Consider the following 55,329-nt stretch of genomic DNA (forward strand, 5'->3'; position numbering starts at 1 on the left):
GTCATCTTGCGGTCGGTCAGTGCCGACCAGTCGACGTTCGAAGCGTCGTGAGCCTTATGCGCGGTAAGAAAGGTGATGCGCAGCGCCTCTCGGCGGTAGGTGAGCGGCACTTCGAATTCCGCAGCCGCGCCGAGCCCGGCCGTAATTCCAGGTATAACCGAACAGGCGACACCGGCCTCTCGTAGCGCCTCTACCTCTTCGCCGCCGCGGCCGAAAATGAAGGGATCGCCGCCCTTGAGGCGGACGGCCCGCTGACCGGATTTGGCGGCATCGATCAGCAGCCGGTTGATGGCGTCTTGCCCGATGCCGGGTTTGCCGATGCGGCGACCCACCGGCACACGCACCGCGTCGCGGCGCGCGCGATCGAGAATCTCTGGCGTGACCAATTCGTCGTAAAATACGATGTCGGCATCCTGCAGCGCCCGCAGCGCCTTGATGGTGAGCAGATCCGGATCGCCCGGCCCCGCGCCGACCAGCGTGACGCGCCCTTCGATCTCGCCCGGAACAGATGCACCCGCATAAATAGACGGATCGACAATCGCCTTCAGTGAGCCTTCGGCCTCATCGGAACGGCCGGCAAGAATCGCCTCGCCGATCGGGCCGTCGATCACGCGCTCCCAAAAGCGACGACGCAACGGGAGGTCGGGAATGTGGTCATGAATTGACCTGCGCCAGCGCCCAATCATAGCCGCCAGGTCGCCTATACGCGCCGGCAAGGCTGCTTCGATACGTTCGCGCACACGCCGCGCCACCACGGGTGATGCGCCGCCGGTGCCGATCGCCGCCACCACGTCGCCGCGATCCACGATCGCAGGAACGATGAAACTCGAATGCGCAGGATCGTCCATCACATTGACGGGCACACCGGCCGACCGCGCACGCGCAGCGACGTGCTCGCCGATCTCCCCGGCGCTCGCGCAGAACACCGCGACGATGCCGCTAAGATCAACCGTGCGCGGATCGACTTCCCCTCTCTCGATCCGCGAAGCGGCAGCCGCGTCAAGACCGGGAACCGCGAAGTCACCGTCGGTGGCGTGCCAGCGCACATGCGCTCCCGCCGCAAGCAACAGGCGCAACCTGGCCCGAACCAGGTCGCCCGCTCCGACCAAAAGGATCGGACCGGCACTGGGATCGAGAAAGATCGGGAGGAACTTCATCTGGTGTTCTCTACTCCCTGGATAGGGTTGACTGAAATTATTTTCTATTTATGTATCTGACAAGATCACAAAACAGAAAATTATTTCTTCTATGCGAAGACCTAAGTATAGAATTTCCTACTTCAAAACACCACCCGGGCGAGATGCATCTTCTCAGCGTCCGGAATCCGCAATTCTGGCGACCGCTGACTTTGACGATCAGCGGCACAGCCGTCGACTGTGAACGACGAAAAAAGAAGCTAAGGAGCAGGCCATGCAGCCTGGAATGGACCATCTTGATGCGCTTGAAGCGCAGAGTATCTACATTTTCCGGGAAGCGTTTGCCCGGCTGAAAAAGCTCGCGCTGCTGTGGTCGCTGGGCAAGGATTCCAACGTGATGATCTGGCTGGCGCGCAAGGCCTTCTTCGGCCGGGTGCCGTTCCCGGCGTTGCACGTGGACACCGAGAAGAAATTCCCCGAAATGTACGCATTTCGTGATCGCTACTCGAAGGAGTGGGACCTCGACCTCAAGGTTGATTACTGCCCGCCGGTCGAAGCGATCGATCCGACCTTGCCGCCTGCCGCTCGCTCCGCGGCGCGCAAGACCGAGGGGCTGAAACTCGCGCTCAACAAATATGGCTTCGACGGACTGATCGCCGGCATCCGCCGCGATGAGGAAGCGACCCGCGCCAAGGAACGGGTGTTTTCGCCACGCGGCACCGAAGGCGGATGGGATGTACGCGACCAACCGCCCGAATTCTGGGATCAGTTCAATGCCTCGCCGCCTCCCGGCGCGCATTTGCGGATCCATCCGATCCTGCACTGGACCGAGGCGGATATTTGGGCCTACACCAAACGCGAGAACATCCCGATCATTCCGCTCTATCTGGCGAAGGAGGGCAAACGCTATCGTTCGCTCGGCGACGCCGACATCACCTTTCCCGTCCCTTCGACCGCATCGAGCATCGACGAGATTCTGATCGAACTCGAGGGCACCAAGATTCCCGAACGCGCCGGGCGCGCGCTTGACCACGAGACCGAAGACGCTTTCGAACGGCTTCGTGTCGCCGGCTATCTCTGATCTGAATCGAATCGAGCGCTTTTCCAATGAACATGATCGCACCTAACCTCGCGTCGAACGCTGCCCTCTCGACGCCCAACGGCACGACCCGCCCCCAGGTCCGCATCGTCATTGTCGGCCACGTCGATCACGGCAAGTCAACGCTGGTCGGGCGGTTGCTGCACGAGACCGGCAGCCTGCCCGATGGCAAACTTGAGATGCTGAAAGCGGTCAGCACCCGACGCGGTATGCCGTTCGAATGGTCGTTCCTGCTGGACGCCCTGCAAACCGAGCGGGATCAGGGCATCACCATCGATACCACGCAGATCCGTTTCCGTACGCGCTCGCGCGACGTGGTGCTGATCGACGCTCCCGGCCATGCCGAATTTTTGCGTAACATGATCACCGGCGCGGCACAGGCCGACGGCGCAGTGCTCATCATCGACGCGCTGGAAGGCGTGCGCGACCAAACGCGGCGGCACGGCTATTTGCTGCATCTGCTCGGCGTCAAACAGGTCGCTGTCGTCGTCAATAAGATGGACCGAGTCGATTTCAGCACGGAACGCTTTGGCGCCATTCGAGACGAAATTTCGGCACACCTGACCGGCCTCGGCCTCGCGCCGACGGCCGTGATTCCAATATCGGCCCGCGACGGCGACGGCGTGTCCGAGCGGACTGCGAAGATCGGCTGGTACAGCGGTCCCACCGTGGTCGAGGCCATCGATGCACTGCACCCGGCGCGACCGCTCGATGAACTGGCGCTGCGCTTCCCCGTTCAGGCGATCTACAAATTCGATGATCGCCGCATCGTGGCCGGGCGTATCGAGTCGGGCGGCCTGACCGCGGGCGACGAGATCGTGATCATGCCGGCCGGAAAGATCGCAAAGATCCGCAGCGTTGAAGGCTGGCCCTCGAGTCCGAAAAGTGCGCAGGGGGCCGGCCGCTCGGTCGGCATCACGCTCGACCGCGAATTGTTCGTCGAGCGCGGGGATGTCATTGCCCATGTTGGGTCGGCCCCGCGCGATACCCGAAGGATACGGGCACGCATCTTCTGGCTGCACGAGCAACCGCTCGCAGCTGGCGCATCCATTCTGCTGCGGCTCGGCAACAAGGAAACGCGCGCCGTCGTCGTGGCCATCGAGAAAGCCGTCGATCCCGGCGAACTCTCGAGCGCCGAAACCAAGGCGATCGCGCGCAATCATGTCGGTGAAATCGACATTTCGCTATCGCAGCCTCTCGCCGCCGACCCGTATGTCGACAACCCCCGCACCGGCCGCCTCGTGATCGAGGTCAACGGCCGCATCGCCGGCGGCGGGCTGGTGCTCAGCGTCGACGCAGGACAGCGCGCGGCTCCGGTCGACATCGTACCGGTGGAATCCGCGCTGCGGCCCGACGAGCGCTCCGCCCGCTATCGTCACAACGGCGCCGTCGTCTGGCTGACGGGATTGCCGGGCTCCGGTAAATCCACGCTGGCCCGCGCGCTGGAGCGAAAGTTGTTCAGCGACGGCGGCTCGCCGATCCTGCTCGACGGCGACACGCTGCGCGCCGGACTGAACGGCGACCTCGGTTTCTCGCCGCAGGATCGCACTGAGAACATCCGCCGGCTCGCCGAAGTCGCCACGCATCTCGCGCGCAATGGTCACCTCGCGATCGTCGCTGCGGTCTCCCCATCGCGCGAGGATCGCGCCGCGGCGCGGCGCATCGCCGACAGCACCTTCCGCGAAGTCTATGTCGCAACGCCGGCTGACGTTTGCGAGCGCCGCGATCCCAAGGGGCACTATGCGAAGGCGCGCGCGGGTGTGCTGCATGGCTTCACCGGCATCGGAAACGACTATCAGCCCCCGGAGACGGTGGAACTGACGATCGATACCTCGTCCCGCACGGTAAGTGATGCCGCCGATGAGATCGAGCAGATGTTGATCAGAACCGGCGTTCTGTTCGACGAACTGACCGACGTCGCCGCCAACATCTGAGGCTGCGAATACTGGGCCATAGCCGCGGACCCTGCGCGGCTATGTATCGGCTTGTCTCGGTCTATAGCGTTTTCGAGCGATACCAGTTCGCGTGAAGAAAATGTGTCAGATCAAAATCGTAGAGTTCCGCTTCTGGCTCCATCAGAAGCGGAAAGGCCCTAAGACTATTCAACTCGTGTGAAGGGCTTCTCACGGCGCCGGCTTTGGCGCTAAATAACGGTCCAGCGCCCGTAATTGGGCGACGACCCGGCCTTGAAACAGCGCAGCCGTTTCTCGCGAGAAGTCCGTCGACATGACCAGAATTGACGCCCACGGACTGAAGATCGCGCCTGTCCTGTTCGATTTTGTCGCCGAGGAAGCGACGCCGCGGACCGGCGTTACGCCCGATGCGTTCTGGGCCGGACTTGCCGCCATCGTCCGCGATCTCGGACCGAGAAACCGCGAGTTGCTCGCGGTGCGCGATTCACTACAGGCGAAGATCGACGGATGGCATCGCGCCAGTAAAGGCACGCCGTTCGACATGGGCGCCTATACGGCGTTCCTGACGGAGATCGGCTATCTGCAACCAGAGCCGGAGACGCGGCGGGTCGAGACCGCCAATGTCGATGACGAGATCGGAAAAATCTGCGGCCCGCAACTGGTGGTGCCGCTGACCAATGCGCGCTACGCGCTAAACGCCGCAAATGCGCGCTGGGGCAGCCTCTACGATGCGCTGTATGGCACCGACGCCATTGCGCACGAGGCCGACGAGGCCAAAGGCTATGACAGGGCGCGCGGCAGCAAGGTGATTGCGAAGGCAAAGGCTTTCCTCGATTCGGCAGCACCGCTTTCGAATGGCGCTCATGCTGACGTCGCAGGCTACAGCGTGTTCAACGGACAGCTGTCGGTCAAACTCAAAAACGGCGACACGACCGGTCTGATGAGGGAGTCGCAGTTTGCGGGCTACCAGGGCGATGCGCGTACTCCATCCGCGATCCTGCTCGTTAATCACGGTCTGCACATCGATATCCAGGTCGACCGCGTCCACCCCATCGGCAAGGATGATCCCGCCGGCGTCGCCGACGTGATCATCGAGGCTGCCATCAGCACCATTCTCGACATGGAGGATAGCGTCGCCACTGTCGATGCCGACGACAAGGTTCTGGTGTATCGCAACACGCTCGGCCTGATGAACGGCACCCTCACCGACACTTTTGAAAAGGGTCGCAAGACCGTCACCCGCGCCCTCAACGCCGACCGCGTCTACACCGCGCCGGACGGCGGGCAACTCACGCTGCACGGGCGCAGCCTGCTTTTGATCCGCAACGTCGGTCACCACATGTTCACCGACGCGGTGCTCGACCAGAGCGGCGCAGAGATTCCGGAAGGCCTGCTTGACGCAGCGGTGTCAGGGCTGCTCGCAATTCATGATCTCAATGGAGTTTCGAAGACGCGGAACACCCGTAGCGGCTCGGTCTACCTGGTCAAGCCGAAGATGCACGGCCCCGACGAGGTAGCGCTGACCTGCGAATTGTTCGCCCGCGTCGAGACGATGCTCGGATTGCGGGAGAACACGCTCAAGATCGGCATTATGGACGAGGAACGCCGCACCACGGTCAACCTCAAAGCCTGCATCCAGGCCGCATCGAAACGCATCTGCTTCATCAATACAGGTTTTCTCGACCGCACCGGGGACGAGATTCACACCTCGATGGAAGCGGGCCCGGTGATCCGCAAAGGCGAGATGAAGGCGCAGCCATGGATCAAGGCCTATGAGGACTGGAATGTCGACATCGGCCTGATCGATGGCCTGCCCGGCCATGCTCAGATCGGCAAGGGCATGTGGGCAGCGCCCGACAGGATGGCGGACATGCTGGTGCAGAAAATCAGTCACCCGCAAGCGGGCGCCACCACCGCATGGGTACCGTCGCCGACCGCGGCGACGCTGCACGCCTTGCACTACCATCAGATTGACGTGCCAAGGCGCCAGCAGGAACTGGAGGCAAGCGGGCGGCGCGCCAGGCTATCCGATCTCCTCACTATCCCGGTATCTCATTCGAACTGGGCGCCCGAAGACGTGAAGCAGGAAATCGACAATAACTGTCAGGGCATTCTCGGCTATGTGGTGCGCTGGATCGATCAGGGCGTGGGCTGCTCGAAGGTACCGGACATCCACGACGTCGGCCTGATGGAAGATCGCGCCACGCTGCGGATTTCCAGTCAGCATTTGGCGAACTGGCTGCATCATGGCGTCGTCACCAGCGATCAGGTGATGGACTCGCTCAAGCGCATGGCCGTCATCGTTGACGAACAAAACGCAGGCGATCCTCTCTACAAGCCAATGGCTCCGAATTTCGACAGCGTGGCTTTCAAGGCGGCCTGCGATCTGGTGTTCAAGGGCCGCGAGCAGCCAAACGGATATACCGAATACATCCTGACCGAACGGCGGCGCGAGGCCAAGATGGAGCGCGTTGGATTGACTGTACGATCCTGCGAATGACCTGGCGGGTCTCCCGGGGCAGCTCACTGGTCGCGTCAGTTGCACGCCGATATTGGCAGGCCGATCCATACCTTTCGATCCGGTCGTCTGCTCCAACTAAACGAGTCGGCTGGAGTCGGAACGCCGTTAAGGTCAGACCTTCCTAACAAAACCTCGCCCGATCCGTTGCCCATGACCGCCAGCCTCGTCGCGGAACTTTAGCCGCAACAGCACGTTGGGGTTCATATTCCTCAGTTTTCAGGAGCGTTGGATGGCGAGCGATGGCGATGTGATAAAAAACCTGACCGACAAAGCGACCTACGACAGGCTCGAGAAAGACTTATCAGCCGTAAAGAACGAGATCACTGCATTGGCTGATCAAGTCTCGGACGCGCTCAATACGCTGACCGGCTCCGCCAAGAAGCAGGCCCGCCGTGGGTATAGGCAGGCGAGGGCGAATGTCGATTCCGTTCTCTCCGAAGTCTCCGATCGCGGCAATGCAGCCCTTGACGCTGCGCAAAGCGCCGTCACGACCATCGAGGACACCCTGGAAGAGGCCATCCAGCAGCGCCCCCTCGCGACAGTGGGCCTCGCAGTGGGTCTGGGATTTCTGATCGGCGTCACGTGGCGTCGATGACCGTCTAGACGTATCCATCAAATTCTGCCGATCGGCCCGCACCCGGCCGATCGCGCCAATGGTTTCAATAGATAATTTCGTTTCAGATGAGGCGTTGAATGTTTCAGCGGACAATCGATGACTTCAAGGAAAGCGCAGGCAGTGCTATGCGGCTGACGTGCCTGGCCCTGGTGGCTGCGTTTGCGGCCTTTGTCACGATCGTGTTCCTTTGCGCAGCCGCGTTTGTCTTTGTTTATCAAAACTACGGCTTGATCGAAGCGTGTCTGAGCGGGGCAGCGATTTTCTCGCTAATCACTTTGATCGCAGTCGTAACGTTAGTGATTCGACGAAAGGCCGCCAAGAAACGAGCGGCACAGCAAGCTAAAGCCGCGACGCAGAACTTTCTCGCCGACCCGATGGTCGTGGCGGCGGGACTTCAGCTGGCGCGCGCAGTCGGCGTGAAGAAGCTGATTCCGATCCTGGCCGTCGGCGGTCTGGCGCTCGGACTGTTCGCTCGGGGACGTAACCGCGATGACGGGACTGATAACGGGGAGTAGTGTTCGCCCAGGAAACTGAGTTTCTGACGGCAACCCTCATGTCACGCAGCGACCCGGTTGAAGCTGTTTTGCCACGTCCGTCAGCATACTCACCACCGGTTCGCATGCGATCGTTCGCTTGACTTGCATCGCGGGCGCATGATGCGAATCTTGCTTCGTGGTCGTGTGATCGTTCACTTCCCGACCAGGACTTCTCGGAATCCGGAATACGATTGACATACGCGGCAGGCTTTCCATCCTAATGGAAATGGTGCGGCCGATGGCGTGTGGAGATGGGACAATGCCGAGATCGGACTTGACGGCTCGATAGACCGCGGCATTCGCGTCGGGGCTGGCCGCCTGATGGCCTGACTCAAGATGCACCGCGCCCAATGACAGGGTCGCCGCCAGACCGGCGAGAAATCCTGCGGATGTCTGAAACATCGTTGTCGCCTCTTTCCTCAAGCTATCGCGCTCGCGGATCTGAACCGCCAGCAACAACGCCGGTCGGCAGACTTCGTTCACTGATGTTTTGAGAAAAAAGCAGGGGCGGAACGCTTGTCAGCACCCGCGTTGCCTTGACCGCCGATTCTTCGGATCGACCGGCGATACGATGTCGTGATAAATCAGCCGCGTCCTTCCGCGGTTGTTACCATGTCACGACGCAGCGGCACGAGGCTCGCGATTGCGCGAATTACGCTGGAAGAACAGCGCCTGACTGGCTACTGCCGAAACCATGGCGGGTTGAAACGGTTTGGAGATGAGGAACGCCGGTTCGGGCCGCTCGCCGGTCAGAAAGCGTTCGGGATAGGCTGTTATGAAGACAACGGGCACCTCGACCACGCGCAAAAGTTCGTTGACAGCGTCCAATCCCGAACTGCCGTCAGCGAGTTGAATATCGGCCAGAATGAGGCCCGGCTCCTTGGTCTTGGCGAGGGCGATCGCATCGGCGTGGGTACGTGCAACACCGATCACACGGTGTCCTAGATTTTTGACGAGACTTTCCAGATCCATCGCAATAAACGTCTCGTCCTCGATAATGAGGACGTCCGTTGCGATTTCCGCCGCCATTTCGCGGCCGGCGATACCACTCAGCTTGCGGACTTCAGCGACGTCGACCTCCAGAACAAACGCAGCCTCTTCCTCCGAAAAACCTTCCAGCGACAGCAGCAGGAAAGCCTGACGTGGAAGCGGGGTGATATTCGTCAACCGGCGCTCTGTCGGCGCGAGCGTCGGCACCTCGTCGGCGCCTCCGTTGATCGAGACTGAATTCCAGATTCGTGTGAACAGCCGGAACAGGCCGGCGCGCGGCCCGTGCTGTTCGTCAAGCAGCGTCGGATCCTGAAGCAGCGCCTCTAACATGGCGCCGACATAGGCGTCGCCAGACGCCTGGCTTCCTGTCAGGGCGCGTGCATAACGGCGCAAAAGCGGCAAATGTTCAGCAACGACCTGTGATCGAAACATTCCCGTCCATCCTTCTCGAGATAACTCATGCTCGGGACCACAAACCGTCCGGCGTAAGCACTGCAAACGCCGCATCCCGGTCCCCCTCGCGTATTTACTCCCGAGCATCACAAAAGTTCCCCGGACCCGGAACTTTCGCATCATCATTGAATTAGGCTTTCATACGAGGTCCGTGGAAGCGGCGCGAAATACAGGAATTTCCAGTATTTTCAATATCTTGAAACTCGGGCGCGAAGTCATGAAAGATTCAAAGCCATCACCCGCCAAAGACGGCCTCAACGCCGAGATTCAATCCCGAATCGGCCATCAGCTTCGCGCCATGTATGACGACGTCGTGAGGCAGGGTGTTCCCGACCGGTTTGCCGAATTAATTCGAAAGCTCGATGCATCTGAGCCCGGGAAACCACACATAACCCCAACGGGCGATCTCGATGCAAAAAATGACGGGAGGGACTAATGCCTCTCACAGATTCATTACGCGAGGAAATTCTGGCATCGGTGCCGAACTTACGCGCTTTTGCGATTTCGTTAAGCGGAAATGGCGATCGAGCCGACGACCTCGTGCAGGAAACGCTGCTCCGCGCACTTGCTAATATCGATTCATTTCAGCCAGGATCGAACCTTCCGGCATGGCTGTTCACGATCCTTCGCAACCTGTTCCGCTCCGACTATCGCAAGCGGCGGCGGGAGGTCGAGGATTCAGATGGCAACTATGCGAAAACGCTGAAATCGCAGCCAAGCCAGAATGCTCACCTGGAGTTCGAAGAATTTAGGGCGGCGCTAGATAAATTGCCGCAGGACCAGCGAGAGGCTTTGATCCTCGTGGGGGCTTCGGGATTTTCCTACGAGGATGCCGCGAAGATCTGCGGATGCGCAGTCGGCACCATCAAGAGTCGCGTCAACCGCGCGCGATCGAAGCTGAGCGCCCTGCTTTATGTCGAGGGCACGGAGGATTTTGGACCCGACGACACCGTCAGGGCCGTAATCGGCAACGGCCGATAATTCTCGCCGCGCATCCAAATGGCCGAGAGCGGTAGTGGCGGCGGTCGCCGCTCATTCGGAGCTTGTCGAACTTGCTGGGTTCGAAATCTGCATCGTACGATCTCGCTCGGTCAAATCCACGACGGTGTCCATGGGAGCGGCGAGTTCATAGACATAGCTCACCTCGGTAAAGTACCGCTTGGAGACGCCGCCCAGCGCCTCCGGCGCAACGCGATCCAGCAGAATGATGCCAAAATCGCTATCCTCGCGTCTTGTCGCCGCACTGGTGTTGAATTCTTCCCACCGAAAATGAAACAGCGCCTTGTCGGCCTCGCCCTCGATCCCCCAATGCACTACAATATTCGGATGCTTGCCGACCAGCGAGAGTCCCTCGTCGGAATGCGATGCCAGCTCGAAGAACAGCAATGAGAGACTCTGAGCCGCCCGCGCGCTGACCGTGATATCAGGACCATGGATCGCGATGCGGTCGACGTGAGGGATGGCGCGAGCCTCGAACAATCCCCTCAGTTTGACGCCCTGCCACTGGCTCTCGCTAAGCAGCGAAACCACATTGGACATGGCATGGATCCGGCCAATCAGCAATTCTCGGGCGACTTCGATGTCGGACCCGTGCCGCAGCGTACGCGTGACGATCGATTGAATCACTGCGAGAATGTTTTTGACACGGTGATTGAGTTCATCGATGACGGCGGTCAATCGCCGCTCGAAGCCGATCCGAACCTGAATCTCCCGGCTCAACCGCAAATTATTATAGGCGACATATCCGAACAGTCCGCAAATGATGCTTGTCAACGCAAGACCGATCGCGGCCACCACCGCGGCCAGTTTTTGCGCGCGGTGCATGGCATTCACTTTCGGGTAATAGCCAAGCGACCAGTCCCTGCCGCCGAAGGTCACCGTCCGGAGCACCATCGGAACGGGATTAGCCCCCCACCCGAGACGCGAGGTGACATTGCCGCTATCGTCGGCAATCAATTCCGAGCCCGGGTTGCGCGGATCTTTCAGGACGACGGAAAATAGCGACAGCTCATCATTCGTCAGCATCAAGGATGCCAGTTTATAGGAGAACGTAACAAAGCCGGCGGCTGTCTCGCTTTCCTCCTGGAAAACCGGTGTTGCGATGACCAGCCCGATCGGCCCGTTCCGCCCCATCAGATTGAGCGGATCCGATACGACGGAAGTCTTGGTTTGCATTGCTCGGGCGAACATCGGCCCCAAGATCGGATGCTGATCGAGCGAGCGGCCCAAGAAGCCGGTGGTTTGCGCGTCTTGGGGTTCGACATCCATTATTACGTCGATCGGTTTGTCGAGCGACCGCAGATCGCGCGGGGTGTCGTCAAAACTCCGGATTTGGGAATCTGGAAATCCAGCCGCCGCCAGGACATCATGAGCCTGCGGAAATTCGCTCGGCTCAAGACATGCGACCCACCAGGCAATGACAAAATCAGTCTTGAAGGCATAGATCGAAGCACGCAATGGGTGGAGCATGTTGGCCTGCACCGCGGATGGCGACCGGAACAGCCCCGAGGCGACACGCGCCAAAAGCTCTCGTTCGATGAGACGCTCCTGAACCAGACTGGCGTGGACATCGATCGCGCGCGACAGCGCAATGTTGTCGATCGCCAACTCCTGATCATGAGCCCGCCATGCCGCAAGACCGGAAAGAAAAATTCCGATGACGGCGACGAACCCAATGACGAAACCCAGCCGAACCACGCGCCTACCCGGAGATCAGGAAATAACCATTCGCAACATTGGCCGGTCTCACCATTAACAGCAGCGTCCCGCCCTGACGATGCATCACATCAATCGTGCCGCGCCAGCATGGTTCCGCCTCCAGTTGCAAAAGCCGGGAACGATCGTTAACGGAATCCGGCCAGCCGACCGTTCTACTCACTATGATGAAAGGTCCGTTCGCCCTCATTCGTCTGTGGCGATGCGCCTCTCCGGGAGGCGCGAGGCTCAGTGATCCAAATCGTTTTCTGGGGAAACAAGATCAAGGCAGCAGCCGAGTACCATCGTGCCCTGAAAATCTCATCATTTGCACGGTGCCGGGCTCGGCTCCCACAATTGCGACCGGCAGAAAATGCTCGGTACGGCCTTGGATGGCGCTTTCGATCAGCACTCGGCGCGTCGCGCCGACCTCCGCCGCGAGCCGCCGCCGCAGCGCCGCGCTCGCCGCCGCCCGCAACTGCCTGGCGCGATCCCTGATCACCTCGGCCGCGACCGGCGGCATCCGTGCCGCAGGCGTCCCCGGCCGCGACGAATATGGAAACACATGCAGGAAGGTGAGATCACATTCGGCAACGAGGTCCAGCGACCGCGCGAACATGTCGTCGGTCTCAGTCGGAAAGCCGGCGATGATGTCGGCACCGAAGGCGACTTCCGGCCTCAGCCGCCGCACCTGCGCGCAGAAATCGATGGCATCGCGGCGCGAATGCCGCCGCTTCATCCGCTTCAGGATCATGTCGTCTCCGGATTGCAGCGAGAGATGCAAATGCGGCATCAACCGCTCCTCGTTCGCGATGACATCCAGCAAATCGCGATCCGCCTCGATCGAATCGATCGACGAGATTCGGAGCCGCCTGATCTCCGGCACGTGTCGCAGGATCTGTTTTACCAGCCCGCCCAGCCGCGTTCCGCTCGGAAGATCGGCGCCATAACTTGTGAGATCGACACCGGTCAACACGATCTCGGCGTGACCGGCCTCGACGAACGCGCGGACCTGATCGACGACCGCGTCCATCGGCACCGAGCGGGAATTGCCGCGCCCGAAGGGAATGATGCAGAAGGTGCAGCGATGATCGCAGCCGTTCTGTACCTGCACAAAAGCGCGCGGCAGTCCGCCTTGAAAGCCATCGACGAGATGCGGCGCCATCTCGGTCACCGCCATGATATCGGCCACCGCGATTTTCTTCTCGGCCGTGATTTCCACATCAGGCGCGGCTAATGCGACCTGTGCGGCACGCCACGCCTCACTCCGCATTTTGTCATCGTTGCCAATCACGCGATCGACCTCGGCCATCTGCGCGAACATCGCCGGCTCTATCTGCGCGGCGCATCCGGTGACGACGATGCGCGCCGAAGGTCGCTCGCGCCTCAAGCGGCGGATCGATTGCCGTGTTTGCGCCACTGCCTCGTTGGTCACGGCGCAACTGTTGATGATGACGACCTCGTCAAGGCCAGCATCTTCCGCGTTGCGACGGATGACTTCGGATTCAAAGGCGTTGAGCCGGCAGCCGAAGGTAATGACGTCGACTGACATTAGGCCACCGACGCGAACAGCGCCGGATCGAAGGTACCTTCATATTCGAATACGGCCGGACCGGTCATCAGCACATGATCGTCGCGCTCGCGCCATTCGACGGTCAGGCTGCCGCCGGGAAGCGCGACATGGACGATGCGATTGGCCCGCTTGAGCCGCACCGCCGCCACCGCCGTTGCGCAGGCAGCCGAACCGCAAGCCTTCGTCAGGCCCGCGCCCCGCTCCCAGGTCCGCATCGTGATGTGATCGCGATCTACGATATGCGCCAGCGTGATGTTGGCGCGCTCGGGAAAGACCGGATGGTTTTCCAGCAGCGGCCCGAAACGGGCGAGATCGTAGACATCGATGTCGTCGACCCAGAAGATCGCGTGGGGATTACCCATGCTAACCACGGACGGCGAATGAAGCACCGGTGCGTCGATCGGCCCAATTTGTAACTCGATATAGCGGGTATCGCGGAATTCCTCGGCGAGCGGAATGTCCCTCCAGTCGAATTTTGGCGATCCCATGTCGACGGTGTAGAGACCAGGCGCGGAGTCTCGCCAGCAGTTCAAAAGACCGGCGCGCGTTTCGAAGGTCAGCGCGGCCTTACCTGTCGCCTCGAAGATCTGGCGCGCCACACAGCGCATGCCGTTGCCGCACGCATTGGCTTCCGAGCCATCATTATTGTAGATGCGAACGAAGGCCTCGGTGCCCGATGTCCGCGGGGGCTGCAGAACCATCAATTGATCATAGGGAACGCCCGCCGGTGATGCGACAGCACGCGCCTCCTCGGCCGAGACCGCGGCGGAGCTGTCGCGAAGATCGACAACGACGATCTCGTTGCCGATCCCATTCATCTTGCTGAAAGCATGATTTGCGAGCGCGCCCATTGGTTTTCCAGTTTCCGGCGTTCATTTTCCGGCATCCGCCTTCCGCGACTTTATATGGCGAATGCGCGCCGGTTGACCAGTGTCACTCACGACCGCCATCGCTAACGCAAATCCGTGTCGGCGCCCCACACCCGCCACGATGCGGCATGACATATCTGTTTTGTTCTGTCATGGGATGAACGTCAGCGTCGCGTGTTAAGCATCGTAATAAGTCAGCCCGTAACAGCGGCTAAGGACCGGGTCTCGCGGACATCGGTCAGCACGACCAGGGAGACCCTACCAATGAATCGCCCCCGCCCTTTTTGCCGATTCGCGATCGCAATGATCCCAGCGACCTTGATGTTCGGGCTCTCTGCCGTGATGGCCGAGACGCCGTCCGCGACACCTCCCGGCGCGACTGCGCCGGCCGCAGAGGCTCCACCAGCCACACCTACCCCACCCGGAACGACGACACCGGCCACGCCGGTCCCGCCCCCTGCCGAAGTGCAGACGCCGAAAAATCCGACCGCCGAAGCCCCGAAGCCGCCGGTGACCGCGCCCGTGCAGACGGCCGATCCTTTCGGCGAAGAACATACGCTGGCCCCGAAGACCGTCCTGACGTTGCGCAACAACGCCACCTGGGAAAACGCATTCGAGACGCTCATTGATTCGTTCAAGTCGCTGGCCGCCGTTCTCGACAAGCAGGGCATCAAGCCTGCCGGCAACATGATGATCGTCTATACCTCAACGGACGATAACGGCTTCTCGTTTCTGGCGGAAATCCCCCTCGATCAAGAGATCAGGGATCTGCCCAAGAACGTCAGCATGGGTAAATCACCGGAGGGCAAGGCGCTGAAGTTCGTACATCGCGGCTCCTACGACAACATGGACAACACCTATGAGGCGATTACGAATACCCTCGACGACAAGAAGCTTGAGGCCAAGGACACCTTCATCGAGGAGTACAAGACCGATCCATTGAAGACCGAGGAAGACAATCTGATCATTGATGTCTATGTCCCGCTGAAATGAGAACCGTCATGCAGAACCGGATCCAGCTCGCCATCGCCGCTGCTACTATCGCCGCTTTGATCTCGGTGCCCGCGCAAGCCGATGTGCCACCACCAGCAATCTCGGTAACCGGTGAGGCCACAATCTCCGCGCCGCCCGATCTTGCTCAGATCGAGGCAGGGGTCACGACCGACGCCAAGAATGCGCGCGACGCGTTCGAAGCCAACAATGCCGCCATGGGCAAGGTGCTCGCGGCGCTGAAAAGCGCGGGCATCGCCGAAAAAGACTATCAGACCTCGCAGTTGTCGCTGCAGCCACAATTTACCAATCAAAATCGCTCGGGATCCAACGTCCTCTCCGGCTACCGCGCCACCAACCGCGTCACCGTCAAGCTGCGTGACATCAGCAAAATGGCCGGGGTGATCGATGCGGTCACCGCGGCCGGCGCCAACGACATCGGCAGTATCAATTTCATGGTCTCCAACGCATCGAAGCTGCTCGACGACGCGCGGGCCGAGGCGATCGTCGACGCCCGGCGCAAGGCGGAGATCTATGCCAAGGCTGCGGGCGTCTCGCTCGGCGGGCCGATCAGCATTGCGGAGCACGGGAGCGCGGTGCCGGTGATGTACCGCCGTGCTGCGGCGCCGATGGCCGCGGAGGCCGCCATCGCGCCCGGCGAAGAAACGCTCCGCGTGACGGTCGGCGTCTCCTGGGAGATCAAGGGGGCGCCATAAGGCGTGGCCCGCCCGATCAGCTTGACTCGGGCAAGCCGGTGCCTATAAATCCGCCCGAATTCTCGAAAAGACTTCCTTTTCGACCCGCCGACCGGCCGCAGGGGCCGGAGGTCAACGCCCGACAGCGCTGTGCGCCCTCGGGCGTAGTTGTGTTTTGGAATGACTGTTGATTTTGGCGATCGCCAAAAATCAACACGCTATAGCTCTGGGGTGAGCGTTTTCTCCCGCGAATCCCGCGGATGAGTTGAGCGCGGTACCTAGGTCCCCTACCGCCGTGAAGACGCGGCGACCTCTCCCCGCAGAAGAGCAGGGCGAGGTAAAAAGGAAAAGCAGGCATGTTCGACAATCTGTCGGAACGGCTCGGCGGCATTCTCGATCGGCTGACGCGGCGCGGCGCGCTGACGGAAGCCGATGTCGATGCCGCCATGCGCGAGGTGCGCCGGGCCCTGCTGGAGGCCGACGTCTCGCTCGACGTGGTGCGCAGTTTTACCGACAAGGTCCGCGAACAGGCGGTCGGCGCCACCGTCGTTAAGTCGGTGACGCCGGGCCAGATGGTGGTGAAGATCGTTCATGACGAACTGATCGCCACGCTCGGTTCCGATGGCCAGACCATCGATCTCAATGCCGTGCCGCCGATCATCATCATGATGGTCGGCCTGCAAGGCTCGGGCAAGACCACCACAACCGCTAAACTGGCGCGGCGGCTGACCGAGCGGGATAAACGCAAAGTCCTGATGGCCTCGCTCGACATCTATCGTCCGGCGGCGATGGAGCAACTCGCGGTGCTCGGACGCGATCTCGACATCAAGACGCTACCAATCGTCGCAGGGCAAAAACCTGAGCAGATCGCTCGCCGCGCGCTGGAGGCCGGCAAGCTCGGCGGCTACGACGTGGTGCTGCTCGACACCGCCGGCCGCACCACGCTCGATGACGAGATGATGTCGGAGGCGGCGAACATCAAAACCGCCGCCCACCCCCACGAAGTGCTGCTAGTCGCGGATTCGCTGACCGGACAGGATGCGGTCAATCTCGCGCGGTCGTTCGATGAGCGCGTCGGCCTCACCGGCATCGTACTGACCCGCGTCGACGGCGACGGTCGCGGCGGCGCCGCGCTGTCGATGCGTCAAGTCACCGGCAAGCCGATCAAGCTGATCGGCACCGGCGAAAAGACCGACGCGCTGGAGGATTTCCATCCCTCGCGTATCGCCGGCCGCATCCTCGGCATGGGCGACGTGGTCTCGCTGGTCGAAAAGGCTTCCGCCAACATCGATGCCGAAAAGGCCGCGCGCACCACCGAAAGGATGCGCAAGGGCCAGTTCGACCTCAACGACATGCGCGAGCAGTTGCTGCAGATGTCCAAAATGGGCGGCATCTCCGGCCTGATGGGCATGATGCCCGGCGTCTCAAAGATGAAAAACCAGATGGCCGCGGCCGGCCTCGACGACAGGATCATCAAGCGTCAGGTCGCCGTGATCGACTCGATGACACGGCAGGAGCGCAAGCATCCCGAAATCCTCAAAGCCAGCCGCAAGCGGCGCATCGCCGCCGGTGCCGGCCAGAAGGTCGAGGAGATCAACAAGCTCCTCAAGATGCATCGCGGCATGGCCGACATGATGAAGATGATGGGGACCGGCAAGCGCGGCCCCCTCGCCGGCATCGCGCAGGCCATGGGCTTCGGCGGCGGCATGCCGAGTCCCGAGCAGATGAAAGCGCTTGCGGAGAAAATGCCGAAAGGCGCGGACGGCCTGCCGCAATTGCCGAAGGATCTGCCGGCCGGATTGCGCGGTGGCCTGCCAAATCTTCCCGGCCTCACCGGACTGACCGGCAAGCCGACGCTGCCCGGTCTCGGCTTCCCCCGGAAGAAGAAATGAGACGAACGGCTTCACACATTTCGCCAACGCTATAACGACACAACAAACTCACCAGACAGACTTCAAAAGGAGAACCTTATGCCCGTCGTGATCCGCCTCGCCCGTGCCGGCACCAAAAAGCGGCCGGTTTATCATGTCGTCGCCGCGGATTCGCGTTATCCGCGCGATGGCCGTTTCATCGAACGGCTCGGTCATTTCAATCCGTTGATGCCGAAGGACAATGCCGACCGGCTCAAGCTCGACCTCGACAAGGTCAAGGCCTGGCTCGCCAAGGGCGCGCAGCCGTCGGACCGCGTTGCCCGTTTCCTTGATGCTGCCGGCGTCAAGAAGCGCACGCCACGCAACAACCCCGTGAAGGCCGTGCCGCGCAAGGAGCGCAAGGCGCAGGCCGAAGCCGCCGCGAAGTCCTGAGGCTGAAGCGGCATGACGGCGCGCGTGTGCGTCGCCCGGATCGGCGCCGCGCATGGCCTGCGCGGCGAGGTGCGGCTGTGGACCTTCACGGAAGACCCGATGTCGGTGACGCAATACGGCCCGCTCTCGACGAAAGATGGCGCGCGGCAGCTTGAAGTAACGCACGCGCGCGCGGCCAAGGATCACCTCGTTGCAACGCTCACGGACGTGACCACGCGCGAGGAGGCCGAGCGGCTCAACGGCGTCGAACTCTACGTCGCACGCGACAAACTGCCCGATACGGACGAAGGCGAATTTTACCACGCCGATCTCATCGGTCTCGCCGCCTTTGATGCGGCGGGCGCGATGATCGGAACGGTCGCCGCCGTTCACAACTTCGGCGCAGGCGACATCATCGAGATCGCGCGTGCGCACGGTCCGACCCTGATGCTGCCGTTCACCGATGCCGTGGTGCCGACCGTGGACATCGCCGGCGGACGCGTGGTGATCGAGATGCCCGGCGAGATCGATGGCGATGAGCCGGATTCCGGCTCTCCAGGCATTTGATAACGGAGGCAAATTTGCAGCTTGAGCCTCACGACGATCTTAATCGCATAATCCTTTCTTTCGTCAGAAGCGATTGGCGGAAAGTTGCATTCGTCGTTGGAAGTGTTTTGCACTGGTACGAGGATCGCCAAATCAAAATGGACGATCAAGAGATCATGAAGAAAATCCTTGCTTTGATCGATACCAAGAAGATTGAAAGTCAAGGAGATATCTTGGATTGGAAACGCAGCGAAGTCCGCGTCGTACAGTCAGATAGCTAGGATAATTCCTCTGATGCGATCCGCGGACTAATGACTTGGCGCGCGACCGTCCTGACCCTGTTTCCCGAGATGTTTCCGGGGCCGCTCGGCATCAGCCTCGCCGGAAAAGCGCTGACGACCCGCTTATGGGCGCTCGACATTCACGACATCCGCAGTTCCGCCACCGACCGCCACCGCAGCGTCGATGATACCCCGGCCGGCGGCGGCCCGGGTATGGTGCTGCGTGCCGACGTGCTGGCCAAGGCCATCGACTCAGTGGAGACCTCGCCGGACCGACCGCGCCTTCTGATGAGTCCGCGCGGTCGGCCATTGACCCAGTCGTGGGTGATGGAACTCGCGGCCGGTCCCGGGCCGCTGATCGTCTGCGGACGCTTCGAAGGGGTGGACCAGCGGGTCATTGAAGCCCGCGGGCTCGAGGAGGTGTCGATCGGAGATTATGTGCTGTCGGGAGGGGAAATCGCGGCGATGGCGCTGATCGACGCTTGCGTCCGGCTTTTGCCGGGGGTGATGGGCAAGGCAGAATCGGGTGAGGATGAAAGTTTTTCGCACGGGCTTCTGGAATATCCCCAGTACACTCGCCCGCAGGACTTCGAGGGCCGGCCGATCCCGGACGTTCTGCTGTCCGGCGACCATGCCAAGGTGGCCGGTTGGCGGAGGTCGGCGTCGGAAGCTTTGACGGAGGCGCGCCGTCCGGACCTCTGGGCGGCAAGGAACAGGCAAAATCCGCCAAAAAGCAAGACAGACGGGTGACAACGCGCCCGCTTTGCCGTATAGGAGCCCAAATCCGCGCAGCGAGCATTTTCAGGCAAAGTGGAATCCGGTTTGCCTTTAGAAAATGCTCTAGCTCGTTGAGCTGTGCGTATTCTTTTCGCAAAACCGGGTATCCACTTTTGCGAAATGCGCGCCACTGGACAGACGAATTCCGCGCAGCCCCCTCAAACGGCCGGAGGGGCGCGCCGCCGATGGAGATTTCGATGAACATCATTCAGCAGCTCGAAAAAGAGCAGTTCGACAAGCTGTCGGCGACCAAGACCATTCCGGAGTTCGGCCCCGGCGACACCGTGATTGTCAACGTCAAGGTGGTGGAAGGCGAGCGGACCCGCGTGCAGGCCTATGAAGGCGTCTGCATCGGCCGCTCCGGCGGCGGACTCAATGAGAGCTTCACGGTCCGCAAGATTTCCTACGGCGAGGGCGTCGAGCGCGTGTTTCCGGTGATGTCGCCGATGATCGACTCCATCAAGGTGGTGCGCCGCGGCAAGGTGCGTCGCGCCAAGCTGTACTATCTGCGCAAACTGCGCGGCAAGTCGGCCCGCATTGTTGAGAAGAAGACGGACCGCGCGGCCGCGACGAGCTGAGCGCAGGCCGACTCGCTTCCAAGGTTTCCGAAAGCGCGGCGCCGGCCGCGCTTTTTTATTGCCGCGAGCACGACTATCTATCGGGAACGCTGTCGGCCGTTTGATTGTCGCGGCGGCTACCGCCATGGTAAAAGACACAATGAATACGGATCAGATCAGCAGCGACATCGGCCGGTTCACAGCCCGCATCGTGCTCGACGACCGCAGCCGTTTGCCCGGACGCTTCTTCGGACGGTTCGCGACTTCGGCGACCTGAGGCCGCTCACTCGCGTCGGTGATTGTCTCGCGCGCCTCCTCGCGCGACCTGCTCAAAGAATTCCAATAGGTTTACGTCCATGTCCAAACCGACAACCCTGTACGACAAGATCTGGAACGATCATCTGGTGCATGAGGCCGAGGACGGCACCTGTTTGATCTACATCGACCGTCACCTCGTCCATGAAGTGACGTCACCTCAGGCATTTGAAGGCCTGCGCGTAGCCGGACGCAAGGTTCATGCGCCGGAGAAGACGCTCGCGGTGGTTGATCACAACGTACCGACCACCGATCGCTCAAAACCCAATCCCGATCCAGAGAGCGCCGAGCAGATCGCCACGCTGGCACAGAACGCCAGGGATTTCGGCATCGAGTACTACAACGAGTTCGACAAGCGACAGGGCATCGTTCACGTGATCGGCCCCGAGCAGGGCTTCACCCTGCCCGGCACCACCATCGTCTGCGGGGACAGCCACACTTCGACCCACGGCGCGTTCGGTGCACTGGCACACGGCATCGGTACTTCCGAGGTCGAACATGTGCTGGCGACCCAGACGCTGATCCAGAAAAAAGCGAAGAACATGCGCGCAGTGGTCGACGGCAAGCTGCCGGACGGCGTCACCGCCAAGGACATCGTCCTCGCCATCATCGGCGAGATCGGCACCGCGGGCGGAACCGGCTACGTACTGGAGTATGCCGGCGAGGCGGTGCGCGCGCTGTCGATGGAAGGCCGCATGACGGTGTGCAACATGTCGATTGAGGGCGGTGCGCGCGCCGGCCTCATAGCGCCGGACGAGAAGGCATACGAATTCCTGAAAGGCCGGCCGAAAACGCCGAAGGGCGCCAATTGGGATGCGGCGATGCGATACTGGGAGACGCTGCGCAGCGACGACGGTGCGCATTTCGATCACGAGATACGGCTCGACGCCGCCAGGCTGCCGCCGATCGTGACCTGGGGCACCAGTCCTGAGGACGTGATCGCGGTAACCGGCAAGGTGCCGAACCCCGCCGACATCGCGGACGAGGCCAAGCGGCTTTCGAAGGAACGTGCGCTGCACTACATGGGCTTGAGCCCTGGCACGAGAATTACCGACATCAAGCTTGACCGCGTCTTCATCGGCTCCTGCACCAACGGTCGCATCGAAGACTTGCGCGCCGCTGCGAAGATCGCGGATGGCCGGACGGTCAACGGCAACGTCAATGCCATGGTCGTACCCGGTTCAGGATTGGTGAAGGAACAGGCGGAGGCAGAAGGCCTCGACAAGATCTTCATCAAGGCTGGTTTCGAATGGCGCGAGCCTGGCTGCTCGATGTGCCTTGCGATGAATCCCGACAAACTGAAGCCGGATGAACGCTGCGCTTCGACCTCGAATCGCAATTTCGAGGGTCGGCAAGGTTTCAAGGGCCGCACACATCTCGTGTCGCCCTCAATGGCGGCAGCGGCTGCAATCGCAGGACATTTCGTCGATATCCGCGAATGGCATTGAGCGTTCTTTCGCTCAGCGGTGTTAAGCCGGCTCCGGACGAGACGACGGAGGGATCGATAACTCGAAAGAAAGTTATTACCGCAGTTCGCGCGATGGTCTTGCACTCGACACCGCAATGAAGCACAACACAGCCGTGTGATCGAGGCGAGCGTGCCGCGTCGCTTTTTGTCGAACGAAACAGGTGTCCGGAAACCCCGTGCACATTCGTCTGGCAAGGCGGGCCTTCCGATCAGTTCCGCTCGATCACCGATCGAACAAGCTATCAACGAGGATGCGACGGCGAATCAAGCTTGCCTCAACTGGTGGGTTGCCTTCGCCGGAAAATTCCGTCAGTCGTAACGACGTCATGAAAACAGCCAAGACCAAAACCCCTGCCCGCAAGGCAGAAAAAATGTCGCGCCCATCCGGCAATACGAAGGCATCGGCAAAGACGCCCACAAGGACGCCTGCCAAGCTGGCGTCCGCAAAAGTCAAAGTCGCGAGGCCGGTGGAGGTCGTGAAGAGCAGCAGCAAGGCCGCGCCGCGTGCGGCTGAGAAGCCGATTGTGACCACGCCGCGCGATGCTCTGACCTTGCCGCTGAAACCGGCTCCCACAATTACCGCGCCGATTCCGGCGCCCACGGCTGTGCCGCCGACGCCTGCCGCTACGACGACCAAACAACCGGTATCCCGTCCGGTCCTGCGTGCCGACGTGCCGCCCGAAGCCGGCTTTACGCTGCAGGTGGATGGGCATTTCAAAAACCAGTTCGAGACGCTGGCCCAGGCGAAGCAGGCCGCGACCGACTTAAAGTCACGTTTTCCGATCCTGCGTATCGAAATCTACGATGCGGCGAAGAAAGCGCGGTTACCGATCTGATCGGCATTGACACCGACTCCGTCGACCTGGCGTCGGATATTTCAGCTTTTTTCCAGCCTACAGAGAAAATATGCGATCCGATTTGGATGAGTTGCGAGAGCAGCCCTCACCTCACCAGGACGGATCGAGGCCGTAGCCGAAGCCGAACGGAAAGAACGGAGCCGGTCCTCGCGGCGCGTAGTAATCTGGCCGTCCATAGTAAGGTCGATAAGGACCACGTACGTACACGCGCGCGCGATGATGCCTGTAGCGATTTTCATGGTGCGGACGATGGGTGCTCCGAGCCGAGCCGACCTCGGTCGGTGTCACCGGCTGCGTGGCGACAGCGCCCAAGCGAGGGGCCGCCTTCGCGCTTTTAACTAATGCGATGCCACACAACGCAACGATTGCTGCAGCGAGACTCACGCCCAGATATCTTTTCATGGCGATTTCTCCGTGGGTCGACGCGTACTGTCGTTATGACACTCTTTCTTAGGAGATCCACGCCGCTTCAAAAAGCAGGCCCGCATAGCGGGCCTGCTCGACCATTTACGAAGCTGGCTTTGCCATGAGCTCCGGTATCATCAGTACCGGTGACCGTTTAGAATGTTACGATCGTTATCATTGTGATGGTTATGGTGGTGATGGTTATGGTGGTTATGGTTATGGTGATGATGGTGGTTATAGTGATGATGATGGTTCCGCCAATGCTGCTGACGATGGCGTAGGTTCCGCCCATGGTGGCTCTGATGGTGGGGCTGCCCGTTGATGTGGTGCACCTTGGTTGTCAGCTTGCCAGCGTCGCTTTGTCCGACGGCGATGCCTGGGCTGACCGGAGTCGCCGCCTGCGCCTGCTGCGCGGGACCCGCGACAATCAGAAGCGCGCCGAGAGCGGCCAATCCTAAAATTTTCTTCAAAAACATTTAGACCTCCGTGGGTGGAACAAGTAACCGCGACGTCAGCAGATCATTCCATCGCCGCCGCGACGCGCGAGCGAGACGCGAGTGACAGGCTATGAGCGGGGAAGTGAACGCGACGTGAATATACCCGCGGCAAACATGCATTGTATGTGCGGTTAGCGTTACCGAATTCCCGCGATTCACGGCCATCCGGCAAAACCGCGCTTGGATCGAAGAGTCAGCCGTGGCGCCAGTAACAGCTCATTCTCGGAACGATCACTGTCCCGCTCGGTCGGAATTCCTGCACGTAATGCGCGGTGCAGTCGCGTACCGCGTCGGAACCCGGATTATAGCTCGGATAAACCCCGCGCTCATCCTCGCGATAGATCCGCACGCGCGGTCGCCGTTTGCGGGCGTGGGCCGACGTGTCAGACGATACGGCACGATCCGTGCTCCGCGCGGTGGTTTGAGCCTGAGCGCTGTACATAAACAGCAACGTCCCCGGCACCAGCAGCAACAGCAGCGTCGCAGCTCCCGTCACAAGCCCCCCCGCTGTCATCCTGACATCCATGGCTGCGCCCCGATCACTCCTGCTCCCCGCGAACGGTCTCCGATTGCCGCGACCGCGTCAACCGCAAGACGGCCCGGACCGCAAAAAACCCTGCTCTCACGGTGAAACGCGAGTTAAACAAAGTGCCATGTGGACCTCCGCCAAAGCCCCCTCGCTGGCTGACATGGAAACCAGGGCGCACGAGGTGTTTGCGCGCCTGCCCGGGCGCTTCCGGCGCCTGTGCGAAGGCCTCATCATCCGCGTCGAGGATTTCCCGACCGACGAGTTGCTGGACGAGATGAAAGCCGACAGTGAATATGATCTGTTGGGATTGTTCCAGGGCACGGGTCTGCCGTTCCAGAGCCAGGATGACGTTGCCAGGCTGCCTAATCTGATCTGGCTCTACCGCCGTCCGATCATCGATTACTGGGCCGAGCACGATGAAACGCTCGACCATATCATCACTCATGTGCTGATTCACGAAATCGGCCATCACTTCGGGCTGTCCGATGCCGACATGGAAGCGATCGAGGCGGAGGCGGCAGGCTAGGATCTGGTCCAACTCGGTTGAGCAAGACTCTGGCCTCATCCTTTTGATTGAGGATGATCTTAACCGAAAACCGGTTTCCACTTTTCGCTGGCGCGGCCCTTCAGGTCGGGATCATGCTTTAGCCCTGCATGATTGGACCTTGGATCGAGGCCGGGATCGGGCTAGAACGGGCTGCTCACGAGGACTCCGGTCATGGACAAGTTCACAACGCTGGAAGGCGTCGCGGCGCCGCTGAAGATCATCAATGTCGATACCGACATGATCATTCCGAAACAGTACCTGAAGACCATCAAGCGTACCGGCCTTGGCAAAGGACTTTTCTCGGAACAGCGCTACAAAGAGAACGGCTCTGAGAATCCGGATTTCGTTCTCAACAAGGCAGCCTATCGCAACGCCAAAATCCTCGTCGCCGGCGACAATTTCGGCTGCGGCTCGTCGCGCGAGCACGCGCCATGGGCGCTGCTCGACTTCGGCATCCGCTGCGTGATCTCCACCTCGTTCGGCGACATCTTCTACAACAACTGCTTCAAGAACGGCATCCTGCCGATCCGTGTGACGCAAGCCGTCCTCGACAAGCTGTTCGATGACGCCGAACGCGGCGCCAACGCGACGCTGACCATCGATCTGGTCAGGCAGGAAATCCGGGGACCGGACGGCGGCACTGCGACATTCGAAATCGACCCGTTCCGCAAGCATTGCCTGCTGAACGGTCTCGACGACATCGGCCTGACGATGGAAAAAAAGCCGGCGATCGACGCCTACGAGAAGAAGGCGAAACGCGAGCGCGCCTGGGCCTGACCGCTTCCGCCGGCAACACGGAGTCGATCACCCGGTTCCACGACACAGCCTCGCTTCGGATTGAATCAGAAGCGAGGAACGTCCGTTCGACAGTCGAAACAACGCTTCGCCGAAAAGCGCCTTAGAAGTCAGGCGGCTTTCTGCTTGGCGCTGATCAGCTTGCGGTTGATCAGGCACTCGGCGATCTGGATGGCGTTGAGCGCCGCGCCCTTGCGCAGGTTGTCTGACACGACCCACATCGACAGACCGTTCTCCACCGTCGCATCCTCGCGGATGCGGCTGATGTAAGTGGCATCTTCTCCCGCCGATTCATACGGCGTGACGTAGCCACCGGGTTCATGCTTGTCGATGACAAGACAACCCGGCGCATTGCGCAGGATGCGGCGCGCCTCGTCCGCGGTGATCGGATTCTCGAACTCGATGCTGACCGCTTCCGAGTGGCCGATGAACACCGGCACGCGAACGCAGGTCGCGGTCAGCCTAATTTTGGGATCAAGAATCTTCTTGGTCTCCGCCATCATCTTCCACTCTTCCTTGGTGTAGCCGTCCTCCATGAACACGTCGATCTCAGGGATGACGTTGAAGGCGATACGCTTCGGGAATTTCTTGGCGACGAGCTCGCTCGCGGTGTAGACCGCCTTGGTCTGCGCGAACAGCTCGTCCATCCCGTCCTTCCCGGCGCCTGAAACCGACTGATAGGTCGCGACCACGACACGCCTGATGACGGCCTTGTCGTGCAAAGGCTTCAGCGCCACTACAAGCTGCGCCGTCGAGCAGTTCGGATTGGCGATGATGTTTTTCTTGGCAAAGCTCGCGACCGCATCCGCGTTGACCTCGGGCACGATCAGCGGCACATCGGGGTCCATCCGCCACGTTGACGAGTTGTCAATCACGACCGCGCCGGCCGCCGCGATCTTGGGCGACCATTCCTTCGACACGGCGCCGCCAGCCGACATCAGGCAAATATCGGTGTCGCCGAAATCGTGATTTTCCAGCGCTTTGACTTTCAGGGTTTTGTCGCCGTAGGAGACTTCGGTGCCGACGCTGCGGCGCGAGGCCAGCGCCACCACCTCGTCCGCGGGGAATTTCCGCTCGTCCAGAATGTTGAGCATTTCACGCCCGACATTGCCGGTCGCTCCGACCAGCGCGACTTTGTAACCCATCGTTCACTCTCCGAAGAAAATCACTCCCTTGTCGCCTCGGCGCGAGACAAGGGAAGACGCTGCGCTTCTAAGCGAGAAACGTCATTAAGACAACGCCGGCCCTCGTTCCGACGTGACCGATTCAACCGCTCATCTGACAAAGTCCACCCGGCTAGCGCGGCTTCCCCGTCCGGGGCGCACGGTTCCGGGGCATCAGCCCACCAATACAGGACGCACCTTGTGGGCGATGGACGAGTGCACGGATACACGCCCGTGCCGAAGCTCGATAGTTCATTGAAAACAGGGATTTAAATCACATCGACCAATCGGGCGGCGATCCACTTCAAGGCAGCGGCGAGTTCTCAAGGCGGACTTCCGAAACTGTTGAACCAGGACCGCACCGGGTTCGAAGCAACATTTCGTCCTGATCGGCATTATTCTCGCAATGTGTGGCCCGATTGGGCTTGTGGCGCGAGGCCGCTGGACGGTAAAAAGGCGATCACACGGATTCATGAGGGCGTGATGACCTTGAAATACTCCACCGCGACCGGGGCTGCGAAAACCATCGCGCTGTTGCTTGCGGCGGCCGCCCTCGTTGGGTTCAGCGCCTTCGGCGCGAGTGCCCAGCCAAGGCACGACCGCGGCGACGCCTACGGCCCGAGCGGCCCCAACGTGTCGTACCAGTCCGGCCCTCGCACTCGTATCTACATTTCCAAACGCTCATGGCTGGATGCGGGCACCGAGGTGTTGCCGGGCGAGCGCAAATACACCGACTATGCCTTTCCGCCTGCCGTCGGCTATCCCTCGTTCGCCCGCGAGAACCTGAACCGGCCGATCGACCGGCAGCCACTCAGTTCGCCGGCCGATCTCGGCGGATATCCGACCAGATTCCCGCTCTACTGATCGTTCTACGCCGCGTGCGGGAGCCATCCCGGCGGCAACGACATGCAAAAATGCCCGGGATAGCCCGGGCGTTTCTTTGTTTAGACATAGCAGCAAGGCTCAGGCATGCAGCGCCTGAAGCTCCTTCACAACCGCTTCCCCCATCTGGGATGTGCTGACCACGGTCAAACCTTCGGACTTCAAATCGGCCGTGCGCAGGCCCTTGGCCAGCACCGCAGCAATCGCGGCGTCGAGCTTGTCAGCCAGTTCCCCCATGTCGAAGGAATAACGCAGCGCCATGCCGAACGAGGCCAGCATCGCAATCGGATTCGCGGCACCCTGACCGGCGATATCGGGCGCGGAACCGTGCACCGGCTCATAGAGTGCGCGGCGCTTTTTGGTTGTCGGGTCGATGTCGCCGAGCGACGCGGACGGCAACATGCCGAGCGAGCCGGTGAGCATCGCCGCGATGTCCGAGAGCATATCGCCGAACAGGTTGTCGGTGACGATCACGTCGAACTGCTTCGGCCAACGCACGAGTTGCATACCACCGGAATCCGCGAGCTGATGCTCCAGCGCGACGTCCTTGTATTCGCGCTGGTGAACCTGCGTCACGACCTCGTGCCATAGCACGCCGGATTTCATGACGTTGCGCTTTTCCATCGAGGTCAGCTTATTGCGGCGCTTGCGCGCGAGATCGAAGGCAACGCGCGCGATACGTTCGATTTCATAGGTGTCGTAGACTTGCGTATCAACGGCACGCTTCTGGCCGTTGCCGAGATCGGTAATGGTCTTCGGCTCGCCAAAATAGACGCCGCCGGTCAGTTCGCGCACGATCATGATGTCGAGACCTTCGACCACCTCGGGCTTCAGGCTCGACGACTCCGCGAGCGCCGGATAGCAGATCGCCGGACGAAGATTGGCATAGAGCGCGAGGTCCTTGCGCAGCCGCAACAGGCCGGCCTCCGGGCGCACCTCGTAGGGCACCGGATCCCACTTCGGACCGCCGACCGCGCCGAACAACACGGCGTCGGCGGCGAGCGCCTTCGCCATGGTGGCATCGGTGATGCTGACCTTGTCGGCATCGTAGGATGCGCCGCCCACCAATCCTTCCTCGGTCTCGAACCTGGCGATACCCTGCGCGTCAAGCCAACCGATCAGCCGTTTCACCTCCCCCATGACCTCGGGGCCGATGCCGTCGCCGGCCAGGAGAAGCAGCTTGTAGGTCGCCATCACAAATCCTCAGAACTTCGTCATGACCGGGAAAGCGAGCGTGTATTGCCGCCGAACCCAGGCTAACCACCTGCCTGCAAGGCAGGACGGCCTGGATGCCCGACGCAAGGCCGATGATGACATCGCATGTTGTGCCGATTGCTAGGACGGTGTTGCGCTGTTGGCAAGACGCCTTTGCACCGTATTGTTCTGCCGTGAGGAGCCGTCACAGTGCGCGCAACATCGCTATGGCCGGCAAGAATCGGAGCCGTCGCGGCGAAACGCCCACGGCCAACAGCGAGTCGCAATCTTTGGCAGTTCTACTCGATGACGCCGCAGGCGATGCGGCCCCCGGCCTCGCCGGTCGGATCGGTCTTGTAGTCGTCGGGTGCCGCGTGAACGACGATGGCCGTGCCGTCCGGCTTCAGAACCGAATTCGGCTTATCCTTGTCCAGTGTGATGGCGGTACTGACCACTTCGAGCTTTAATTCGCCGGAGGCAGGTATGACGATGTTCGGCAGGTCTCCGGCGTGATGGCCATCCGCCGCCATCATGCCGTGCTTCTTGCTATCCGGATTGAAGTGCCCCCCTGCCGACGTGAATGGCGCCTCGCATTTGCCGGCCGCGTGAATGTGGAATGCGTGATCGCCGGGCGGCAGGCCTTTCAGAGTGGCCTTGAGCAGAACACCGTCATTGACCTGCATCAGTTCAACCTTCCCGACGTCGGCGCCTTCGGCGTTTTTCAGCAGAGCCTTGGCCGAATTGGCAGAAACCGCGGTCACGCTCAAGGCAAGAAAAGCTGTCGTCGCGAACAGGGCACGAGCGATCATGGGGAATCTCCGCTGCGGAATCAGAACTTCGGGAAAACGTCGATGCTGTCGCCCTTATATAGCAGCAGCTACCGACGGCGGCCAGTCACATCAAAGACCGCTGAAGGAATTGTAACCCTGATCTTCCCAATAGCCGCCCTTGTAGTCGTTGGTGACTTCCATCGCGATCACATACTTCGGATTCTTAAATCCGAGCTTGGTTGGGACCCTGATCTTCATCGGATAGCCGTACTTGCGCGGCAGGATTTCTCCGTCGAACTTGAAGGCCATTTGGGTCTGCGGATGCAAGGCTGTCGCCATGTCCAGCGGGCTGTTATAGCCGTCGACGTCGGCGCACTGAAACCAGCAATATTTCGCGCTCGTATCAGCGCCGATCAATTTGAGGAAATCGCGCAGCGGCGTCCCGCTCCAGCTTCCGATCGCGCTCCAGCCCTCGACGCAGACGTGCCGCGTAATCTGGGTGGCTTCCGGCAGCTGATAAAGTTCATCGAGCGCCCATGATTTCTTGTTGTCGACAAGGCCACGCACTTCGAATTTGTAGTCCTCGCCGTCGATATCAGGCGCCTCTGCCTCGGGATAGTAGCCGTTGAACGGAAACGGCCGCGTGATGTCGGCCTTCGTATAGGTCGGCGCCAGTGTGTTCGGGTTGAAAATCGCGGCTTGCACCTTGTCGTTGAACTTCGAAATCTGAATCAGCAGGCGTTCCGCCGAGAAACTGTCGGATACTTCACATCCGGTCAGCAACGTCAGTGCACCGAGGCTCGCCCCGCCCGAGATGAAGCGGCGGCGAGCCGGATCTGGCAGCAATTTCGCGGCGTCCTGGACCAGAAGCTGCTTGTCGACGCCCGGGATCAGAAGCGAACGGAAACGGCGCATGGCTCAAATTCTCCTAGAGCATTTTCCGGCTAACGGGACTTCGGGTAGCCGCAAGAAATGCTCTTATTCAATAACTTGCGCGTATTCTGATCGCAAAACCGGGATCCACTTTTGCGGAACACACGCTAACGCCCGATGATCATGGTGCGCAGGCTCTTTGGCACCAGCAGCGCGAGCGCGACATGTACGACGAGAAAGGCCACAATCAGCGCCATGCAGATGAAATGCACATAGCGCGCGAGGTCATAACCGCCGAACACGGCCGTCAGCCATTGAAACTGGACCGGCTTCCAAATCGCAAGACCCGACAGCACCACCACGATCCCGACGACGATGACGAGCACGTACAAGAGCTTCTGCACCTGGTTATACCGCGATAGATCGTCGTGCCGCAGCTTGCCGGTCAGCGCAGCCCTGGCATCCGCGGCCACGCCCGAGGGCGTAATCGGCAGCAGCTTGCGACGAAAGCGTCCGGTGGCAAGACCCAGCACGAGGTAGATGAGGCCGTTGACCATCAACAGCCACATCGCCGCAAAGTGCCACAGCAGTCCGCCCGCGAGCCATCCGCCAAGTGTGACAAAAGGCGAGAAGGTGAAATCGAATAGCGGCGAGGCATTGTAGATCTGCCAGCCCGACAGGATCATCACGATCATCGCCGCGGCATTGATCCAGTGAAAAATACGTACCCACGCCGGCTGGATCGCCTTGGCAGGTTGAGATACGGCCAGGCGATCATCGGCTGAAATTCTCGTCATGGCTCCATCCAGATATTCACTTGCCCCGTCGGGTAAGGAAGCCTGTAGATATTCTACGATAGAACTCGACAGCATTCCCGCACATCATCTCCGGCGTGCGAGATATCCGCTTCACAAAAACGGGAGCCGGGCCGCCTGCCCGCTCATCGGCTGCCTTACAAGGGCAACCTTGTTATCCAAACCTGCCGCCGCCACCGTAATCGCGCCGCGGATGTATGATCGCTAACGGGAAACCGTCATGAACGCCAACCTATTCTCGCGCCTGTTCGACGAACTCGACGACGCGGACCGACTCGCGATCGAAACCCCGGAAGGACGGCGCATTAGCTATGGCGATCTGATCGCATTCTCGGGACGGCTGGCTAACGTCCTGGTGGCCCGTGGCGTCAGGCCGGGTGATCGCGTGGCGGTACAAGTCGAAAAGTCGGTGCCAAATCTCGCGCTCTATCTCGCGACCGTTCGTGCCGGCGCGATCTACCTGCCGCTCAACCCGAGCTACACGCTCAACGAACTCGACTTCTTCATCATCGACGCCGAGCCGGCGCTGGTGGTCTGCGACCCCTCGAATGCGGAGGGCATCCAGGTGATCGCATCGAAGGTGAACGCCACGGTCGAGACGCTGGACGCCAAGGGCAAGGGATCACTGACCGACGCCGCCACGGCAACAAAGCCGGACTTCATCACGGTTGTGCGCGGGGGCGACGACCTTGCAGCGATCCTCTATACGTCAGGCACAACCGGGCGATCCAAAGGGGCGATGCTGACGCACGATAATCTGACATCGAACGCTTTAAGCTTGGCAGATGCGTGGCGCTTCACCGAGAAGGACGTGCTGATCCACGCGCTGCCGATCTATCACACTCACGGATTGTTCGTTGCCAGTAACGTCACGCTGTTTGCACGCGCTTCGATGATTTTTCTTCCGAAGTTCGATCCGGATACTGTCATCAGGATGATGACCAAAGCCACCGTACTGATGGGCGTTCCAACTTTCTACACTCGCCTGCTGCAATATCCGGCAGTGACGAAAGATTCCACTCGGCACATGCGACTGTTTATTTCCGGCTCGGCTCCGCTACTCGCCGACACTCACCGCGAGTGGTCGGCCCGCACCCGTCATGCCGTGCTCGAACGTTACGGCATGACGGAGACCGGCATGAACACATCGAACCCCTATGACGGCGAACGCGTTCCCGGTGCTGTCGGCCCTGCGCTGCGAGGAGTTTCAGTCCGCGTCACCGATCGGGAGACCGGAAAGGAACTGCCGCGCGAGAGCGTCGGCATGATCGAGGTCAAGGGTCCGAACGTGTTCAAGGGCTACTGGCGGATGCCGGAGAAGACCAGGACCGAATTCCGCGACGATGGCTTCTTCATAACGGGCGACATCGGCAAAATCGATCAGAGGGATTATGTGCACATCCTCGGCCGCGGCACGGACCTCGTGATCACCGGAGGCCTCAATGTCTATCCGAAGGAAATCGAAAGCGAAATTGATGCGCTGGCGGGCGTGATCGAGAGCGCCGTCATCGGCGTACCTCACCCGGATTTCGGGGAGGGCGTTACGGCGGTCGTAGTTCGCAGCAAGGACGGAGGTCTCGCGGAGGCACAGGTGCTGGTAGCGCTGAATGGGCGACTGGCGAAGTTTAAGATGCCGAAACGCGTGATCTTTGTCGATGAACTGCCGCGCAACGCCATGGGGAAGGTGCAGAAGAACATCCTGCGTGACGCCTATGCCGGTCTATACAAGCAAAGCTAGGCCGTCACGAGCCAAAGGCCCCTGGCAGCTTTCGGCCGCATGATGTTAATGAAATGTGAAGGCATAGTTCTGAACAGCTATTCGCAAATGGCGATTTTGAGCGTTGCACAGGCTGGCTTAACTCCATAAATATATGAACAGAATTGCTTGTCGCGGATCCCAACCGGGCTTGCGCCGCTTGCCCGCAACCAGCGAAGCCATCGATGACCGTTAGGATCGAACGCCCGCTTTCACCGCACCTTCAGATTTACCGCTGGACCCTGACGATGGCATTGTCCATCGTTCATCGCGCCACCGGTGTGGCGCTCTATTTCGGAACGTTGCTGCTGGTCTGGTGGTTGATGGCCGTGTCATCCGGGCCGGGCGCTTACGCCGCGGTCCAGTCCTTTACGTCGAGTTGGGCGGGACGTCTGATCGCATTCGGGTACACATGGGCGCTGATGCATCACATGCTGAGCGGCGTTCGTCACCTCGTTTGGGATCTCGGTTACGGATTCAAGCCGACCGAACGTGAGTGGCTGACCCGGGCAGCGTTGATCGGCGGCATTCTACTCACGGTACTGCTCTGGATCGCCGCTTATGCGATCGGAGGCGGAGGACGATGACCGTACAGCCGCCACCCGGCGCGAAGTCCATGCGGACGCCGCTGGGGCGGGTTCGTAACCTCGGCTCCGCCCATTCCGGTACAACGGATTTTTGGCGCCAGAGGCTCACTTCGGTCGCCATGATCTTGCTCATCGTACCGATGGTCGTGGTCATGATGATATTGCTCGGCCGCAACCAGGCAGGCGCAGCGCAGATTCTTGGCTCGCCGCCGATTGCCATCATCATGCTGCTATTCGCAGTCGCCAGCATCTGGCATATGAAGATCGGGATGCAGGTGATTATCGAGGACTACGTGCACGACGAGAAGCTGAAACTGGCGTCGATCATGGCGAACAACTTTTTCTCCGCCACCCTGGCGCTGACCGCCGCTTATGCCATCTTCAAACTGTCATCCGGAGTTTAGTTCATGGCCGGAAACGGCAACGCGGCGGCGGCCGTCAACGGCAAGGCCTACCCCATCGAAGACCATACTTATGATGTCGTCGTCGTCGGGGCCGGCGGGGCCGGCCTGCGGGCCGTTGTGGGTTGCGGTCAGGCCGGCCTGCGCACCGCCTGCATCACCAAGGTCTTTCCCACCCGTTCACACACGGTAGCGGCACAGGGCGGTATTTCCGCCTCGCTCGGCAACATGCACAAGGATGACTGGCGCTGGCACATGTACGATACCGTAAAGGGATCGGACTGGCTCGGCGATCAGGATAGCATCGAGTACATGGTGCGTAACGCTCCGGAGGCGGTCTACGAACTCGAGCATTGGGGTGTTCCGTTCTCCCGCACCGAAGACGGCAAGATCTACCAGCGCCCATTCGGCGGCATGACCATCGATTACGGCAAGAGCCAGGCCCAGCGCACCTGCGCCGCCGCCGACCGTACCGGCCACGCCATGCTGCACACAATGTATGGCCAGGCGCTTCGCCGCGATGCCGAATTTTTCATCGAGTTCTTCGCCATCGACCTGATGATGGACGATCAGGGCGCCTGTCGCGGCGTGATCGCGCTGAAGCTCGACGACGGCACGCTACATCGCTTCCGCGCCCAGACCACCATTCTCGCAACCGGCGGCTATGGACGCGCCTATGCTTCCTGCACTTCGGCGCACATCTGCACCGGCGACGGCGGCGGCATGGCGCTGCGCGCCGGCCTGCCGTTGCAGGACATGGAATTCGTCCAGTTCCACCCGACCGGCATCTACGGTTCGGGCTGTCTCGTCACCGAGGGTGCGCGCGGCGAAGGCGGCTACCTTGTCAACGCCGAGGGCGAACGCTTCATGGAGCGCTATGCGCCCTCCGCCAAGGACCTCGCCTCGCGTGACGTCGTATCGCGCGCGATGACGATCGAAATCCGCGAAGGCCGCGGCGTCGGCAAGAAAAAAGACCACATCTTCCTGCACCTCGATCATCTCGACCCGAAAGTGCTGCACGAGCGGCTGCCGGGCATCTCAGAGTCGGTGAAGATCTTCGCCGGCGTCGACGTTACCCGCGAGCCGATACCGATCCTGCCGACCGTTCACTACAACATGGGCGGCATCCCAACCAACTTCCACGGTGAAGTGGTCACCAAGAAGAACGGCGACGACAATGCGGTCGTGCCGGGCCTGATGGCGGTGGGCGAAGCCGCCTGCGTCTCCGTGCACGGCGCTAACCGCCTCGGCTCCAACTCGCTGATCGATCTCGTGGTGTTCGGCCGCGCCGCCGCCCAGCGCTGCGCCGAAAAGCTCACGGCCAAGGACAAGCAACCCGATCTGCCTGCGAATTCCAGCGAGATGGCGCTCGGCCGCCTCGACAAATTTCGTTACGCCAAGGGCGGCACGCCGACCGCCAGGCTGCGCGAGAATATGCAGCGCGTGATGCAGGCCAACTGCGCAGTCTTCCGCACCCGGGATATCCTGACGGAAGGCCAGAAGCTGATTCACGAAGTCTACGAGGGAAGTGCCGACATCGCCGTGTTCGATCGCTCGCTGGTATGGAACACGGACCTGATGGAGACGATGGAATACGACAACCTGATCTCTCAAGCGGTGGTGACAATGGATTCCGCCGCTAACCGGACCGAAAGCCGCGGCGCCCACGCGCGCGAAGACTACCCGGATCGCGACGACCAGAACTGGATGAAACATACGCTGGTCCGGCTCAGCGATCACGGCCTTACCACGATCGACTACCGACCGGTACACGACTACACGATGAGCAACGACGTTCAATACATTCCGCCAAAGGCGCGGGTGTATTGATCCGAAACCAAATGTCATCCGCGCTGACCCGCGCATCTATGACCTTCGCGAGCAGAGGGATTGCCGGATCAAGTTAGCAATGACGGACAGACAGCAAGGACGCACCGATGGTTAAATTCGCGCTTCCGAGAAATTCAAAGCCCACCAGCGGCAAGACCTGGCCGAAGCCGGAAGGCGCGACCGAAACGCGCGAATTCAGGGTCTATCGCTGGAACCCGGACGACGACGAAAATCCAAGAGTCGATATCTTCCATATCGATGTCCATGAGTGCGGCCCGAGGGTGCTCGACGGTCTGATTTGGATCAAGGACCACATCGACCCGACATTGACCTTTCGCCGTTCCTGCCGCGAAGGCGTGTGCGGTTCCTGCGCCATGAACATCAACGGCCAGAATACGCTGGCATGCACCAAGTCAATCCACGACGTTTCCGGCGACGCGGTGAAGATCAATCCGCTGCCACATCAGCCGGTTGTGAAGGACCTCGTCCCCGACCTGACAAATTTTTACGCGCAGTATGCCTCGATCGAGCCGTGGCTGAAGACCGCGACGCCAACTCCGCAGAAGGAATGGCGGCAGAGCCGCGAGGACCGCGAAAAGCTCGACGGTCTTTACGAATGTATTCTGTGCGCCTGCTGCTCGACATCATGTCCGAGTTATTGGTGGAATAGTGATCGCTTTCTCGGTCCTGCCGCGCTGTTGCAGGCGGCACGATGGATCACCGATTCGCGCGACGAGGCCACCGGTCAGCGGCTGGACTATCTTGAGGATCCGTTCCGGCTCTATCGTTGCCACACCATTCTGAACTGCACCAAGGCGTGTCCGAAGAATCTCAATCCGTCGGAAGCCATCGCCATGCTGAAGCTGAAGCTGGTCGAGCGCCAGGTTTGATTCCCGCGCGATGCGGTCCCCGCGGGCAGCGATCTCCATGAGCCAAAAGTACTCATAGCACGATACCGGATTCGTCGCCGGGCGACGCCGCACACGTTGTCTGGGCCGTTTCAGTGCAGGTCAGAAAATCCGCGGTCGGCCGCACGAACGCAGGCGATCCGAATGAAAGCATCGCCATTCACCCTGTGACTGCCAGCCCCACGCTAATCGCCGTGGCCTGCTGCTGTCGCGCGATCCTCATCAAGCACGACTGACAGCCCACGCGTGCAGCGGTAAAGCGCCTGATCTCAACCTTAAGTCGATAGCATGTTCGCAATCCTTCATACCAACGCTCCCTGTAAGTTTCATGACCAGCACTTGCGACTGCAATACGCGGCCTCGGAACATCACACCGCGGAAGTTGTTAGCTACTTGGACAATGAGCGCGAATGGAGAGCTTGATGGGTGATGAACCGACGGAAGTGCCGCACCCGAAACCGGGCCGTCCGACGGAGCCGCCTCGCGAAGACCCGCCCGGAAGTCCCCAGCCAGGTCCAGACATTCCGCCGCCGAGGCAAGAACCGGACACTCCCGCGCCTCCGCAGGAATTACCCGGTCAGCAGCCGGACGAATTGCCGCCGCGGAGTCCTCCGACGCCGCCAGCGCAACCTCCCGCCACGATGTAATCGCCGAACAAACGTGAATGCGATGGAGATTCGATCCATATGGGCCGATGATGTCGCGTGCACTTGATCCGTAGGCATGAATAAATCGAGCGTTGCTCATGATGGCTGCCACATTGCAGCCTTATCGCTATCGGTTGATCGCGTTCCTGCCACTGGCAGCAGGCTTGAGTCTGTTGCCAAAACTTCTCTTGGAAAAAAGTTGTCATGACGAATTTTCGCTTGGTCCTGCTCGCCACATCGGCTCTCACTGTCTCCTCGCTGATGACGACGCCTTCACAGGCGCAATCCGGACCGGTCCAGTTCGCGCAGGCGGCGCCATCGGCCGAGAGTGGAGACAAGGAAAAGCGGAAAGAGCCGCCGAAAGCTGCACCTGCTCGTCCGATCCCGCCGCCCGGCGCACCTGCGCGACCCGCGGCTCCCCCGCCCCATGCAGCGCCGCCCCCAGCGCCACCACCGCCAGCTACCGTACGGCCGACCGCGCCGCCGCCACCGCATGTGACGCCGCCGACGGCTGCGCCGTCGCGGCCGGCGACACCACCTCAACACGCAACGCCTCCCGCTCCTCCGCCCGCGCCGAAAGCTGCGCCGACGGCGCAGCCGGCTACACCTCCGGCAGCTCCGAAGCCACCGGTGCCCCCAGCCGCCGCACCGCCATCTCAGTCAAAGAGCGCGCCGCCTCCGGCCGCGACAAAATCCGCACCGACGACCCCTGCTTCGACCGCGCAGCCCTCGATGCCGCCTGCCGGCGCGGAGCCGAATACGATGCGTCGCGACGAACGAGGCCGTGGTGGTAGGTCCGGCCGCGATCCAGGCGGACCTGAAGCTTCCGGTGACCGCCAAAAGGGCGTAGCGCCCGCGCAGACAACCTCGACACCCGGCACGACTCCCGTAGCGCCAAGCGCTGCCCCAACGTCGCCTCGCGCGGCACCGGCTTCGCCGCCATCCGCACCGGCGACTCCACCCGTGGCCGCTCCGGCAGTCCCTGCCACCACCACCAGCCCGAACGGGACCAAGGCCGGATCCGAGCCTTCCACCCCCGGCAGCCGGACCGCAAGGCCTACAGGCGTGCCCGACTCCCGTCAGGCACCGCCAACCGTCGCGGCGCCTTTGCCGCCGCCGCCGCCGGTCGCCGACAAGGTCGTTGCGCCCGGAGCGTCGTCACAGGGGCCACGCCGCATCGAGGATTTCCGGTCTGCGCGGCGGGAGACCCAGCAGGATGGCCGCACCATCATCACCGAGCCAGGCCGCGTCATCGTGCGCGATCCGAGCGGGCGTTCGTTCATCCAGCACAACGAAAGTGATCGTTTCCGTCGCGGCGCGCGGGATTTCCGGCAGGAGCGTATCGGCAACGACACTCGCAACATTGTGGTGCGACCAGACGGCACGCAGATCATCACCGTCAACGATCGCGATGGGCGGATGCTGCGACGAATCCGCCGTGACCAGCGCGGCCAGGAAGTGGTTATCATCGACAATGGACGTCGCGGCTACGGCGGCGGAGGCGGTTCGCTCGCTGCAGGCGTCGCCGCCGGCATGGTGGCAGGTGCGATCGGCGGCTACTTCGTATCGCTGCCTCCGCCTCAAATTGGAATTCCGCAGGATCGTTACATTGTCGAGGCGGAAGGTGCGCCGCCCGAGGTGATCTACGACACCTTGATGGCGCCGCCCGTGGAATCGATCGAGCGTCCTTATACGCTCGACGAAGTCCGCTACAGCCCGATGGTGCGCGCGCGGATGCCGAGCATCGATCTCGACACCATCAATTTCGAGACCGGATCGTGGGATATCCCGGACGATCAGGCCGCGAAACTGCAGGTGATTGCCGACGGCATCAATCGTGCGATCGCGCGCAATCCGAGCGAGGTGTTCCTGATCGAAGGCCACACCGATGCGGTGGGCAACGACGTGGACAACCTGTCGCTATCGGATCGCCGAGCGCAATCGGCTGCGGAATTGTTGACGCAGCAATTCCAGGTGCCGGCGGAGAACCTGGTAACGCAGGGCTATGGCGAGCAGAACCTGAAGGTGCAGACTGACGGTCCCTCTCGGGAGAACCGGCGCGTCACGGCGCGGCGCATCACGCCGCTGTTGAACGGCGGGCAGGCCTCGGCGTCCCCGCCGCCGCACGACTGATCGATGACAATATTAAAATGAAAATGGCCGGGAACAGTCCCGGCCATTTTTTCATGATACAACCCGCCAGCGGGCTCAGCTATACAGTTGGCGGGCAAGCCTATTGCTACAGCCCCAGCTTCTTCCGGCGCTGGCCGAGCGTGCGCAGCCGCAGTGCATTGAGCTTGATGAAACCGGCCGCGTCGCGGTGATCGTAAGCCACAGCACCTTCCTCGAAGGTGACGAGGTCCTGATCGTACAGTGAATATTCGCTGTCGCGGCCGACAAGAATGACGTTGCCCTTGTAGAGTTTCAGCCGCACCTGACCGGTGACGTATCGCTGACTCTGGTCGATAGCAGCCTGCAGCATCTCGCGCTCCGGCGAGAACCAGAAGCCGTTGTAGATCAGCTCGGCGTATTTCGGCATCAATTCGTCCTTCAGATGCGCCGCGCCACGATCCAGCGTGATCTGCTCGATGCCGCGATGGGCGACGAGAAGGATGGTTCCGCCCGGCGTCTCATACATGCCGCGCGATTTCATTCCGACGAAACGGTTCTCGACCAGATCGAGCCGGCCAATGCCGTTGGCGCGACCGAGTTCGTTCAGCTTCGCGAGCAAGGTGGCGGGAGACATCTTCATGCCGTCGATGGCAACAGCATCCCCCTTTTCGAAATCGATCGTGATGTAGGTCGGCTGATTCGGCGCGGCCTCCGGGTCGATGGTGCGCGAATACACATAATCCGGCACCTCCTGCGCCGGATCTTCCAGCACCTTACCCTCGCTGGAAGCGTGCAGAAGATTGGCATCGACGGAAAAAGGCGCTTCGCCGCGCTTGTCCTTGGCGATCGGAATTTGATGCTGTTCGGCGAATGCGATCAGTTGCTCGCGCGAGCGCAAGTCCCACTCGCGCCAAGGCGCGATGATGGTGATGTCAGGCTTCAGCGCATAATAGCCGAGTTCGAATCGGACCTGATCGTTGCCCTTGCCAGTCGCGCCATGAGACACTGCGTCAGCGCCGACCTTCTCGGCGATTTCGATCTGCTTCTTCGCAATCAGTGGCCGCGCGATCGAGGTGCCGAGCAGATATTGGCCCTCATAGACCGCATTGGCGCGGAACATCGGGAATACATAATCGCGAACGAATTCCTCACGCAGATCCTCAATGAAGATATTCTCGTCCTTGATTCCGAGCAACTGCGCCTTCTTGCGAGCGGGCTCCAGTTCCTCGCCCTGACCGAGATCGGCAGTGAAGGTCACAACCTCGGCGCCGTAGGTGGTCTGCAACCATTTCAGGATAATCGAAGTGTCGAGCCCGCCCGAATAGGCGAGCACCACCTTCTTCACATTCTTATTCATGAAAACCCTATGGATTTCTGTAACTACAAAATTCGGCGGGACTATAGGCGGAACCGGACCCCGTGCAAGGTCCGAACACTCATACCGGCTTCTCCGGCGCGGGTACGGGGCCGACATCACGGCCTCGCCATCGCTGCCGCGCCCGATAGCCGGGCCAGGCGAAGCGGGTCAACGCGGCATCGATCTCTGCGTCGCTCTTGCGAGTCGATGGCCAGCGGTAGATGTAGCCATGAACCAGCCAGATCACCAGAAATGCCACCAGACCCGCCGTCGCCACGTCGGTGAAGAAATGACCGCCGAAGGCCATCCGCAGCACACTGGTAACTGCGCCGAACGTGATCGCACCCGCATAGGCCAGCGGTCGCCAGACGGGTGGCGTCAGCGCCGCCGGCGCCAAGGTCCAGAACGCGGTCGCACCCTCGCCGGAAAAGAAGGAACAGTTTCTGCCGCATTCGCCGCGTGGGTCCCACCATGGCATGAATTTCCAGGGGCCATTGAATTCCGTCACCATCACCGGCCGCGGCCGCCCCCAGTAGCTCTTGAACGTCAGGTTAGTCAGGATTCCTGCGCTGAGCAGCATCGTGATGAGTAGAAATGCAACGGCCCGACCAGACATCATCAGCGGACGATCCGGGCGGAACATCTTGACGACCAGCGCGATGATCGCAGGGACCGCGAACCCCCACGCCACCCACATCGCGGCATTGCGCGCGAACGAGGCGAGCGCATCTGACTTGAGCGGAAAAGTCTTGGTCGCGGAATCATAAAACAGCGCCGCGAGGTGAAGGTCGTATTCGGGATGGATCCCGAACGCGACCCCGATCACGAGCGCAAGTCCAAGCGCAATGATTAATCCGGCGCGGTTCATGAGCGCGGTTTAGCCGACGGCAACAGGCATGAAAAGGCCAAGGCGGCTCAGGTCCGCAACGGCAAATCCGGAGGCCGCGGATCGCGTGGAGCTTTCCGCCACACGCCGGCATTCCGCCCCGCGATCAGCCAATAAATGAAGCCGGCGATGACCCCCGCTCCGGTCATGATTTCGAGATGGCGGCGCACGATGCCTTCAAAATGCATGGTCCCAGGATCGAACGGAATCAGGCCAAGGTAACAGGCCGCACCACAAATCGCACCACCAACGGCGTAGGCCAGTATGCCCCGGATAGAGAAGGCTTCGGTGAGGAGGACCACGATCATCGCCGGCAGCAACGCAAAGCCGCTGGCGAAGATGAATCCGAATCCGAGAATGATGTCCAGCGTATCCGGGTTGGGCGGTGCGACATCGAGATTGCTGAACTCGGGATACAGCAACGCCACCACAATGATGGTGCCCGCAACGAGGCACGCCGCGAGGAGTCCGAACAGAATCGCGAACAGCCGGCCTATCAGGGACAAGAGAAACTCAATCGGTTTTTGGGCATGATCTTATCCGAAAATCGGTTCCCACGTTCCGGGATCATGCCTCAATCCGTCATCGCCATGGCACGAAGCGCCTGACGCTCACGAGCCGACAACTTCTCGGTTTCGGACTTGAGTTGCCCGCAGGCGGCCAGAATGTCGCGGCCACGCGGCGTACGCACCGGGGAGGAATACCCGGCATTGAACACGTATTCGGAAAATTTCTCGATCTGATCCCAGTCCGAGCATTCGTAACGCGTGCCCGGCCACGGATTGAAGGGAATCAGGTTGATCTTGGCGTGGATACCCTTGAGCAGCTTCACCAGCCGCTTGGCGTCGTCGAGCGAATCGTTGACACCCTTCAGCATCACATATTCGAACGTGATCCGCTTGGCGTTGGAGGCCGCCGGATAATCACGGCACGCCTGCATCAGTTCGGCGATCGGATATTTGCGGTTCAACGGCACCAGTTCATTGCGCAGCTCGTCGCGCACCGCATGCAGCGAGATCGCCAGCATGACGCCGATCTCCTCGCCGGCGCGAACGATGTTCGGCACCACACCGGACGTCGACAAAGTGATACGACGCTTCGAGATGCCAATGCCTTCATTGTCGGCGACAATCAAAAGCCCATCGCGAACCGCGTCGAAATTATAAAGCGGTTCGCCCATTCCCATCATCACGATGTTGGTGACAAGACGATTGCCGTGCGGCGTCTCGCGGTCGGCCCAGTCGTTCAAACGATCGCGTGCAACCATGATCTGGCCAACGATCTCACCCGCCGTCAGATTGCGCACCAGGCGCTGGGTTCCGGTGTGGCAAAAGGAACAGTTCAGCGTGCAGCCGACCTGCGACGATACGCACAGCGTGCCGCGGTCGGTCTCAGGAATGTAGACGCATTCGACTTCATGCGGCTTCTCGAGATCATGACCGCTCGGCAGCCGCAGCAGCCATTTGCGTGTTCCATCGCTCGAAATCTGTTCGGCAACCACTTCGGGCCGATCGACCGTGACGTGTTTTTCCAATTCGGCGCGCAGGTCTTTCGACACACTGGTCATTTCGGCGAAAGTTTGGACGCCGCGGACATACATCCAGTGCCAGAGCTGCTGCACCCGCATCCTTTGTTGCTCCCGCGGGATGCCGATGGTGGCGAGCCGTTCGGAAATCTCCGCGCGCGTGAGGCCGATCAGTGACGGCTTCGCGGGCGGCACGTAGGTTTCAAGCGCGACTTTCTCCAAAGGAGCGCCACCGGTCGCCGTTTCGGGCGCAACCGGTTTGCTCGCGGCGATGGCGATCTCAGTCGACACAGTGCTCAGGTTGCCGGGCGTCTCATTCATGCGCATGACATAAGCTTTCCAGGCCCCGCTGAAAAGCCGACAAATGCTGCAATGGTAACGGCGCTAGTGCTTGCAATCCTGCACGATTTTGTCCAGCGCCTGAGACAGCCCCTTGAGGGAAAAGACGTCCGTGGTTTGCGTTCCCTTGGAAGACACGCCCTTGACGGTCGCGTCCGTGCCCTTGCGCATGGCATCGATCAGCCGGTCTTCATCGGCGGCGTTCTTGATCCAAATGCCGTCGCCCTGGGCGTACATTGCGTAGCTCGCACCGGCGACCTCGAGCGTGGCTTCCGAACCCGGTTTGAGTGTATAGCCCATCGTGACCGACACTTCGTTCGTCACTTTCTCGGCCGGCCGGGTCGAAACGAAGGCGTAGGCCGGATCGCGCGGCCGATTGGGCGGATTGGTCTTTGAGGATGTCGGTTTGGCGAGAGCGAAGCACACCTTCTTGCCACTAGACGACGCGGTATACGCACCCCACGCGCCGAACTGTCCGAGCAGCGTTGGCTCCGAACTGCCGGCTGTCGGTGCGCTGAATGCGGGAGCAAGGCCGAGCCCACCTGCGAGCAGACTTCCCACCAGAACTGTCAGCAATTGCCGCATAGACATCATCAAATCTCGTCCTTCATCATTTGTGACTGGAAGATGGCTTGACGTGCGCGGTTCACACGTCATCGGGAATAACTGGAAACGCCTGATTTGTGAAGGCGGTCCATCCTTGCGGCTTGCGTCACGATTCGCAAGCTCTCTGCCTCGCCTCGTTGGGCTGCAACAATAAAGTCGCGCACGGTCGCGTGAGGGAATCACGCATCCATAGCGACCGCGACGAAAGCGTCGCCTTCGCAATGAAGCGCAGCATTGTTCAAGGCGGTTACGCCACTTCGTTCTTTATTCCGCGCTTCAATGCCGCGCGCGCGGCCTCACGATGCTCTGGCGTGATATGCGCAGCCACAATCCTGATCGCCGTCGCAAGCACCGCGGCATCGTCGGTGAAGCCGAGCACCGGCAACATGTCGGGAACAAAATCAAGCGGCAGGACGAAGTAAGCGATGGCGCCGAGCAGGGACGCCTGCACATGACGCGGCGTCTGCTTGTCGAACGCGCAATAGTAGGCGGCCAACAGGTCTTCGGCGAACGGCACATGAGCCACGACGCGCTTCAGCTTGCTCCAGAACCGCCGGCGCACGCTGTCGCGATCCTGCGCCAGCCGATCGGCTGGCTCAAATCCCACACTGTGTTTCGATGCCATCATCCGGGTTCCTGAAACATCATGGCGCGGTTCGCCAAAATCGTCTTTACCACGTGGGAACTCTGTTTCTCCGTTGCAAGATCGGCATTGGCCCGTTCACGTCCCCTGGGGCTGTTTTGCGATCGCGTTCATCGCATCGGCGAGCTTGATGTCGCGCTCGGTGACGCCGCCGGCGTCGTGGGTCGCGAGCACGACCTCCACCGTCTTGTAGACATTACGCCACTCCGGATGGTGATCGCTCTTTTCGGCAACCAGCGCGACACGCGTCATGAAGCCGAAAGCCTCGTTGAAATCCCGGAACGTGAAAGTACGCGTAATGGCCTCGCGGCCCGCGACCCGCGACCAACCCGACAGCTCATTGAGCGCTGTTCTTTGTTCTTCCTCCGACAGCCGCTTGGCCATTTTTGTCTCCTTCTTGATTGGAACATTCGCTCGCTTCGTATTGACCCGTTTTTCGGGCGAAGCGGTACCCGCCACGCGCAAAAACTACATGAAATGTTGCTTCCTGGCTGAATCGAGCATATAAGGGCTATTCACAATGTATCTTATAAGAAGAGCGTGCTGGATTACGGCCTCGCCGGAAATCTTGCCCTGGAACAACCGGAAGGCATTGGATCCGGTCCTATATCGTCGTAATCCCGCACCGGGTCGGCCAGCGTTCCTGCTGGCAGGGTGACATGATCATCTTGGCTGCGGTCTTTGTTTAGGTATACGACCTATATCGGGCATGGGTATTCGCGGAAATCGCGCTTACGTCAGGTTTCCGCCGATGCCCGTCGCGCTTCTATCCTGCCTTCGCGGAGTCTTGGAGATGACCTTCGTTGTCACCGAAAATTGTATCAAATGCAAATACATGGATTGTGTAGAGGTATGTCCGGTCGACTGCTTCTACGAAGGCGACAATATGCTCGTCATCAATCCTGATGAGTGCATCGACTGCGGCGTGTGCGAGCCTGAATGTCCGGCCGAAGCCATCAAGCCTGACTCCGAGCCGGACCTTGAAAACTGGCTCAAGCTGAACGCCGAATATGCCGCGGTCTGGCCGAACATTACGATCAAGCGCGATGCTCCCGCCGACGCGAAATCTTTCGACGGCGTTGCGGACAAGCTGGAACAATACTTTTCGGCAAATCCCGGTCAGGGCGACTGAGCGAAGGTGCTTGCGGTCAAGAACATCAACGTGAAGCGAGCCTATGAGGCTCCCGATACGGATGATGGCACGCGGATACTGGTTGATCGCTTATGGCCCAGGGGTCTCCGAAAGACGGACGCCGCTATCGATCGGTGGATAAAAGGCATCGCGCCCAGCACCGATCTGCGCAAATGGTTCGGGCATGATCCCGCCCGCTGGCAGGAATTTCGGCAGCGATACGCGGATGAGATACAGGAACACCCGGAAGAGCTCGACGAACTGCGCGCCTGCGCACGAGCCGGCCGGATAACGCTTGTCTTTGCGGCTCACGATGAAACACGCAACAATGCGGTGGTCTTGAGAGACGTTCTTCTCGGCCGTATCAGTTCGAGCCTTTCCTCTTGATGGAATCTGACGCGTTTTTTCACGCGAACCGTTCCATCCTCGGGTCAGCCTAAGGACATGCTTCGCTCGAAACGCCATAGCCATGCCCGCCGCACAATCATTTACAGGTTTGATCGCTCACATCGAGCATCCATCAATCGCTACCCTCCGCGGTCGAACGACGCAGTCCCCGCTCGACAATGCGGGCAAGACGCTTGGAAAACTCAAGTGCATCACTGGGGCGATCGCCGTCGAGAACGCGCGCGTCGTCGAGCAGCATTCGCGCGGTGTCCTCCTTGAACTCGCTATCACTTTCCCCGAGCGCTGCCAGCGAAGCGATCAGCGGATGACGCGGATTCACCTCGAGCACCGGCTTGGATACGCCGGCCAATTGTCCAACACCGACGAGAATTTTTTCCAGTTGCCGATCATAACCTGACTCGGACGCGACAAGGCAGACCGGGCTGTCGGTGAGACGCTCGGACGAGCGAACGTCCGAAACCAGGTCCGCGAGTGTCGTCTTGAGGAAGGCAAGGAACTCCGCGACACCAGCGCTGACGTCCTGCGAAGGCTCGGGGCTCGCGTCGAGGCGCGAAATTGCCGCCAGATCCGCCGCTCCCTGCGTCACGGATTTGAACGGCTTTCCCTCGAAGCTCGGTCCAGACGTGACCCAAAAGCTGTCGACCGGATCGGACAGCAGCAGGACCTCCACGCCGCGGGCGCGAAAGCCCTCCAGATGGGGCGAAGCTTCGAGACGCGCGGCATCCTGCCCGGCGAGATAGTAGATCGAGGTCTGATTTTCCTTCAGCGCGCCGACATAGTCCTTGAGGCTTCGCAACGATCCGGCCGTGGTCTTGAAGCGTGAGAGCCCCAGGATGGTGTCGCGCCGGTCGGCGGCATCGTAGATGCCCTCCTTGAACATCGGACCGAAGGCCTCCCAGATTTTCCCGTAAGCCTCCGCGTCTTTGTCGGCAAGCTTCTCCAGTTCGCTGAGGATACGGCCGGTGATGCTTTTCTTGATTGCGGCCAGGATCGGGCTTTCCTGAATCATTTCGCGCGAGATATTGAGCGGAAGGTCCGCCGAGTCGACGACACCGCGCACGAATCGCAGATAGCGGGGCAGTAGATCGGCATCGTCAGTGATAAAAACGCGCCTCACGTAAAGTTTGAGCTGCTGCTTCTTGTCCGGCTCGAACAGATCGAAAGGCCGGTTTTGCGGTACGAACAGGAGCGCCGTGAACTCCTGTCGTCCCTCGGCGCGGAAATGCACCGTCAGCGCGGGTTCGTCGAATTGGCCTGCGACGCTGCGGTAGAAATCGGCGTATTCGGAAGCGTTAATCTCGCCGCGCGGCTTGGTCCAAAGCGCCGCGCCATCGGCAATCTCGGTCGGAGCGGCGCCGGGCTTCTCGACAAGTGCGATCGGGACCGGCACATGACCCGATTGCTCCCTGATCATTTGTTCAAGCTTCAACCGATCAGTATATCCCGTGGCGTCTTCGGTAAGATGAAGCGTCACACGGGTTCCTCTCGCAGGGGCTTCGCTTTCATCCACAGGCGTAACCGTGAATGTGCCCTTCCCATCCGATGACCAGCGCCATGCCTCTTTGGCGTCCGCACGCCGTGAGATCACATCGACCTGATCCGCCACCATGAAGGCCGAATAGAAGCCGACCCCGAACTGACCGATCAGAGTGACGCCGTCGCCCGACTCTGCGGCCTGAGCCTGCTCAATGAAAGCCTTAGTGCCTGACCGGGCGATCGTTCCGAGGGCGTCGACCATCTCGTCCCGGCTCATGCCGATACCGTTGTCCTCGACCGTCAGTTGCCGCCGTTCCGCATCAATGGTTATGCAAATCTGCGGCCTGGTCTCGTCTGCCAGCAATGTGGGATCGCTGATCGCTTCATAACGCAGACGCTCGCAAGCGTCGGCCGCGTTCGAAATCAACTCCCGCAAGAACACGTCTTTGTCGGAATAAACCGAGTGCACCATCATCTGGAGCAGCTTGGCCACATCCGCTTCAAACACCCGGCTTTCGGCCGCACCATCCTTGTCGATTGTCGAAGTCATATTGTTTACCCTCGATCAACTTGACGCAAAAATCAGCGTGATTCAGAAACTTGAAATTGTTGTTTCCGCGGATCCGGTCAAGCGAAGTTCTGAACCACTCACACGATAAGATGCTGGTGTCTCTTTGAGACTGAAGTTCACATCATAGGTTTGCAAAGAATACGCGAATTCTGGAACCGGAACCGGGGATGATATAGAAAAAATGCGGGCGTCATTCCAGTGCGTCGCGCCTTGCGCTTAGCCTCGGCCTGTCAGCCGGACGGGAAGGGTGAGGGGCTCGATCAAACCCCTCTTCGATGGTCAAACCGCAACAAAACTATGCCAGCCAATGTCCGGGGAAACTCGTGCGCCTCGGAACGGGGCACTCAGTTTAGAACAAACCTAATTTTGTGCTGTAGTAAAGCCAGGTCGGCTTCGCTAAACAATTTTCGCCTACCTGAGGGGTGCCGCCCGCGCCTCTTGAATTTGCGGAATTCTGGCCCGGCGACGAGATAAATGGACAATCCGGATCGATTGACTGTCGAGGGCAACGAACTCTGGCAGCGAAAGAAGCGTCGCGCTTTCTTTATTAATCAGCTCTATCAGTGGCATTGGATCAGCTCAGGCCTCTGTTTGATCGGTATGTTGCTGTTCGCCCTGACCGGAATTACGCTGAACAATGCCGGTCAAATCGAATCCAAGCCCGCGGTTGCGATGCGTCAGGCACAACTGCCACAAGCGCTGATCGCCGACCTGACGTCTGATCCAGGCGAAACCAAGGCGGCTCTGCCGCCGAGTATCAGCGAGTGGTTGCGGCGCGAGGTCAACGTCAACACCGCCGGACGCGACACTGAATGGTCGCCCGATGAGGTTTATGTCGCCCTGCCTCAGCCTGGCGGCGACGCATGGCTCAGCATCCAGCGCGACAGTGGTGCGGTGTCGTATGAGGTCACCAGCCGCGGCTGGATCGCCTATCTCAATGATTTGCACAAGGGTCGCCACACGGGCAAGGCGTGGAGCTGGTTCATCGACGTGTTTGCCGCCGCCGCAATCATTTTCTGCCTCACCGGCCTGTTGCTTCTGCAGCTTCATGCCAAACGACGTCCGGCCACCTGGCCCGTCGTGACCATGGGACTGATTATTCCGACCCTGCTCGTTGTTTTTCTCATTCATGGCTAGAAGGTAAACAATGCGTCTCCTGATTTCCGCCGCACTCTCGACCCTTGCCGCAGGCTCGTCGCTGGCCTCCGAGGCGACGATCAGCATAGATATTCCCCAGCTCGCCGTCGCCGAGTACCATAAGCCTTACATCGCCATGTGGGTGGAACAGGCAGACGGCGGCAAGATCACCAACCTCGCCGTGTGGTACGACGTCAACCACAAGAAAAACGAGGGTACGAAGTGGCTCAAGGACATGCGGCAGTGGTGGCGCCGCTCGGGCCGCGAACTGACGATGCCCGTCGATGGATTGTCCAGTCCAACCCGCGCGCCCGGTACCCATCAGATCAAGTTTGATAGCGCCGGCAAACCGCTCGAAGGACTGACCCCCGGCAAATACCAGCTCGTCATCGAGGCCGCTCGCGAAGTCGGCGGCCGTGAGCTGCTGAAAATCCCATTCGAATGGCCGCCGAAAGCCCCGGCAACCAGCGAAGCCAAGGGTGAACGTGAGCTTGGCACGGTCACATTGAAATTGAATCCATAGAGCTTTCGCTTCTGATGAAATCAGAAGCGAAATTTCTCAATTCGATCTGACGCGTTTTCTTCACGAGAGCCGGTATTCACGTCGTTCGAAAACGCTCTGATCCGCGCCTACGAAGACGCCGTGCATTTATCGCTTTCACAGCTTTCATGGAAAGGATTTCGCCATGACCAACCACCTCAAGTTCGCATTGATCGCTGCGGCGGTCTCGCTGCTTGCCCTGCCCGCGCAGGCTCACCGCCCCTGGCTGCTGCCATCGGCAACCGTGCTGTCCGGCCCTGACCTCTGGGTCACGGTCGATGGCGCCATCTCCAACGACCTCTTCTATTTTGAGCATAACCCGTTGCCGCTCGACAACCTGACGATCGAGGGCCCCGACGGCAAAGCCGTCGCGCCGGAGAATCTGACTAAAGGCCACTTCCGCAACACCTTCGATTTCAAACTGGCGCAACCCGGCACCTACAAATTGATGTTGACCCAGCAGGGTCTGTTCGCCAGCTATAAACTGGACGGAGAGAACAAGCGCTGGCGCGGCAAGCCTGACGAACTAGCCAAGGCCATTCCCGCCAAGGCGACCGACGTAAAGGTCACGGAAAACCGCAGCCGAATCGAATCCTTCGTTACATCGGGGAAGCCCTCAGTTGACACACTGAAACCAACCGGCGTCGGACTCGAGATGATCCCGGTGACGCATCCGAACAGTCTGATGGTTGGAGAGAAGGCGACGTTCCGTCTCGTAATGGACGGCCAGCCCGCCACTGGTGTAGCGGTGGAAATTGTTCCCGGCGGAATCCGCTATCGCGATACACTGAACGAGAGCAAGGCAACGACCGACGAGACCGGCACCTTCAGCATCACCTTCCCGGATCCCGGTTTCTACTGGATGAAAGCATCAGTGCAAGACGACAAGAGCAAGATCAAGGACGCCCAGCGCCGCAGCACTTACATCACCACGGTCGAAGTGCTGCCGCAGTAACCACGCCAATGACGGTGTCGATCACGCGGCGTGTGGCTATCCCGACAATCCCGGAGATGCCGCACGCTGCACCTGCGGGCGAGCGCATCCGAGAGCTGGCCGGCTCGACCATGGGCACCACCTGGTCGGTCAAGTTTGTTGGCTCGTCGACCAGCGTGCAAACGGTGCATCGGATGATTCCGCTGGCCCTCGAGCGCGTGATCGCGCAGATGAGCCCGTGGGAAAGCCAGTCCGACATCAGCCGGTTTAACCGCTTGGCGCTGAACCAATGGCAGAATCTGCCACTGGAGTTCGGCCGCGTCATGGCGAGCGCGCTGCGCATCGCGGCGGAATCCGGCGGCGCCTACGATCCCACCATGGGAGCGCTGGTCGATCTCTGGGGTTTTGGCCCGAGCGGCTCGCGCGTCTCGCCACCACCGCCGGATGAGGTTGCTCGACGCCACCGAGAATGCGGATGGCAACAGCTTGACCTCGATACCAGCGCCCGACGCCTGCGGCGATCCAATTGCGGACCGCTTGATCTCTGTGGCATCGCCAAAGGATTTGCGGTCGATCTGGTGGCGGAAACGTTGGGCGAGCTTGGGATTCACAACGCATTGGTAGAGATCGGCGGCGAATTGCGGGGCAACGGCGTCAAACCGGACGGCAGCCCGTGGTGGGTCGAGATCGACCGACCGGAGCGGTCGACGACCGATGTCGCCGCCGAACCGATTCTGGTCGCATTGCACCAGCTTGCGATCGCGACGTCCGGATGCGAACGCGGTTTCACACGCGGCGCGGACCACTTCTCCCACACCCTGGATCCGCGAACCGGATGGCCGATCGCTAACGGCATGATGACTGCGACGGTCCTGCATCGCTCGTGCATGGAAGCGGATGGCTACGCCACGGCGCTGATGGTGCTGGGACCGGACGCCGGTGTCGATTTCGCCGTCAAGCACGAGCTTGCGGCGCTTGTCCTCTTTAGGCACGGCGATGCCGTCACTGAACTGACCACACCGGCTCTCGATGCCATGCTGGCGTAATCGTCAGATCGCCGCCTTTGTTGACGAACCTGGAATATAAACGTGGTCATACTTCTCGAACGCGACGTAGCGGCATGTCGCGCGGATAAAGATTCCGATTTTTCGTTCGGCAGGCCGAGAGCCTCGCAGTCGCCCGAAGAGTATTCCTTCCGCTTTATGTCGGACCAGCTATGCCGACGTGGCGAGCTTCGGCGTGCTGGTGATGGTCCTGATCGTGCGCGCGCTCTGAGCAGCGCGTTCCGGCCCCGAGCTATCCACGTTTACGGAATACGCCGGAAGCTCATCCACCAGCGCAATCGCCTCCCGCAGAATATCGACACCGGCATCGGCCTTCACAGCGTTCTCGGCAAGATAGCGTCGAAACGCTCGCCCCCCTGGCACGCCATGAAACGCGCCGACAAGATGCCGGGTGATGGAATGCAACCGCGCGCCGCCTGCCAGTTGATCTTCGATGTAGGGTATCATGGCCTCCAGCGCACGCTTCATCGTCGCGTACAGAGCTGCCTCGCCGAAGAGCTCGGTATCGACTTTCAGCAGAAGCCGCGGCTCGTGATAGGCGGCGCGACCCAGCATGACGCCATCGGCATGCGCCAGATGTTGTTTCGCTTCCGAGATCCCGCCGATGCCACCGTTGACAATGATAGGCAGGTCGGGAAGCGAGGCCTTCAACCGGTAAACCCTGTCATAATCGAGCGGCGGGATATCACGGTTTTCCTTCGGAGATAATCCCTGGAGCCAGGCTTTCCGCGCGTGGACGATCAGCGCATCGACGCCGGCGTCGTTGACCTTGCGCGCGAATGTGTCAAGGCCTGTTTCCGGATCCTGGTTGTCGATTCCGATTCTGCACTTCACGGTGACCGGAATAGACACTGCGCGTTTCATGGCGTTGACAGTCTCGGCAACGACGTCCGGCTCAGCCATCAAACAAGCCCCGAACCGGCCGTCCTTCACCCGGTCTGACGGGCAGCCGACATTCAGATTGATTTCGTCGTAACCGAAATCCTCGCCGATCTTTGCTGAAGTAGTGAGATCAACCGGATTCGATCCGCCAAGCTGGAGCGCGACCGGGTGTTCGACGTCGCTGAACCCAAGCAACCGATCGCGCGCGCCATGAATCACCGCGCCGGTCGTGAGCATTTCGGTATAGAGCCGCGCCTTGCGCGCGAGCAGGCGATGGAACACGCGGCAATGCCGATCGGTCCACTCCATCATCGGGGCGACACTAAATATGGATTCGTATCTTTTTGCGGGTTTTTTCATTCTAACCAATATCTTACAGGCGCGGATGAAGAAGCGCTGTGGACTTGAACGCATTCCACGCTGGGCGATGCAATCGACAAGTACATCGCCATGTCGCGGAAGGAAATCGGTAAAACGAAAACTCAGGTGCTGCGGTCGATCAGACCTGCCGCATTGCGAACATGGATTGCACCGACATCATCACAACATCCCTACGGATGTTGTATCGCGGGGCCATCGTGACACTGACAGGTCGCCGCAGACATCGCCTTGAAGTATGCAGCGCCGCGCAGTTGCGCGGCCGTCATCACGAACCATCGCCGCCAAGATGACGGATCGTCGCATGGATTCTCTGGTGATCTTTCGAATATGATCGGAGAGCCGGGAGGCGTCCGGCTAGGGGCTGCCGGTCCATCCCCCCAGTGTTGGTACCGGGCCGGCAGTCCCGATCAGGCAGGTTCTCTCTCTCAGAGCAACGATCCAACAGGCGCCAAACGCCATCTGAACGACGAAGGCGGCAAAACGAGCGCTCACCGCCACAACGTTCCCGGCACAGGTTTTCTATTTCTTCGTCGGCTTGCGCTGAACAGGAGGAAGCGCATAGTTCGCGACTAGGAGCATTGTGTTTGAAACGCTAAAGAGATTCCAGATCCAGATGGAACGAGCACTTAACCAAATCGTTGCACAACTCTGCTACATAGAAAGGATACTCGGGTAATATTTCGTGAGTCATTCATCGACTTCATCGCTATTGTTCTGCCACGTTTGCCTTTTGAAGTAACAATCGAGTCGACCCAAAAGGAAGAATGCTATGCGGAACTCAGATATCGTTTGGAACTCAGAGATCGTTGAAGATCAAACGAAGCTATTTCTGAGCAAGTTGCAGAGCTTCGAGAAGTTCTCGGACCACGAAGTTTCATTCGGTGTGATGTGCGCCGTTGAAGATTGGTTGACCACTTTGCAAGGTGTGGAACGTAGCCACGCGGTGGAATGCCTGCACGAACTTGCCGAACGCATCCATAGCCCGAGTCAGTCATCTGAGATCGGATGAAGCGGACCGCGAACATGTTCGCGGGTTGCCAGCACGGACGAACCAGGGCACCAAAGAGTGAATGGGTTAACTGCCGTATCGGCCCCACCGTGTTCACGGGAATCGCCCTTCAACGAAGTTGGGACGCTTGCAAGCAGATTACGTTGTGAGGCACTGCGATATAGGTAGGGTGATTCACGGCGTCTATCCTGATAGCACGCGAACGCGAGCAGAGCAGCACGTCGCGCGCCGTTTAAAGTGCCGATGATCCCTTGGCGGTTCACCATACTTTTAGCAAGACCGCACTCGCGAACTCACCGCTGTCAGCGTCGTCGGTACTGCTTCCACTGCATCGATATGCCCCTTAGCTCACGCCATTGCTCGGCATCTCGTCTCGTAGCATTTGCGCCGGCGCAATCGACCGCTTCGCGCGAAATGGCGCACTTTCGAATTTGTCCCGAGACTTATTTGTACACGGGAACTTCTCCCTTGATCGCCTCTTCCATGTGCGCGACCGCTTCGCGCCAATACGATACAACAGCGCTCCAATCCACATCCCTGCGAAGTTCTGCAAAATCCT

The 55,329-nt window shown here is 60.4% G+C and carries 60 protein-coding genes (2 of these 60 cut by a window edge); 36 read left to right on the forward strand and 24 right to left on the reverse strand.

All coding sequences use genetic code 11. The annotated features are described in order from the left end of the window. Positions 1–1,157: the 5' portion of a siroheme synthase CysG gene (gene cysG, locus B2M20_RS16030; protein WP_079448032.1), read on the reverse strand. It extends 280 nt beyond the left edge of the window; 1,157 of the gene's 1,437 nt are visible here — the first part of the coding sequence; it begins with the start codon at positions 1,155–1,157; its stop codon lies beyond the left edge, outside the window. Between the two features lie 253 nt (positions 1,158–1,410). On the opposite strand from cysG, the gene cysD reads away from it, so the two are divergent. The 5 genes from cysD (at position 1,411) to B2M20_RS16055 (ending at position 7,800) form a co-directional block, all read left to right on the forward strand. After that, entirely contained in the window at positions 1,411–2,217 is an 807-nt protein-coding gene (cysD, locus tag B2M20_RS16035) for a sulfate adenylyltransferase subunit CysD (protein ID WP_079448033.1), read from the forward strand. A 26-nt stretch (positions 2,218–2,243) separates the two neighbouring features. Continuing rightward, positions 2,244–4,169, forward strand: coding sequence for an adenylyl-sulfate kinase (cysC, locus tag B2M20_RS16040; protein WP_079448034.1), 1,926 nt, complete (start codon positions 2,244–2,246; stop codon positions 4,167–4,169). 292 nt (positions 4,170–4,461) lie between these two features. Next, positions 4,462–6,648 (forward strand): malate synthase G, encoded by a 2,187-nt coding sequence (locus tag B2M20_RS16045; RefSeq protein ID WP_079448035.1) that lies wholly within the window; start codon positions 4,462–4,464, stop codon positions 6,646–6,648. Positions 6,649–6,898: 250 nt separating this feature from the next. Then, positions 6,899–7,264: an ElaB/YgaM/YqjD family protein gene (locus B2M20_RS16050; protein ID WP_079448036.1), complete on the forward strand. Its 366-nt coding sequence runs from the start codon at positions 6,899–6,901 to the stop codon at positions 7,262–7,264. A 98-nt stretch (positions 7,265–7,362) separates the two neighbouring features. Beyond that, positions 7,363–7,800, forward strand: a complete 438-nt coding sequence (locus B2M20_RS16055; protein WP_079448037.1) for a hypothetical protein — start codon at positions 7,363–7,365, stop codon at positions 7,798–7,800. 36 nt (positions 7,801–7,836) lie between these two features. On the opposite strand, the gene B2M20_RS16060 is transcribed toward B2M20_RS16055, so the two are convergent. Together B2M20_RS16060 and B2M20_RS16065 are read right to left on the reverse strand one after the other, a co-directional pair. Beyond that, the gene (locus B2M20_RS16060; RefSeq protein ID WP_079448132.1) at positions 7,837–8,223 is read right to left on the reverse strand and encodes a hypothetical protein; all 387 of its coding nucleotides are present in this window, start codon (positions 8,221–8,223) and stop codon (positions 7,837–7,839) included. 213 nt (positions 8,224–8,436) lie between these two features. Then, positions 8,437–9,243, reverse strand: coding sequence for a response regulator (locus tag B2M20_RS16065; RefSeq protein ID WP_079448038.1), 807 nt, complete (start codon positions 9,241–9,243; stop codon positions 8,437–8,439). A gap of 238 nt (positions 9,244–9,481) precedes the next feature. Here B2M20_RS16065 and B2M20_RS16070 point away from each other — a divergent pair, with 238 nt between their 5' ends. After that, positions 9,482–9,700, forward strand: coding sequence for a NepR family anti-sigma factor (locus B2M20_RS16070; protein WP_079448133.1), 219 nt, complete (start codon positions 9,482–9,484; stop codon positions 9,698–9,700). Continuing rightward, positions 9,700–10,245 (forward strand): sigma-70 family RNA polymerase sigma factor, encoded by a 546-nt coding sequence (locus B2M20_RS16075; protein ID WP_079448039.1) that lies wholly within the window; start codon positions 9,700–9,702, stop codon positions 10,243–10,245. Before B2M20_RS16070 ends, B2M20_RS16075 begins: the two co-directional genes overlap by 1 nt. A 51-nt stretch (positions 10,246–10,296) precedes the next feature. Here the strand turns inward: B2M20_RS16075 and B2M20_RS16080 are convergent, their stop codons facing one another. The 3 genes from B2M20_RS16080 to dapF all read right to left on the reverse strand — a co-directional run bounded on the left by B2M20_RS16080 (position 10,297) and on the right by dapF (position 14,382). Then, positions 10,297–11,961 carry a CHASE domain-containing protein gene (locus B2M20_RS16080; RefSeq protein ID WP_079448040.1) on the reverse strand — a complete coding sequence of 555 codons (1,665 nt, stop codon included), beginning with the start codon at positions 11,959–11,961 and terminating at the stop codon, positions 10,297–10,299. Positions 11,962–12,241: 280 nt separating this feature from the next. Then, positions 12,242–13,510, reverse strand: coding sequence for a tRNA (N(6)-L-threonylcarbamoyladenosine(37)-C(2))-methylthiotransferase MtaB (gene mtaB, locus B2M20_RS16085; protein WP_079448041.1), 1,269 nt, complete (start codon positions 13,508–13,510; stop codon positions 12,242–12,244). Beyond that, positions 13,510–14,382 carry a diaminopimelate epimerase gene (gene dapF / locus B2M20_RS16090; protein WP_079448042.1) on the reverse strand — a complete coding sequence of 291 codons (873 nt, stop codon included), beginning with the start codon at positions 14,380–14,382 and terminating at the stop codon, positions 13,510–13,512. The genes mtaB and dapF overlap by 1 nt, the downstream gene beginning before the upstream one ends. 282 nt (positions 14,383–14,664) lie before the next feature. Between dapF and B2M20_RS16095 the strand changes: the two genes are divergently transcribed. From B2M20_RS16095 to leuC, 10 genes are all read left to right on the forward strand, one after another. Next, positions 14,665–15,393: a GyrI-like domain-containing protein gene (locus B2M20_RS16095; RefSeq protein ID WP_079448043.1), complete on the forward strand. Its 729-nt coding sequence runs from the start codon at positions 14,665–14,667 to the stop codon at positions 15,391–15,393. An 8-nt stretch (positions 15,394–15,401) separates the two neighbouring features. After that, positions 15,402–16,106 carry an SIMPL domain-containing protein gene (locus tag B2M20_RS16100; protein ID WP_079448134.1) on the forward strand — a complete coding sequence of 235 codons (705 nt, stop codon included), beginning with the start codon at positions 15,402–15,404 and terminating at the stop codon, positions 16,104–16,106. Between the two features lie 335 nt (positions 16,107–16,441). After that, complete coding sequence (gene ffh / locus B2M20_RS16105) at positions 16,442–17,977, forward strand: signal recognition particle protein (protein ID WP_079448044.1); 1,536 nt, start codon at positions 16,442–16,444, stop codon at positions 17,975–17,977. Between the two features lie 78 nt (positions 17,978–18,055). Then, positions 18,056–18,388 (forward strand): 30S ribosomal protein S16, encoded by a 333-nt coding sequence (gene rpsP / locus B2M20_RS16110; RefSeq protein WP_011315978.1) that lies wholly within the window; start codon positions 18,056–18,058, stop codon positions 18,386–18,388. Positions 18,389–18,400: 12 nt separating this feature from the next. Further along, on the forward strand, positions 18,401–18,934 hold the full coding sequence (gene rimM / locus B2M20_RS16115) for a ribosome maturation factor RimM (RefSeq protein WP_079448045.1): 534 nt from the start codon (positions 18,401–18,403) through the stop codon (positions 18,932–18,934). Between the two features lie 14 nt (positions 18,935–18,948). Further along, positions 18,949–19,194 (forward strand): DUF3658 domain-containing protein, encoded by a 246-nt coding sequence (locus B2M20_RS16120; protein WP_158081552.1) that lies wholly within the window; start codon positions 18,949–18,951, stop codon positions 19,192–19,194. A gap of 30 nt (positions 19,195–19,224) precedes the next feature. Further along, positions 19,225–19,944: a tRNA (guanosine(37)-N1)-methyltransferase TrmD gene (gene trmD / locus B2M20_RS16125; RefSeq protein ID WP_079448047.1), complete on the forward strand. Its 720-nt coding sequence runs from the start codon at positions 19,225–19,227 to the stop codon at positions 19,942–19,944. Positions 19,945–20,168: 224 nt separating this feature from the next. Continuing rightward, positions 20,169–20,549, forward strand: coding sequence for a 50S ribosomal protein L19 (gene rplS / locus B2M20_RS16130; RefSeq protein WP_079448048.1), 381 nt, complete (start codon positions 20,169–20,171; stop codon positions 20,547–20,549). A gap of 124 nt (positions 20,550–20,673) precedes the next feature. Next, entirely contained in the window at positions 20,674–20,805 is a 132-nt protein-coding gene (locus B2M20_RS20605) for a hypothetical protein (RefSeq protein WP_274533973.1), read from the forward strand. 79 nt (positions 20,806–20,884) lie between these two features. Then, the gene (gene leuC, locus B2M20_RS16135; RefSeq protein ID WP_079448049.1) at positions 20,885–22,291 is read left to right on the forward strand and encodes a 3-isopropylmalate dehydratase large subunit; all 1,407 of its coding nucleotides are present in this window, start codon (positions 20,885–20,887) and stop codon (positions 22,289–22,291) included. A 243-nt stretch (positions 22,292–22,534) separates the two neighbouring features. Here leuC and B2M20_RS20400 read toward each other — a convergent pair whose 3' ends face one another. Further along, positions 22,535–22,804, reverse strand: coding sequence for a hypothetical protein (locus B2M20_RS20400; protein WP_244553561.1), 270 nt, complete (start codon positions 22,802–22,804; stop codon positions 22,535–22,537). Here B2M20_RS20400 and B2M20_RS16145 point away from each other — a divergent pair. Beyond that, positions 22,788–23,147 (forward strand): hypothetical protein, encoded by a 360-nt coding sequence (locus B2M20_RS16145; protein WP_244553562.1) that lies wholly within the window; start codon positions 22,788–22,790, stop codon positions 23,145–23,147. The two genes, B2M20_RS20400 and B2M20_RS16145, sit on opposite strands and share 17 nt — an antisense overlap. 111 nt (positions 23,148–23,258) lie before the next feature. On the opposite strand, the gene B2M20_RS16150 is transcribed toward B2M20_RS16145, so the two are convergent. Further along, the gene (locus B2M20_RS16150; protein ID WP_079448052.1) at positions 23,259–23,570 is read right to left on the reverse strand and encodes a hypothetical protein; all 312 of its coding nucleotides are present in this window, start codon (positions 23,568–23,570) and stop codon (positions 23,259–23,261) included. 124 nt (positions 23,571–23,694) lie between these two features. Between B2M20_RS16150 and B2M20_RS19635 the strand changes: the two genes are divergently transcribed. After that, on the forward strand, positions 23,695–23,895 hold the full coding sequence (locus B2M20_RS19635) for a hypothetical protein (protein WP_158081553.1): 201 nt from the start codon (positions 23,695–23,697) through the stop codon (positions 23,893–23,895). Between the two features lie 368 nt (positions 23,896–24,263). On the opposite strand, the gene B2M20_RS16160 is transcribed toward B2M20_RS19635, so the two are convergent. Further along, entirely contained in the window at positions 24,264–24,596 is a 333-nt protein-coding gene (locus tag B2M20_RS16160) for a hypothetical protein (RefSeq protein ID WP_079448054.1), read from the reverse strand. A gap of 127 nt (positions 24,597–24,723) precedes the next feature. Between B2M20_RS16160 and B2M20_RS16165 the strand changes: the two genes are divergently transcribed. Next, positions 24,724–25,125 (forward strand): metallopeptidase family protein, encoded by a 402-nt coding sequence (locus B2M20_RS16165; protein ID WP_079448055.1) that lies wholly within the window; start codon positions 24,724–24,726, stop codon positions 25,123–25,125. Positions 25,126–25,317: 192 nt separating this feature from the next. Continuing rightward, entirely contained in the window at positions 25,318–25,923 is a 606-nt protein-coding gene (gene leuD, locus B2M20_RS16170; protein WP_079448056.1) for a 3-isopropylmalate dehydratase small subunit, read from the forward strand. Positions 25,924–26,051: 128 nt separating this feature from the next. On the opposite strand, the gene B2M20_RS16175 is transcribed toward leuD, so the two are convergent. Beyond that, complete coding sequence (locus tag B2M20_RS16175) at positions 26,052–27,086, reverse strand: aspartate-semialdehyde dehydrogenase (RefSeq protein WP_079448057.1); 1,035 nt, start codon at positions 27,084–27,086, stop codon at positions 26,052–26,054. 501 nt (positions 27,087–27,587) lie between these two features. On the opposite strand from B2M20_RS16175, the gene B2M20_RS16180 reads away from it, so the two are divergent. Continuing rightward, entirely contained in the window at positions 27,588–27,968 is a 381-nt protein-coding gene (locus B2M20_RS16180; protein ID WP_079448135.1) for a hypothetical protein, read from the forward strand. Positions 27,969–28,067: 99 nt separating this feature from the next. On the opposite strand, the gene leuB is transcribed toward B2M20_RS16180, so the two are convergent. The 4 genes from leuB to B2M20_RS16200 form a co-directional block, all read right to left on the reverse strand. Then, entirely contained in the window at positions 28,068–29,180 is a 1,113-nt protein-coding gene (leuB, locus tag B2M20_RS16185) for a 3-isopropylmalate dehydrogenase (RefSeq protein WP_079448058.1), read from the reverse strand. Positions 29,181–29,479: 299 nt separating this feature from the next. After that, positions 29,480–29,989 (reverse strand): superoxide dismutase family protein, encoded by a 510-nt coding sequence (locus B2M20_RS16190; RefSeq protein WP_079448059.1) that lies wholly within the window; start codon positions 29,987–29,989, stop codon positions 29,480–29,482. Between the two features lie 90 nt (positions 29,990–30,079). Further along, complete coding sequence (locus B2M20_RS16195) at positions 30,080–30,865, reverse strand: molybdopterin-dependent oxidoreductase (protein WP_079448060.1); 786 nt, start codon at positions 30,863–30,865, stop codon at positions 30,080–30,082. 125 nt (positions 30,866–30,990) lie between these two features. Continuing rightward, a complete protein-coding gene (locus B2M20_RS16200; RefSeq protein ID WP_079448061.1) occupies positions 30,991–31,620 on the reverse strand; it encodes a cytochrome b/b6 domain-containing protein in 630 nt (209 codons plus the stop codon). A gap of 238 nt (positions 31,621–31,858) precedes the next feature. Here B2M20_RS16200 and B2M20_RS16205 point away from each other — a divergent pair, with 238 nt between their 5' ends. The 7 genes from B2M20_RS16205 (at position 31,859) to B2M20_RS20710 (ending at position 39,900) form a co-directional block, all read left to right on the forward strand. Further along, positions 31,859–33,376, forward strand: coding sequence for a malonate--CoA ligase (locus B2M20_RS16205; protein WP_079448062.1), 1,518 nt, complete (start codon positions 31,859–31,861; stop codon positions 33,374–33,376). A 203-nt stretch (positions 33,377–33,579) separates the two neighbouring features. Then, positions 33,580–33,981, forward strand: a complete 402-nt coding sequence (gene sdhC / locus B2M20_RS16210) for a succinate dehydrogenase, cytochrome b556 subunit (protein WP_079448063.1) — start codon at positions 33,580–33,582, stop codon at positions 33,979–33,981. Positions 33,982–34,010: 29 nt separating this feature from the next. Further along, positions 34,011–34,385, forward strand: a complete 375-nt coding sequence (sdhD, locus tag B2M20_RS16215; RefSeq protein ID WP_173816044.1) for a succinate dehydrogenase, hydrophobic membrane anchor protein — start codon at positions 34,011–34,013, stop codon at positions 34,383–34,385. Between the two features lie 3 nt (positions 34,386–34,388). Next, positions 34,389–36,212 carry a succinate dehydrogenase flavoprotein subunit gene (gene sdhA, locus B2M20_RS16220; protein ID WP_079448065.1) on the forward strand — a complete coding sequence of 608 codons (1,824 nt, stop codon included), beginning with the start codon at positions 34,389–34,391 and terminating at the stop codon, positions 36,210–36,212. Positions 36,213–36,319: 107 nt separating this feature from the next. After that, complete coding sequence (locus B2M20_RS16225; protein ID WP_079448066.1) at positions 36,320–37,102, forward strand: succinate dehydrogenase iron-sulfur subunit; 783 nt, start codon at positions 36,320–36,322, stop codon at positions 37,100–37,102. Between the two features lie 766 nt (positions 37,103–37,868). Next, positions 37,869–38,561 (forward strand): hypothetical protein, encoded by a 693-nt coding sequence (locus B2M20_RS20705; protein ID WP_338013177.1) that lies wholly within the window; start codon positions 37,869–37,871, stop codon positions 38,559–38,561. Between the two features lie 169 nt (positions 38,562–38,730). Beyond that, a complete protein-coding gene (locus B2M20_RS20710) occupies positions 38,731–39,900 on the forward strand; it encodes an OmpA family protein (protein ID WP_338013178.1) in 1,170 nt (389 codons plus the stop codon). A 106-nt stretch (positions 39,901–40,006) separates the two neighbouring features. On the opposite strand, the gene B2M20_RS16240 is transcribed toward B2M20_RS20710, so the two are convergent. From B2M20_RS16240 to B2M20_RS16270, 7 genes are all read right to left on the reverse strand, one after another. Then, positions 40,007–41,236, reverse strand: coding sequence for an argininosuccinate synthase (locus B2M20_RS16240; RefSeq protein ID WP_079448068.1), 1,230 nt, complete (start codon positions 41,234–41,236; stop codon positions 40,007–40,009). 79 nt (positions 41,237–41,315) lie between these two features. Continuing rightward, positions 41,316–42,104, reverse strand: a complete 789-nt coding sequence (locus B2M20_RS16245; RefSeq protein ID WP_079448069.1) for a phosphatase PAP2 family protein — start codon at positions 42,102–42,104, stop codon at positions 41,316–41,318. A gap of 47 nt (positions 42,105–42,151) precedes the next feature. Continuing rightward, positions 42,152–42,628: a hypothetical protein gene (locus tag B2M20_RS16250; RefSeq protein WP_079448070.1), complete on the reverse strand. Its 477-nt coding sequence runs from the start codon at positions 42,626–42,628 to the stop codon at positions 42,152–42,154. Between the two features lie 68 nt (positions 42,629–42,696). Next, complete coding sequence (gene rlmN / locus B2M20_RS16255) at positions 42,697–43,968, reverse strand: dual-specificity RNA methyltransferase RlmN (RefSeq protein ID WP_244553567.1); 1,272 nt, start codon at positions 43,966–43,968, stop codon at positions 42,697–42,699. A 63-nt stretch (positions 43,969–44,031) separates the two neighbouring features. Next, entirely contained in the window at positions 44,032–44,580 is a 549-nt protein-coding gene (locus B2M20_RS16260; protein WP_079448071.1) for an invasion associated locus B family protein, read from the reverse strand. A gap of 259 nt (positions 44,581–44,839) precedes the next feature. Beyond that, the gene (locus tag B2M20_RS16265) at positions 44,840–45,217 is read right to left on the reverse strand and encodes a YkvA family protein (RefSeq protein WP_079448138.1); all 378 of its coding nucleotides are present in this window, start codon (positions 45,215–45,217) and stop codon (positions 44,840–44,842) included. Between the two features lie 96 nt (positions 45,218–45,313). After that, positions 45,314–45,637: a 4a-hydroxytetrahydrobiopterin dehydratase gene (locus tag B2M20_RS16270; RefSeq protein WP_274533976.1), complete on the reverse strand. Its 324-nt coding sequence runs from the start codon at positions 45,635–45,637 to the stop codon at positions 45,314–45,316. A gap of 391 nt (positions 45,638–46,028) precedes the next feature. Between B2M20_RS16270 and fdxA the strand changes: the two genes are divergently transcribed. Together fdxA and B2M20_RS16280 are read left to right on the forward strand one after the other, a co-directional pair. Further along, entirely contained in the window at positions 46,029–46,367 is a 339-nt protein-coding gene (gene fdxA, locus B2M20_RS16275; RefSeq protein ID WP_079448139.1) for a ferredoxin FdxA, read from the forward strand. A 6-nt stretch (positions 46,368–46,373) separates the two neighbouring features. Beyond that, a complete protein-coding gene (locus B2M20_RS16280) occupies positions 46,374–46,754 on the forward strand; it encodes a DUF488 domain-containing protein (protein WP_079448073.1) in 381 nt (126 codons plus the stop codon). A 133-nt stretch (positions 46,755–46,887) separates the two neighbouring features. Here the strand turns inward: B2M20_RS16280 and htpG are convergent, their stop codons facing one another. Then, positions 46,888–48,801, reverse strand: coding sequence for a molecular chaperone HtpG (gene htpG / locus B2M20_RS16285; protein WP_079448074.1), 1,914 nt, complete (start codon positions 48,799–48,801; stop codon positions 46,888–46,890). Positions 48,802–49,296: 495 nt separating this feature from the next. Here htpG and B2M20_RS16290 point away from each other — a divergent pair, with 495 nt between their 5' ends. The 4 genes from B2M20_RS16290 (at position 49,297) to B2M20_RS16305 (ending at position 52,480) form a co-directional block, all read left to right on the forward strand. Beyond that, the gene (locus B2M20_RS16290) at positions 49,297–49,959 is read left to right on the forward strand and encodes a PepSY-associated TM helix domain-containing protein (RefSeq protein ID WP_079448075.1); all 663 of its coding nucleotides are present in this window, start codon (positions 49,297–49,299) and stop codon (positions 49,957–49,959) included. Positions 49,960–49,969: 10 nt separating this feature from the next. Next, on the forward strand, positions 49,970–50,482 hold the full coding sequence (locus B2M20_RS16295; RefSeq protein ID WP_079448076.1) for a DUF2271 domain-containing protein: 513 nt from the start codon (positions 49,970–49,972) through the stop codon (positions 50,480–50,482). A 163-nt stretch (positions 50,483–50,645) separates the two neighbouring features. After that, entirely contained in the window at positions 50,646–51,455 is an 810-nt protein-coding gene (locus B2M20_RS16300) for a DUF4198 domain-containing protein (RefSeq protein WP_079448077.1), read from the forward strand. An 8-nt stretch (positions 51,456–51,463) separates the two neighbouring features. Continuing rightward, positions 51,464–52,480 (forward strand): FAD:protein FMN transferase, encoded by a 1,017-nt coding sequence (locus B2M20_RS16305; RefSeq protein WP_079448078.1) that lies wholly within the window; start codon positions 51,464–51,466, stop codon positions 52,478–52,480. Between the two features lie 168 nt (positions 52,481–52,648). Here B2M20_RS16305 and dusA read toward each other — a convergent pair whose 3' ends face one another. Next, entirely contained in the window at positions 52,649–53,740 is a 1,092-nt protein-coding gene (gene dusA, locus B2M20_RS16310; RefSeq protein WP_079448079.1) for a tRNA dihydrouridine(20/20a) synthase DusA, read from the reverse strand. A gap of 790 nt (positions 53,741–54,530) precedes the next feature. Between dusA and B2M20_RS16315 the strand changes: the two genes are divergently transcribed. After that, positions 54,531–54,770 carry a hypothetical protein gene (locus tag B2M20_RS16315; RefSeq protein WP_079448080.1) on the forward strand — a complete coding sequence of 80 codons (240 nt, stop codon included), beginning with the start codon at positions 54,531–54,533 and terminating at the stop codon, positions 54,768–54,770. A 443-nt stretch (positions 54,771–55,213) separates the two neighbouring features. On the opposite strand, the gene B2M20_RS16320 is transcribed toward B2M20_RS16315, so the two are convergent. Further along, positions 55,214–55,329 carry the final stretch of a hypothetical protein gene (locus tag B2M20_RS16320; RefSeq protein ID WP_079448081.1) on the reverse strand. The gene runs 154 nt beyond the window's last position, so the window shows 116 of its 270 coding nt (coding positions 155–270); its start codon lies beyond the right edge, outside the window; its stop codon occupies positions 55,214–55,216.

The organism is Nitrobacter vulgaris, from assembly GCF_002028545.1.
In the GTDB taxonomy this organism is placed as follows: domain Bacteria; phylum Pseudomonadota; class Alphaproteobacteria; order Rhizobiales; family Xanthobacteraceae; genus Nitrobacter; species Nitrobacter vulgaris.

What these genes read in the sequence shown, in the direction of transcription:
- B2M20_RS16265 (WP_079448138.1), bottom strand. Translation starts at nt 45,217, where the DNA reads ATGGCATCGAAACACAGTGTGGGATTTGAGCCAGCCGATCGGCTGGCG.
- B2M20_RS16295 (WP_079448076.1), top strand. Translation starts at nt 49,970, where the DNA reads ATGCGTCTCCTGATTTCCGCCGCACTCTCGACCCTTGCCGCAGGCTCG.
- B2M20_RS16045 (WP_079448035.1), top strand. Translation starts at nt 4,462, where the DNA reads ATGACCAGAATTGACGCCCACGGACTGAAGATCGCGCCTGTCCTGTTC.
- B2M20_RS16225 (WP_079448066.1), top strand. Translation starts at nt 36,320, where the DNA reads ATGGTTAAATTCGCGCTTCCGAGAAATTCAAAGCCCACCAGCGGCAAG.
- sdhC (WP_079448063.1), top strand. Translation starts at nt 33,580, where the DNA reads ATGACCGTTAGGATCGAACGCCCGCTTTCACCGCACCTTCAGATTTAC.
- sdhA (WP_079448065.1), top strand. Translation starts at nt 34,389, where the DNA reads ATGGCCGGAAACGGCAACGCGGCGGCGGCCGTCAACGGCAAGGCCTAC.
- B2M20_RS16195 (WP_079448060.1), bottom strand. Translation starts at nt 30,865, where the DNA reads ATGCGCCGTTTCCGTTCGCTTCTGATCCCGGGCGTCGACAAGCAGCTT.
- fdxA (WP_079448139.1), top strand. Translation starts at nt 46,029, where the DNA reads ATGACCTTCGTTGTCACCGAAAATTGTATCAAATGCAAATACATGGAT.
- B2M20_RS16075 (WP_079448039.1), top strand. Translation starts at nt 9,700, where the DNA reads ATGCCTCTCACAGATTCATTACGCGAGGAAATTCTGGCATCGGTGCCG.
- B2M20_RS16150 (WP_079448052.1), bottom strand. Translation starts at nt 23,570, where the DNA reads ATGAAAAGATATCTGGGCGTGAGTCTCGCTGCAGCAATCGTTGCGTTG.
- B2M20_RS16065 (WP_079448038.1), bottom strand. Translation starts at nt 9,243, where the DNA reads ATGTTTCGATCACAGGTCGTTGCTGAACATTTGCCGCTTTTGCGCCGT.
- ffh (WP_079448044.1), top strand. Translation starts at nt 16,442, where the DNA reads ATGTTCGACAATCTGTCGGAACGGCTCGGCGGCATTCTCGATCGGCTG.
- trmD (WP_079448047.1), top strand. Translation starts at nt 19,225, where the DNA reads ATGACTTGGCGCGCGACCGTCCTGACCCTGTTTCCCGAGATGTTTCCG.
- B2M20_RS16175 (WP_079448057.1), bottom strand. Translation starts at nt 27,086, where the DNA reads ATGGGTTACAAAGTCGCGCTGGTCGGAGCGACCGGCAATGTCGGGCGT.
- B2M20_RS16055 (WP_079448037.1), top strand. Translation starts at nt 7,363, where the DNA reads ATGTTTCAGCGGACAATCGATGACTTCAAGGAAAGCGCAGGCAGTGCT.
- rpsP (WP_011315978.1), top strand. Translation starts at nt 18,056, where the DNA reads ATGCCCGTCGTGATCCGCCTCGCCCGTGCCGGCACCAAAAAGCGGCCG.
- B2M20_RS20705 (WP_338013177.1), top strand. Translation starts at nt 37,869, where the DNA reads ATGGCTGCCACATTGCAGCCTTATCGCTATCGGTTGATCGCGTTCCTG.
- cysC (WP_079448034.1), top strand. Translation starts at nt 2,244, where the DNA reads ATGAACATGATCGCACCTAACCTCGCGTCGAACGCTGCCCTCTCGACG.
- B2M20_RS16315 (WP_079448080.1), top strand. Translation starts at nt 54,531, where the DNA reads ATGCGGAACTCAGATATCGTTTGGAACTCAGAGATCGTTGAAGATCAA.
- htpG (WP_079448074.1), bottom strand. Translation starts at nt 48,801, where the DNA reads ATGACTTCGACAATCGACAAGGATGGTGCGGCCGAAAGCCGGGTGTTT.
- rlmN (WP_244553567.1), bottom strand. Translation starts at nt 43,968, where the DNA reads ATGAATGAGACGCCCGGCAACCTGAGCACTGTGTCGACTGAGATCGCC.
- B2M20_RS16070 (WP_079448133.1), top strand. Translation starts at nt 9,482, where the DNA reads ATGAAAGATTCAAAGCCATCACCCGCCAAAGACGGCCTCAACGCCGAG.
- cysD (WP_079448033.1), top strand. Translation starts at nt 1,411, where the DNA reads ATGCAGCCTGGAATGGACCATCTTGATGCGCTTGAAGCGCAGAGTATC.
- dusA (WP_079448079.1), bottom strand. Translation starts at nt 53,740, where the DNA reads ATGAAAAAACCCGCAAAAAGATACGAATCCATATTTAGTGTCGCCCCG.
- rimM (WP_079448045.1), top strand. Translation starts at nt 18,401, where the DNA reads ATGACGGCGCGCGTGTGCGTCGCCCGGATCGGCGCCGCGCATGGCCTG.
- dapF (WP_079448042.1), bottom strand. Translation starts at nt 14,382, where the DNA reads ATGGGCGCGCTCGCAAATCATGCTTTCAGCAAGATGAATGGGATCGGC.
- leuC (WP_079448049.1), top strand. Translation starts at nt 20,885, where the DNA reads ATGTCCAAACCGACAACCCTGTACGACAAGATCTGGAACGATCATCTG.
- B2M20_RS16160 (WP_079448054.1), bottom strand. Translation starts at nt 24,596, where the DNA reads ATGGATGTCAGGATGACAGCGGGGGGGCTTGTGACGGGAGCTGCGACG.
- B2M20_RS16190 (WP_079448059.1), bottom strand. Translation starts at nt 29,989, where the DNA reads ATGATCGCTCGTGCCCTGTTCGCGACGACAGCTTTTCTTGCCTTGAGC.
- B2M20_RS20605 (WP_274533973.1), top strand. Translation starts at nt 20,674, where the DNA reads ATGGTAAAAGACACAATGAATACGGATCAGATCAGCAGCGACATCGGC.
- B2M20_RS16180 (WP_079448135.1), top strand. Translation starts at nt 27,588, where the DNA reads ATGACCTTGAAATACTCCACCGCGACCGGGGCTGCGAAAACCATCGCG.
- B2M20_RS16260 (WP_079448071.1), bottom strand. Translation starts at nt 44,580, where the DNA reads ATGATGTCTATGCGGCAATTGCTGACAGTTCTGGTGGGAAGTCTGCTC.
- B2M20_RS16240 (WP_079448068.1), bottom strand. Translation starts at nt 41,236, where the DNA reads ATGAATAAGAATGTGAAGAAGGTGGTGCTCGCCTATTCGGGCGGGCTC.
- B2M20_RS16300 (WP_079448077.1), top strand. Translation starts at nt 50,646, where the DNA reads ATGACCAACCACCTCAAGTTCGCATTGATCGCTGCGGCGGTCTCGCTG.
- leuB (WP_079448058.1), bottom strand. Translation starts at nt 29,180, where the DNA reads ATGGCGACCTACAAGCTGCTTCTCCTGGCCGGCGACGGCATCGGCCCC.
- leuD (WP_079448056.1), top strand. Translation starts at nt 25,318, where the DNA reads ATGGACAAGTTCACAACGCTGGAAGGCGTCGCGGCGCCGCTGAAGATC.
- B2M20_RS16100 (WP_079448134.1), top strand. Translation starts at nt 15,402, where the DNA reads ATGCAGAACCGGATCCAGCTCGCCATCGCCGCTGCTACTATCGCCGCT.
- B2M20_RS16200 (WP_079448061.1), bottom strand. Translation starts at nt 31,620, where the DNA reads ATGACGAGAATTTCAGCCGATGATCGCCTGGCCGTATCTCAACCTGCC.
- B2M20_RS19635 (WP_158081553.1), top strand. Translation starts at nt 23,695, where the DNA reads ATGAGCTCCGGTATCATCAGTACCGGTGACCGTTTAGAATGTTACGAT.
- B2M20_RS16305 (WP_079448078.1), top strand. Translation starts at nt 51,464, where the DNA reads ATGACGGTGTCGATCACGCGGCGTGTGGCTATCCCGACAATCCCGGAG.
- B2M20_RS16095 (WP_079448043.1), top strand. Translation starts at nt 14,665, where the DNA reads ATGAATCGCCCCCGCCCTTTTTGCCGATTCGCGATCGCAATGATCCCA.
- rplS (WP_079448048.1), top strand. Translation starts at nt 20,169, where the DNA reads ATGAACATCATTCAGCAGCTCGAAAAAGAGCAGTTCGACAAGCTGTCG.
- sdhD (WP_173816044.1), top strand. Translation starts at nt 34,011, where the DNA reads ATGCGGACGCCGCTGGGGCGGGTTCGTAACCTCGGCTCCGCCCATTCC.
- mtaB (WP_079448041.1), bottom strand. Translation starts at nt 13,510, where the DNA reads ATGTCAGTCGACGTCATTACCTTCGGCTGCCGGCTCAACGCCTTTGAA.
- B2M20_RS16050 (WP_079448036.1), top strand. Translation starts at nt 6,899, where the DNA reads ATGGCGAGCGATGGCGATGTGATAAAAAACCTGACCGACAAAGCGACC.
- B2M20_RS16165 (WP_079448055.1), top strand. Translation starts at nt 24,724, where the DNA reads ATGTGGACCTCCGCCAAAGCCCCCTCGCTGGCTGACATGGAAACCAGG.
- B2M20_RS16290 (WP_079448075.1), top strand. Translation starts at nt 49,297, where the DNA reads ATGGACAATCCGGATCGATTGACTGTCGAGGGCAACGAACTCTGGCAG.
- B2M20_RS16060 (WP_079448132.1), bottom strand. Translation starts at nt 8,223, where the DNA reads ATGTTTCAGACATCCGCAGGATTTCTCGCCGGTCTGGCGGCGACCCTG.
- B2M20_RS16245 (WP_079448069.1), bottom strand. Translation starts at nt 42,104, where the DNA reads ATGAACCGCGCCGGATTAATCATTGCGCTTGGACTTGCGCTCGTGATC.
- B2M20_RS16205 (WP_079448062.1), top strand. Translation starts at nt 31,859, where the DNA reads ATGAACGCCAACCTATTCTCGCGCCTGTTCGACGAACTCGACGACGCG.